Genomic DNA, 56,361 nt, shown 5'->3' on the forward strand with positions numbered 1-56,361 from the left:
TATGTGAAAGGAACATTTTTTGACGGATTCCGATGAAATCTCCTTCTGGAGTTTCGATAACTGCTGGTACTTTTCTGATAGCTCCAAGTGCTAGTATTCCAACTTGTGGCTGGTTGATGATCGGAGTTCCAAAAACACTGCCGAAAGTTCCAACGTTTGTTACAGTATATGTTCCGCCTTGTGTATCGTCTGGTTTTAGTTTTCCTGCTTTTGCACGGTTTCCTAAATCATTTACCGCTTTTGCCATGCCAACTAGGTTTAGTTGATCTGCATTTTTTATTACAGGGACGATTAAATTTCCGTTTGGTAAAGCTGCTGCCATTCCTAGGTTTATGTTTTTCTTTTTGATGATATAATCGCCATCAACCGAGATATTCATTCCTGGGAAATCTTTTAGCGCTTTTGCCACAGCTTCCATCATAATTGGTGTGAAAGTAAGTTTTTCTCCTTCGCGTTTTTCGAAAGCATCTTTAACTTTATTTCTCCATTTTACAATATTAGTTACATCAACTTCGATAAACGATTGTACGTGTGCCGATGTTTGTACTGACGCCACCATGTAACCAGAAATAAGCTTACGCATTCTGTCCATTTCTACAATTTCATCGCCTCCGTTTACAGATGGAGGAGCTGATTGTATTTTTGGTTGAGCTGCTTGTACTACTGGAGCAGCAACTTCTGTTTTTGCAGCAACAGGTTGATTCCCTCTATTCGCAATATATTTTAAAATATCTTCTTTATTTACACGACCATCTTTACCAGAACCTGCAATAGATTCTAATTCAGCTAAAGAAATCCCTTCTTCTTTTGCCATATTTTTTACTAATGGAGAAAAGAATTTATCTGAATCTGAAAAATTAGCTGGAGCTGAAACTGCTTCTTTTGCAGCTTCTACGGTTTTAGTAACTTCTGCAACGGCAACTGGAGTGGCTTCTTGTTTTACAACTGCAACATCTCCTCCTTCGGTTTCAATAATAGCAATAGTTTGTCCTACTTGAACTAAATCATCTTTGTTAAATAATTGCTCTACCAAAATTCCTGAAACTTCACTAGGAACTTCGCTATCTACTTTGTCGGTAGCAATTTCTAGAACAGCTTCGTCCATTTCGATTTTGTCACCAACTTGTTTTAACCAATTTGTGATAGTCGCTTCTGCAACGCTTTCTCCCATTTTTGGAAGTTTTAATTCAAATCTTGCCATATTGTTTGCCTAAAAGGTTGTTTTGGTTTTGATGATGCAAAAATACTAAAAGTTTTTAGTTTTTACCACGAATTGCACAAATTTACACGAATTCAGAAAAAGCTAAATTTAATATTTTAAATCCAATATTAAAATTACTTCTCCTCGATCATTACTACTATTGCTACCTATAAGAAAATCAGCGTTTTGCGGAAGTATCTTATAAGTTGTATTCTTATTTTTATTTATTTGAATTGTTTGAATTATTTCTTTAAAATTGACATAATTATTATCAAAAATGATTTCAATTCTGTTTTTTTGAACTAAAAATTGCGAATAATTTATTTTATTTGCGTTATTTTTTTGAAGGACAACCTCAGCTTTTAATTGAATTTCTAGTTTTTCTCTCAATCGCTTATTATCTGAAATTAAAACATAGTTTTCTGGTGCTACTCTTTCTTTTTGTTTGCCTTGAAACCTCTTGATAAATGAGAAAAATACAATTCCTATTTTCATAAATAAAGAGAAGGAAACCGATACTTTAAAGTGCTTTTTATAAAAGAAATTCATTGCTTCTTGAAAACGTTTCATATACGTTTCGTCTTTTATTGTACTTTCGCCTTTATAATGAATTACGGTTGTTTCGTGAAAATAATAATTCGATTTTCCTTTTTGCAGAACCATATAACTCAAATCGATATCATCCGAATACATAAAACAATTTTCGTCGAAACCGCCTACTTCGAGATACAATTCCCGTTTCATCACCATAAAAGCTCCCACGAGAATATCGACTTTTCCTGTTTCATTTTCATGTAAATGTTGCGCATAATATTTTCCGAAGTGTTTCGAAAATTTATACAACCCGAAAATTTTAGTAAATGCTACAAAAGGAGTTGGAACGCCTCGTTTGCTTTCTGGAAGAAAATTTCCTATTCCATCTATGAGCTTACAACCTACGATTCCTAAGTTTTTTTGCCTTTCGGCGAAAGCCAAAATTTTTGTAAAAGTATCTTCGGCAACAACTGTATCTGGATTAAGAATACAAATATATTCGCCCTTTGCCTGAGCAACTCCTATATTATTCCCTTTTGGAAAACCTAAATTCTCTTCATTCGAAATGAGTTTTACGTTTGGAAAACGTTGTTTCATCATTTTGCAACTATCGTCCGAAGAATTATTGTCAATGACAATAATTTCTGCATCAATTCCTTCAATAGCATTTTGGACGCTAAGAACACATTGTTCGAGAAAATAACGAACATTATAATTAAGAATGATAATGGATAGTTGCATTTGACAAATATAAATTACTTTTGCAAAAAATTACTCTTGTGAATTACTTATCTGTAGAAAATATTTCTAAGTCTTTTGGTGAACGAACTTTGTTTGATAAAATTTCTTTTGGAATAAACAAAGACCAAAAAATTGCTTTCATTGCCAAAAATGGTTCTGGAAAAACTACTATCATGAATATCCTTAATGGTATTGATGATCCTGACACAGGTCAAGTCGTAATTCGCAAAGATATTCGAATGGCTTTTTTGTCTCAAAATCATAATTTACAAGACGAATTAACCATAGAAGAAAGTATTTTTGCCTCAGATAATGAGACGCTTAAAATAATTGAAGCTTACGAAAATGCACTCGAAAATCCAGAAGACGAAGAAGTTTACCAAAAAGCTTTCGACGGAATGGACCAACATAATGCTTGGGATTTTGAAACACAATACAAGCAAATCTTATTCAAACTGAAGTTAGAAGACTTTAAATTGAAAGTGAAAAATCTTTCTGGTGGTCAGAAAAAACGTTTGTCACTAGCCATTATTTTGATTAACCGTCCTGATTTATTAATTCTAGACGAACCTACCAATCACTTGGATTTAGAGATGATTGAATGGTTAGAAAGTTATTTTGCCAAAGAAAATATTACTTTGTTTATGGTCACGCACGATCGTTTCTTCTTAGAACGTGTTTGCAACGAAATCATTGAATTAGACAATGGAAAATTATACCAATACAAAGGAAACTATTCTTATTATTTAGAAAAAAAAGAAGAACGTCTTATTTCCGAAAATGCTAGTGTAGACAAAGCTCAAAATCTATTTGTAAAAGAATTAGCTTGGATGCGTCGTCAACCAAAAGCAAGAACTACAAAGTCTAAATCACGTCAAGACGATTTTTATGTTATTAAAGAAAAAGCCGAAAGTCGCCGAAGAGAAAATGTGGTAGAATTAGAAATTAATATGGAGCGTATGGGAAGCAAAATCATCGAGCTTCACAAAGTTTCTAAAAAGTTTAATGACAAAGTTATTTTAGATGAATTTAGTTTCGATTTCCAACGTGGTGCGAGAATTGGTATCATTGGAAAAAACGGAACTGGAAAATCTACTTTTTTAAATTTATTAACCAGTACAATCCCCGCAGATAGCGGTAAAGTTGTAGTGGGAGATACTATAAAAATTGGTTACTACACACAAAGCGGTATCAATCCTAAACCAGGACAACGTGTTATAGATATTATAAAAGAATACGGAGAATTCATTCCGCTTACGAAAGGAAAAATAATTTCCGCTTCACAATTATTAGAGCGTTTTCTTTTTGACAGCAAAAAACAATATGATTACGTAGAAAAATTGAGTGGTGGCGAACTAAAACGTTTGTATTTATGTACTGTTTTGATTCAGAATCCCAACTTTTTGATTCTCGATGAGCCAACAAATGATTTGGATATTGTCACGCTAAATGTTTTAGAAAGTTTCTTATTAGATTATCCAGGTTGCTTGCTTGTAGTATCTCACGACCGTTATTTTATGGATAAAATCGTAGATCATTTATTTGTTTTCCGTGGTGAAGGAGAAATCGAAAATTTCCCAGGAAATTACTCTGATTTTAGAGCCTACGAAGACAGTGCTGATGTTGCTCAGAAAGAAGAAAACAAAGCAGAAAAGAAAGATTGGAAACAAAACAATCCAACAGGAAATTTGACTTTCAATGAGCAAAAAGAATATCAAAAAATAGAAAAAGAAATTAAAGATTTAGAGGTTCAAAAAATAGCAATCGAACAACTATTTTCTGACGGAAAAGTCGCTGATGCTGATATTTCTGCCAAAGCAAAAGAGTTAGAAAATATTATTAATAAAATGGAAGATAAAGAAGAACGTTGGTTTGAATTATCCGCAAAAATTGAAGGATAATAAGCATATTTTTATAATTTACAACCAGAATTCTTTTATTTATAAAGACTAAAATATCCGGGTTATTTCTTTATCAATTACTAAATAAAAATTTGCAAGATATATTCGTATATTAGCAGAAATAATTTTAAAAAAATGAAAAAATATCATTCACTTTTTAATTCATCATACAAATCATCACTAAGAAAGCCAATTAGCATAATGCCTATCTTAATACTTATGACCGTAATTGTTTTTTGTATATCCCATTTAGGAAAAGATTGTGCAAATTATGACAAAAGACATTCTGTAAATGTAAATAAAACTAGACAGGTAGATTTTTGTAATATATTAGAACAGGGCCAAACATAATACTTTTATATTTTTTTTATTACAAACTATATTGAAGTGAATTAATTCGACAGAAAATCTGAGTCTCAATTAGTAAAAATAATATCAAAAAGAAAAATAGATTTAAAAAATTTAGAAGTTCAAAAAGGGAATAAAGTAACTATTCTATAAAAGATAAGTAATAGATAATAATGTTTTTATAACAATAAAATATTATTAACAAACTCAAAATATTACAAAATCTAAGCTTTTCTCTATTTTGTTTTCTATTTTAATCTAGGTTATAAAACTATGAATTATCTATTTACATGGTAAATATAAAAATAAGCAATAAAAATGTCCTCCCATCACATCGTTCGAGATGATCAAGAACCTGCATTAATAATTGCCAACGGCGCAGCTTGTAGCGAAGAACTATTGGGACAATTATTAGAATGGTCTCCACTAGTAATCGTACTAGATTCGGCAATCGAACGAGTATTAGAGTTAGGTATAAAAGTAGATGTTTTATTAGGTGATTTTGATCGTGGTTTCGACCCAGAATTTTACAAAGAGAAACAATTCCCTCTCGAAATAGTATATGCTCCAGATCAAAACAAAACCGATCTCGAAAAAGCATTTGATTATCTTATAGAAAAAAAAATTCCAATGGTTAATGTGGTTTGGGCTACAGGAAAAAGAGCAGACCATACCATTACAAACCTAACAAACATTGTTAGATATAGAGGCTTATTAAAAATTGTTATTATAGACGATCATTCTAGAATATTCTTATTACCTAGTCGTTTCGAAAAATGGTACACAGCAAACACGCCAATTTCAATAATTCCAATTGGAACAGTATCAGGAATTCATTCTAAAAATCTATTTTATCCTTTAGATAATGATACTTTAACAATAGGATACAGAACAGGAAGTAGTAATCATGTCCTTCAAGACGGAATTGTAATAATAGAACATCAAGAAGGCGATTTGTTGCTTATGGAATGTTTTGATTAAATCCTCTAAAAAAGTAATTAAAAATAAGGTTACTGGTATTTAGGTAGAAGTAATATTTTTTTAAAAACCTGCAAGATCTTTTTTGACCTTGCAGGTTTAATATTAATCATTCTCTTTTACTGATTCCAAACCAAAAAGCTTACCTTTTTTATTTAAAAGTTTGTTTTCTTTTCTTAATCGGTTTGAATTACTTTTAGTTAACACTTTAGCATCTAAATCGTCAAGATTTGGTTTTCCACCATTAACCCAAGCCGTATACCAAAAATTTGAAACGTCTTTGATAGAATGGCGCATTTGACTTTCAACCATTCCGTTTAACGCTTTATGAAAAGCCTCAGCATATTCATTGGATTGAATTTTTTGCTTGTATTTATTTAAAATTAATTCCCCTTTTTCGTCTTTTTTGTATAATTTATCTTTGTCAAAATTTGCTTTTGTATTTTTGTCAACAAGTAAAAGTTGATCGACTAATTCATGACTATTTTTTATAATCGCCCAAGTTTCTGCTGAAACGTCTTTTAGATAAACTGCTTTTTCTACTTTAAAATTATAATTTTCACCAAACAATTCAGGTATTCTTGATTCCCAAAAACTATGAATTCCTTTTTGGTCAGTCAATTGCCCATCGTGGTTGCTTGATGTGTGTAACGGCATATTTGCATCAGCAATGTAATGTGCTAAATCGCCCGAAAGAAATAAAATTTGCGATTTGTCCTTATTTTGAAATGCTTTGGTTAATTTTTCCATCATTTCATTTATATGCCAGGGTAAAACTCCTTGTTCATCGAGTACTTTCTCGGTAAATTTATTTTTAGCATCAGCATAGGTTTTTGGGAAACTATCTATTTGAGTATTGTTAAAACCTTCAATGTCAATGTAATGCTTATGACCTTCAGTTTTATCACTCATAGTGGCTTTTCTCACATCTGGCACAACAGATTCTTCGGTAATAAAATCGATGTGGTTGTAATAAAACGATTTCATTTCATCGGGTAATGCAAAAACGGCTGCATGAGAAATATGTTTGTGTCCCCAAGAACCCCAACTTATTGATATAATTACTGCTAAAAAGATGAAAGTTGAGAAGGTTTTGTTAGAATTGAATTTCATTAGATTTTTTTTTAAAAATAGTATTTTAATTATTATTTTCTTTTTAAGTTTTATAAATTATTTATTTTGCAAAACTAATAAGTAAATCAATTTTAATTTTGGTAACTATATATAATTTATTGTTAATTTTTTAATTTAGAATGATTAAGTGAATATTTATTGTTCGGTTTGTATGCATTACAAACTAATATGAGTTATTCTTAACTATCTTTGTAATTGAAATTAAGAATATGAAAGCGAACATAGTTACCGAAAAAACAAATCTTCATCCTAGAAATAAACATAGATTTGGATACGATTTTAATGACCTGATAAAAACATCTACTGAATTAAAAAAATATGTTTTTATAAACGAATATGAAACTCAAACTATCGATTTTAGTAATCCTGATGCTGTAAAAGCACTAAACAATGCATTATTAATAAAAGATTATAGTATTCAGAATTGGAATATTCCTAAAAATTATCTTTGCCCACCTATTCCTGGAAGAGCGGATTACATACATTATATAGCAGATTTATTAGCACATTCAAATAATGGAATAATCCCAGAAAACGAAAGTGTAGTCGGTTTAGACATAGGAATTGGATCAAATTGTATTTATCCAATACTAGGTAATTCGATCTACAATTGGAGTTTTGTAGGAACCGATATTGATAATAATGCCATTCAAAATTGCAAAAAAATAATCGAACAAAACCCAAAACTTATTGATGCTATAAGCTTACAATTACAAGTAGAACCTAGATATATTTTCAAAAACATCATACTTCCTGAAGATAAATTTGCTTTTACGATTTGCAACCCTCCTTTTCATAATTCGGCATTCGAAGCAGCAAAATCATCGATAAGAAAAGTAAATAATTTACAGGAAATTAGAACAAAAAATCCTGTTTTAAACTTTGGCGGACAAAATGCCGAATTATGGTGTGATGGTGGGGAAATTGGATTCATTACTCAAATGATTTATGAATCTGCAAAATATCCTTTGCAAGTATTATGGTTTACAACGTTAGTTTCTAAAAAAGAAAACTTACCAAGTATTTACAAGATTTTAGATAAAGTTTCTGCTGTAGAAATAAAAACTATTGATATGGCTCAAGGTCAGAAAAATAGCCGTATTGTAGCTTGGACATTTATGAGTAAACCACAACAAAATGCCTACACTTTTTAGTTTTTATTAAAAAAAAATAATCCTAAATTAAACTATTTAGAAAATAGATTGTCTAATTTTAAAAACTAATAACTAAACTTATGAGATCATTATTATTTTTAGGGTTAAGCATAATTACATTAGTAAGCTGTAGTTCTGATGATTCTACGCCTGTTCCGACTCCAGTAACCCCAACTCCAACAGAAGCAATGTATTATCCAACTATTGGAAGTACTACTTGGGATACAAAAACAATTCAATCTTTAAATTGGAATCAAACAGCAGTGCAACCACTTTTAGATTATTTAGCTTTAAAAAATTCTAAATCTTTTATAATTTTAGTAAATGGTCGTATTGTAATGGAAAATTATTTTAACGGACACACGCAAAGCTCTTTGTGGTACTGGGCAAGCGCCGGAAAAACTTTGACATCAACAGTAACTGGAATTGCACAACAAGAAGGATTATTAAACATAAATAATAAGGTTTCTACATATCTAGGAAATGGATGGACGAGCGCTCCTTTAGCAAAAGAGAACTTAATTACCTGTAAAAATTTATTATCCATGAATTCTGGTTTAGATGACTCCCTAGGTGACGACGTATCTCCAGTAAACTTACAATATAATGCAGATGCAGGAACACGTTGGGCTTATCATAATGTCTATGTAAAACTACAAGATGTAGTAACACAAGCAACAGGACAAACTTGGAATAATTATTTTAACTCAAAATTGAGAGACAAAATAGGTATGAATACAAATGATCTTTGGTATAATGATTCAAGTGGATTAAGAGTATATTGGAGTAACACGCGCAGTATGGCACGTTTTGGTTTGCTAATGCTTAACAAGGGAAAATGGGAATCAGAACAAATTCTAAACGAAGCCTATTTTACAGAAGCAACAAATACTTCTCAAACAATAAATCAGTCATATGGTTATTTGTGGTGGCTTAATGGGAAATCTAGTTATCACTTGCCTCAAAGTCAGTTTCAATATCCTGGAAGTATTATTCCATCTGGACCAACAGATATGTTTATGGCATTAGGAAAAAATGATCAAAAGATATATATTGTTCCAAGTAAGAAAATGGTTGTCATTAGAATGGGAGATGCTGCAGATGCCATAAACCTTGCATTATCTGATTTTGACAATGTTCTATGGCAAAAAATAAATGCACTATACCAATAAGGGTTAGTGCATTTATTTTTTTTTAATCTTTTAGTCTTTTAAATATCCTCAAAATCTATATCTGTAAAACTTTCTGTAGATGGTATTTCATCATTTGATTTATCTGAAACATATTCTTTTTTAAAATCTTTTTGATGTCTTTCTGATATTACTTCTTCTCCTTTGTTATTTAACACATAAGAAGTCATTTCTTCAAGGATTTCTGAGAAAGCAGTAAAATCTTCTTTGTATAAATAAATTTTATGTTTTTTGAAGTGAAAAGAACCATCTTCTTCAGTAAATTTTTTACTTTCTGTTATGGTAATATAATAATCATCCGCTTTTGTAGAGCGTACATCAAAAAAATAAGTTCTTCTTCCAGCTCTTAATACTTTAGAAAAAATTTCTTCTTTTTCTAACATATCATTTTCATTCCTATTCATTATTTAGTTTTTTTTGGTTGTTTTGTTTCATCAAAAGTGAAAAAAAAAACAGAACAAAACAACAATTATAACATTTCTTTTTCAGCAATTTGTTTTAAATATAAAGCTTTATAATAACCATCTTGGTTTACTAATTGATTATGAGTTCCTTCTTGCACAATTTTTCCTCCATCAATAATAATAATTTTATCTGCATTTTTTGCCGATGAAACCCTGTGACTCACAATTATCGTTGTTTTTTCCTTGCAAATGACTTCAAGATTATTCAAAATTGTTTCTTCGGTTTCAGTATCTACGGCCGATAAGCAATCATCTAATAATAAAATTTTCGGATTGCTAATAATCGCTCGAGCAATAGAAACACGTTGCTTTTGTCCGCCAGAAAGCGTGATGCCACGTTCGCCAAGTATAGTTTCGTATTGGTTCTTAAAATCGAGAATATTATCATGAACTACTGCATCTTTTGCTGCAGTAATTACTTCTTCGTCGGTCGCATTTTCTTTACCAAACTTGATGTTGTTTTTTATCGTATCCGAAAATAAAAAAGCATCTTGCGGCACAACCCCAATACTACTGCGCAAATCTCTTAAGTTTGCTTCAGTAAGTTGAACACCATCTAAAGTTATATTACCAGAAGTAGGATCATATAATCTGCTTATTAATGATAAAACGGTCGATTTTCCTGAGCCAGTTCGCCCTATAATTGCTAAAATTTCTCCTTTATTAACCGAAAAACTAATATCATCTAAAGCTTTAATCTTTGTATCCTCATAAATAAGTGACACGTTATTAAATCTGATATTTCCATCAAATGTCATGGGAGTCAAATTATTATTTTTAATCTCGGGTTCTATTTTCAAAAACTCATTAATACGTTTCTGAGAAGCCTCTGCTTCTTGTATTAATGACGAAACCCAACCTAATGTAGCTACTGGCCAAACTAACATATTTACATCTAGTATAAACGTAGCAATATCCCCAATAGATTTTATACTTCCATTAATGTACATCATTCCACCTAAAAAAACAACTAGAAGATTACAAATACCTATTAGAAGCAGAATAAGTGGACTAAACAAAGCTTGTATTTTAGCCAGTTTCATACTCTTTTCATTACTTTGTATAGATAAAACATCAAATTCATCTTGTTTAACGTCTTCAATACTATAAGCTTTAATCACTCGAATTCCAGAAAACATTTCCTGAGAAAAATTAGATAGGGTTGATAAATTTTCTTGGAAAACGGTACTACGAGAATTAATTTCGGTACTTAACCTAAAAATTAAATAAGCAAGAATTGGTAAAGGTAAAAGTGTATATAATGTAAGTAAAGGCGAAATTTGACACATATATATAATGATTATTGTAAAGCTAATAACGGTATTTATAGTATACATAACTGCCGGGCCAACATACATTCTTACACGACTCACATCTTCACTAATGCGATTCATCAAATCTCCTGTTCTATTTTGCTTGTAAAAATTTTGTGTTAAATACTCGTATTGCTTAAAAATCTCGTTTTTTAAATCAAATTCAATATGCCTAGACATAACGATAAGCATCTGACGCATAAAAAAAGTTAATATTGCTGCTAATATGGTAGTTCCTAATATCAATAAAATATTTTTAAATAAAATTTCTCTAATAACAATAGGATTTGACTCAGTCAATTTTAAATATTCCTCAATTGCAGTTATGGAACTTCCTATTAACTTTGGCGTAAATAACGAAAATATTCTTGCCGCAATAGTAAATAATATTCCCAACGAAAAATGGTATTTATATTTTAAAAAATAGGGGTTTAAATAGCGTAGTTCTTTCATTTTATGAGGATAATTTGTAGTAAATTCTATTTTTTTTAATAAAAAGCGTTAATTGTCTAAATTTCTGATTATTATGTAATTATGAATTCAATAATTTTTTGTTAAAAATAAGGTTTAGTTTTATGAATTTTTGAATTTAATCCGTAATTTTGCACGAACCTTTTAAAAAGGCATACTCTAAAAAATATTCATTATGATTACAGAATCTGTAAAAGCTAGCGAACTTCATAAAATTGATCCAGTTTTTGGACAATTGTCTTTCGATAACCACGAACAAATTGTTTTTTGCAATGACAAAGATACTGGTTTGAAAGCAATAATTGGCATACACAACACAGTTTTAGGACCTGCACTTGGTGGTACTAGAATGTGGAAATACGCTAACGAATGGGAAGCACTAAACGATGTTTTGCGTTTGTCACGCGGGATGACTTTCAAATCTGCCATTACAGGATTAAACCTTGGTGGAGGTAAAGCAGTAATTATTGGGGATTCTAAAATAGATAAAACTCCAGAAATGATTGCTAAATTTGGTCAATATGTTAACTCATTAAGCGGAAAATATATTACTGCTGAAGATGTAGGAACAACTACTGGAGACATGGATTTAATTCGTTTACAAACACCTCATGTAACTGGTGTATCTATCGAAAAAGGAGGTTCTGGAAACCCATCGCCTGTAACTGCTTACGGAGTTTATATGGGAATGAAAGCAGCTGCTAAATATAAATTTGGTTCAGATGCTTTAGAAGGCAAAAAAGTTTTAGTCCAAGGAATTGGTCACGTAGGTGAAACTCTTGTAGATTACTTAACAAAAGAAGGTGCAAAAGTTATCATTTCAGATATAAACCAAGGAAGATTAGAAGAAATAGGTAATAAATACGGAGCAAAAATTTATACTGGAGACGATTTATACGGAGCTGATGTCGATATTTATGCGCCTTGTGCACTTGGAGCAACTATAAACGACGATACAATTCATAAAATAAAAGCAAAAGTTATTGCTGGAGCTGCTAACAATCAGTTAGCAAACGAAAATACTCACGGAGCAATATTACAAGAAAAAGGAATTGTTTATGCGCCTGATTTCTTGATTAATGCTGGTGGAATCATTAATGTTTATGCTGAAATTGTAGGTTATGATATGGCAGAATCTATGCGTAGAACCGAAAATATCTATAACACAACATTGGAGATTTTTGATTATGCTGATGCAAATAAAATCACAACGCATCAAGCTGCAATGAGAATTGCACAAAATCGTATCGATTTAAGAAAAAAAGAAATCAATAAATAGATTAGTTAGATTATTAGACTTCGTGATTCTAAAATATCATTTTGTCTAAAAATTTTTAAAAATAAATTGTACTTTTGTAGAGCGAAAGATTTTCTTTCGCTCTACTAATTTTTAAATGTTCTTGCAAAGTGTTAAACAGACGACATATCCGAGTTAAAGTAATGCAGACGCTATATTCTATGCGTCAAACACAATCAGATAATTTGGAAAAAGAAGAAAAATTCTTATTTCAAAGTATCGAAAACGTACAAGATTTGTACCTAATAATGGTGTCAACATTGGTCGAAATCCAATCTAAAGAAGACAATTTGATAGAAATTTCTCGCAACAAACACTTAGTTACTAAAGAGGAAAAAAATCCAAATTTAAAGTTTGTAAACAACAAAGTACTTACTATTCTAACCGAGAATAAATCATTAGTTAACGCACTAGAAGACAGAAAAATAAACAACTGGAAACTTAACGATGACTATATTTTAATTTTACTACAAGCCATCAAACAGAGTGCTTTGTATGAAGATTATATGAGTAATACAAAATCTAATTTCGAGGAAGATAGAAATTTTATTGCTTCAGTTTTTGCCGAAATTATCGCACCAAATATTAAATTATACGAATATTTAGAAGACCACAAACTAACTTGGATAGATGATATTCCGTTAGTAAATACTTTGATTCTAAAACAATTAAAAGCCATTCAAAATACTGAAAATGGTAATTTCTTTGTACCAAAATTATATAACGATACAGAAGATAAGGAATTTGTAGGAAACTTATTTAGAAAAGTAGTTCTTAATGATAAAGAGCTAGCAAAAGAATTTGCAGAAAAAACACCCAATTGGGAAGCAGATCGTATTGCCGAAATAGATACTATTGTCTTAAAAATGGCTATTTGTGAGTTTCTAAAATTTCCATCTATTCCTGTAAAAGTTACGATTAATGAGTATCTTGAGCTGGCGAAAGAATATTCTACTCCAAAAAGCAGTATTTTTATAAATGGAATTTTAGACAACTTAGTAAAAGAATTTGAAGCCAACGGTAAGTTGAAAAAAACTGGAAGAGGTTTAATGTAAAATAATAAATTTATGATTAGAAATATAATGACATTTATTGTAGTTGCATCATTATTAGCGACTGTATCTTGTAAAAAAAATGACCAAAATAGCTCAATTGTTGTTGATAGTAATAATATGGTTGTAGCACAAGATCAATCAGACCAAATGGATCTTGGACCAAAGAAAGTTATGAAACCTGGAGAATATCCGAAAATTGAAATTGAAAATTCAGATTTCGATTTTGGAGATATTACACAAGGAGATAAAGTTTCTCATGTTTTTAAGTTCAAAAATACAGGGAAAACCGATTTAGTAATTTTAGACGCTCATGCTAGTTGCGGATGTACTGTTCCTGAGTGGACAAAAACTCCTATAAAAAATGGAGAAAGTGGAGAAGTAAAAATTAGCTTTAACTCTGATGGAAAAATGGGCTTACAACAAAAAACAGTAACACTCAGAACAAATACCGAAATTGGAAGTGAAATAATCAATTTCAAAGCAAATATTAATCCAAAAACGGGAGGAATTCCTGCTAAAAACTAAATAATTTATCATGGCACAATTAACACAATTTTTACCCTTTCTTTTAATGTTTGTTGTAATCTATTTTTTTATGATTAGACCTCAACAAACTAAAGCAAAAAAAGAAAGAGAATTTGAAGCGTCACTAAAAGTAGGTGACAAAATAGTTACAAAAAGTGGTTTACACGGAAAAGTAGCGGAACTATCTGAAAAGACAGTTATTATTGAAACAATGTCGGGAAAATTAAAAATGGAGCGTTCAGCAATTTCTAACGAAATGAGTGAAGCATTAAACAAAAAATAGTTTCTCTATTTAGATAATTAAAAAGGTGTAATGAAGTATTTCATTACACCTTTTTTTATGAGAAAAACCTAATTTATTTACATTAAAAAAGCCTTGAAAAAATTAATTTTCAAGGCTTTTTAGATTTTGTCTTTATGACTTATTAGCTTCTTCTTGGTCTTTTAGGTCTGTCAGAACTTGATTCAGAAGGACGTGGTGTAAAACCTGAACGTCTTTCGTTTCTTGGTGCTCTGTCTGAAGATTCACTTCTGTCTGAGCTTCTTCCAAAACCACCTTCTCTTGGAGCTGACCCTCTGCTAAATCCGCCTTCTCCTCTTGGAGCAGAACTTCTTGATTCGCTTCTTGGTCCAAAAGCACCACCGCCACCACCAGATCTTGGTGCTGAACTTCTTTCTCCTCTAAAACCTCCGCCGCCAGAACTTCTTCCGCCACCAGAACTTCTTCCGTTGTGATCACGACGTCCAGAACTTGAACCACCGTCATTTTTAGAAATCTCAACATTTATTCTTCTTCCGTTAAGGTCGAATCCGTTAAGAACTTCCATTACTTTATCAGTATGTTCTGCATCTGTATTAAAGAAAGAAAAACCTTCTTTTACATCTACTTTAAATACATCATCACGACCTAAGTCTAACGTTTCTTTTAAGAAATCTTTTAGTTGCATCCAATCGAAATCGTCTCTAGAACCAATATTTACAAAATAACGCGTTGCGCCATTGTTATTATTTTCTCTTGGAGCACCGTCTCTATCATCACGTTCACGTCTATCTGATCCTGAAGATTGATTAGAGATATCTCTGTTTTTCTTATAGTAATTGATAAAACGGTTAAATTCTACCGATACCATTTTCTTGATTAGCTCTTCTTTCGATAAATCTTCTAAAACGCTATTGATAGCTGGTAAATAGTTGTCAATTTCGTGATCAACTTCAGTATCTTTAATTTTTGTAGCTAAGTGTAAAAGTTGAATCTCACAGATTTCTATTCCAGAAGGAATTGTTTTTTCTTCAAACTTTTGCTTGATAATTCTTTCGATAGAAGAAATTTTTCGAATTTCACTTTTAGTTACAATAACTATAGAAGTCCCTAGTTTTCCAGCACGTCCAGTACGACCAGAACGGTGATTATAGGTCTCTATTTCGTCTGGCAATTGGTAATTTACTACGTGAGTAATATTATCAACATCGATTCCACGAGCAGCAACATCAGTCGCTACAAGCATTTGGATTTGTCTACCACGGAAAGCTTTCATAACACCATCACGTTGCGCTTGAGATAAATCTCCGTGCAAAGCAGCAGCACTATAACCATCTTCGACTAATTTTTCAGCCACAGCTTGTGTATCACGTTTTGTTCTACAAAAAACTACCGAAAAAATGTCTGGATTAGCATCGGCTAAACGTTTCAAAGCTTCGTAACGATCACGTGCATTTACTAAGTAAAATTCGTGAGAAACAGTTGCAGAACCTGAGTTTTTAGCTCCTACAGTAATTTCTATTGGATCGGTCATGAATTGTTTTCCAATTCTAGCTACCTCAGCAGGCATTGTTGCAGAAAACAACCAAGTGTTTTTCTCGTCTGGTGTTGTAGATAAGATATTTACGATATCTTCATAGAAACCCATATTCAACATTTCATCAGCCTCGTCAAGAATACAGTAGTTTATTTGAGAAATATCAACTAATCTTCTGTTAATCATGTCTTGCATTCTCCCTGGAGTAGCCACAATGATTTGAGCACCTCTTTTGATGTCTCTTGCTTGTTCTGTGATACTTGCACCACCATAAACCGCTACTACGTTAATACCTTTTTCGTATTTTGAGTAGTTTTTAAGTTCGTTTGTAATCTGCAAACATAGTTCGCGAGTAGGTGATAAAATTAACGCCTGAGTATTTCTATTGTTGGCATCAATTTTTTGAATGACTGGAAAACCAAAAGCTGCCGTTTTCCCTGTCCCTGTCTGAGCCAACGCAACTAAATCTGTGTCTTGTTCCAATAATAGGGGAATCGCTTTCTCCTGTACTTCGGTCGGATTCTCAAATCCTAGATCGATAATCGCACGTTGTAGCGATTCGCTCAATCCTAATTGTTCAAATTTGTTCATTATTTATTTTTAAATTCGGTGCAAAAGTACGTCGAATAAACGAAATAAACTAATGTTAAATCGATAATTAAAAATTTATTAACAATTGAAAATCAATACGTTACTTTTTAAAGAAAGTAATAAGTTGCCTTGTAGCCATACCACGATGACTTATATTTGCTTTTTCTTTGAGTGAAATCTGCGCAAACGTATGTTGATAACCTTCAGGCTGAAAGATGGGATCATAGCCAAAACCTTGATTTCCAAGCTTCTCTTTGGTAATTTTTCCTTTGACAATCCCGGTAAATAGATGTTGTTCTCCATTAATATTCAAACAAATAACCGTTTTGAATTGGGCGTTTCTATTGGGTTTATTTTCTAATTCAAATAACAACTTATCCATATTATCGTTGTCATTACGCTGCTCGCCAGCATAACGAGCGGAGAAAACACCAGGTTCTCCATTTAGCATTTCTACTTCAAGTCCAGTATCGTCAGCAAAACAATCGTAACCATATTTTTTAGTTACGTAATTGGCTTTTAAAATAGCATTGCCTTCAATAGTATCTGCGGTTTCGGGAATATCTTCATGACAACCAATATCTGAAAGACTTAAGATTTTGATGCTTTCAGGAAGCATACTTTGTATTTCCTGTATTTTATTTTTGTTGTTTGAAGCAAAAACTAATTCCATGTAATAGTATCTTAATTTATGTAAAACTTATTTTTTCTAAACAAAACGCTCGTAATTCTTCAAAAAACAAAGTAAATTCTTCTTCAAATTCTAAATAAAATTCTTGTAATTCAATAACTGCTTCTTGCATGTTTACTCTATGCTTTGTTCGATAATCCATCTGAAATAAAATTATCTCAATTCCTGGAATTGTAGCATAACTAACTAACCAGTTTCTTTCTGTCATATATGGCAAAATTTCTTTAGCCTTTTCTGAAAGAATATTATAATTATTTTCTAATAACTTATAAAAATTAGCTGCATAATCCTCAAGCTTTTCATCAGAATACACGCTCCAGTTTTTTGCTAAAAAATGGTCGTATAAAATATCCATAATTACTCCCGCATAATGTCCGTACTTTTCGTGCAAACGGTGTTTGCTTTTTCTATAAATTGGATGTGCATCGGTAAAAGTATCTATATGACGATGCAAAATAATCCCATTTTTTACCTCTTCAGGAAAATGCAGATAATCATTTCCACGAATACCATCGGCCATAAAATTGCCGATTTTCAATAAATCGTTATTTCCTGAGAGAAAAATATGGGCTAGGTAGTTCATTTCTGTAGCGCTAAGGTTCTAAGAATCTAAGTTGCAAAGGTTTTTGTAAATATATAAAAAAAACTTTGTGACTTAGTAACTTTGTGACTTATAACCTTTTTATATTTGTGTGAATTTAAAATTTATAATTAAAAAAAATGACTTTAATAAAATCAATATCAGGTATTCGTGGAACTATTGGAGGGAAAGTTGGAGACAATTTGACCCCAGTTGATGCTGTAAAATTTGCTTCGGCTTACGGAACTTTTCTAAAACAAAATAGTAATAAAGACAAACTAAAAGTTGTTATAGGTCGCGATGCTAGAATTTCTGGACCAATGATTCATAATTTAGTTATGAACACATTATTAGGTTTGGGAATTGATGTAATCGATTTAGGCCTTTCTACCACTCCAACTGTTGAAATTGCCGTTCCCTTAGAAAATGCTGATGGCGGAATAATTCTTACTGCTTCTCATAATCCCAAACAGTGGAATGCATTAAAATTATTAAATGCCAAAGGTGAATTTTTGAGCGGTGACGATGGTGCAAAAATTCTAGAAATAGCAGACGCTGAAGCTTTCAATTTCTCGGATGTAGATACTCTAGGAGAAATTACCGTTAACGATTCTTATATGGATATTCATATTGATGAAGTATTAAATTTACCTTTAGTTGATGCCGAGGCAGTTGCTAAAAGAAAATACAAAGTAGTAGTTGATGCTGTAAATTCTTCGGGAGGAATTATTATCCCTAATTTGTTAGAGCAAATGGGGGTTGAAGTGGTGAAATTATATTGTACACCAAACGGAGATTTCCCACACAATCCAGAACCTTTAAAAGAACATCTAGGTGATATTTGCAAATTGGTTCTCGAAGAAAAAGCCGATTTTGGAATTGTTGTAGATCCAGATGTTGATAGATTAGCTTTTATTTCAAATGATGGAGAAATGTTTGGTGAAGAATATACGCTTGTAGCTTGTGCCGATTATGTTTTAAGTAAAACTCCAGGAAATACAGTATCTAATATGTCTTCTTCTCGTGCTTTGCGTGACATTACAAACAAACACAACGGAAATTACCAAGCTAGCGCTGTAGGAGAAGTTAATGTCGTGGAGTTAATGAAAAAAACGAACGCTATTATTGGAGGCGAAGGAAATGGAGGCATCATTTATCCAGAATTACATTACGGACGTGATAGTTTGGTTGGAGTCGCTTTGTTCTTAACTTATTTAGCCAATCAAGAAAAAACTGTTGCCGAATTGCGTGCGAGTTATCCCCAATATTACATGAGTAAAAATAAAATAGAATTGACACCTCAAATAGATGTTGATGCGATTCTAAAAGCCATGACTGAAAAATATAAAAATGAAAACATTACCACTATTGATGGTGTGAAAATAGATTTTGCAGAAAACTGGGTGCATTTACGAAAATCGAACACAGAGCCTATTATCCGTATTTATACCGAAGCAGCCACACAACAAGAAGCTGATAAATTAGCTATACAAATTATTGAAGAAATTAAAATCATAGCTAGTATTTAAAAACAAAAATCCTTTCAGAGTTAAAATTCTGAAAGGATTTGTTTTATGTAAAATGTATGATTGTAGGAAATTATTTTTTTTCAGTCTTTTTATAATCTCCCGAAGCAGTAATTTGAGCAATTTGAACAATGACATCAATTGCTTTTTGTATGCTTTCTACAGGAACATATTCATATTTTCCGTGAAAATTGTGTCCTCCAGCAAAAATATTAGGACATGGTAATCCTTTGTATGATAACTGGCAACCATCTGTTCCGCCACGAATAGGTTTTATAAGTGGTTTAATACCTAAATTTTTCATGGCTTTTTCGGCAATATCTATAATATGAAATACGGGAACAACTTTTTCTTTCATATTGTAATATTGATCTTTTACATCAGTAATCACAATATCTTCACCAAATTGTTTGGCATATTTCTTATTCATTTTTTTTGTGATAGTATGAATAAGTTCTTTTCTCTTTTTAAATTTTCTTGCATCGTGGTCACGAATAATGAGTTCTAAATGCGTTTCCTCAATACTACCTGAAAGTTGTGTTACATGGAAAAACCCTTCGTAACCTTTTGTTTCTTGAGGAATTTCATCTTTTGGTAACTCATTAATAAATTCGTTAGCCAATAGCATAGAATTTATCATTTTTCCTTTCGCATAACCAGGATGTACACTTTTTCCTTTGAAAGTTATTTTAGCACCAGCAGCATTAAAATTTTCATATTCTAATTCTCCAATCTGACTTCCGTCCATAGTATAAGCCCAGTCGCAAGCAAATTTTTCTACATCGAAATGATGTGCGCCACGACCTATTTCTTCATCGGGTGTAAAACCTACACGAATTTTTCCGTGTTTAATTTCTGGGTTTTTAATAAGAAACTCCATTGCCGAAACAATTTCTGTAATTCCCGCTTTATCATCGGCACCGAGTAATGTTGTACCATCGGTTGTGATTAATGTTTGCCCTTTGTAAAGCAATAAATCTTTAAAATATTTAGGAGAAAGTACTATATTTTTTTCTGCATTTAATACAATATCATTACCATCATAATTTTTTACAATTTGAGGTTTTACATCTTTTCCTGTAAAATCTGGAGTGGTGTCAAAATGAGAAACAAAGCCAATAGTAGGAACTTCGTGAGAAACGTTACTAGGCAAAGTTGCCATAATGTATGATTTATCATCTATAGTAACGTCTTGCATACCAATAGCTTTTAGTTCTTCAACTAATTTGTTAGCTAAATCCCATTGTTTTGCAGTACTTGGTGTAGTTTCTGAGTTAGGATCAGACTCCGTATCTATAGTTACATAGCTTATAAAGCGATCGATAATATGTTGCATATTGTATATTTATAATGAGCAACAAATGTACTATTTTTTATATTTATTTTGTAATTCTAGCCATTTAATAAGTTCTTTTAAAATCTAATTTTACGCAATGCATTTTTATCCACAATAAGGAAAGACTTAACAAGTTTATTAAGTCTTTCCTTATTGTAAATGACAAAAATATTAATTCATAGGAATTGCGGTCAATTGATTTTCAGACCAAAATGAACTTCCTACCCCAGACATACCAAAAGTTGCTGGAGTAGTTCCATATTTTGTGATATTTGCCCACAAGTAAAACCTTATTACTCCTCCAGAAGTATTGTTTATAATTGTTTGTCCATTTGCGATTCCAAATTCTGTTGGACCCGCTAAAATTCCTGATATCAACCCACCTGACAGGATATAAGGGTTTGATCCTACAACAGTATTACTCAAATAAAGAGAAGTTCTAATAAAAGCACTTTGTCCGCTTGTCAAAATAGTAGATCCTGCTAGTAAATAAGTACCAAAAACCATCCATTTCCCAACAGGCAAATCGATATAAGCATTACAGTATGTCATTGCCGATTGACCTCCTATTGGAGTCCCATTCCCAAAATTAGCTCCTCCTCCAGCAAAAACTCCAGTTACTGCAGATTTGATGGAATTAGTTGTCACCCAAGAAGCTACACCTGTTGCATCACTTACAAGTACTTTGCCAATTCCTTCAGTTCCATCGGTGATTTTTATTTTACCTGTTATATCCAATTTTTGTGATGGATTCGGATTCCCAATTCCAATATAACCATTGTCTTTTATCCTCATTCTTTCCGATAGACTTCCTAAACCATTTTGTGATGTTAGAAAAACTAAATCCATAGCTTCAAAACCAGCTGTGTTACTGTTTATGCTCCCTCCTATATAGCTAGAAATAATATCGTTTCCTGATGTATTTGTCGTAGAAAAACAAATATTAGGATAATTACTTCCCGGAGCATTCCCTTTTATAAGTAAACCGCCATAACCTCCGAAATTTTTTTGATCAATCGTAACCTGACCGTTTACATCTAGCATAGATGTTGGTGTTATAGTATTTATTCCTACTTGTGCAAAAGAATTATAGCTTAAAGCCAAAATAATGAGTGTATAAAATCTTTTCATAACGACTATTTTTTAATTTATTGATAATAGTAGCATGGGGCAATCTAAAATCATATTATTTATTATTTGATTCATTTTTAAAAAATCGTCTCGTTATCTATTTAACGAGACGATTAGAAAACAACTAAATCAAACAAACTTTAATTTGCAGCATATAAAATATTTGCACCGTGGATCCAAACAGAGTTTGTCCAGTTCCAATATCCGTACCAATCATTATTTGCAGGAGCTGTCGCAGATCCATCTCCATTAGTGTCTCCGCCATGAGCATCATCTTTAATAGAAGTTAAGAAAGCGGATGGGTTTAAGGATAGAGAACCTACATTTAGTCCATAAGTATTTCCTGTAGGGAATTTCATTACAACACCAGCACCAATAGTTATAGAACCAGTACTTTTTTGCAAATAACCATCCATAACATAAGGAACTTCTGTTTCATCTATTGTAACTGCTATATTATTTCCAGCATCAGGATACATCCAAATACAGTTTCTTGCATTTTTTTGTGATGGATTTGCAGGATTACTATAGGAATTATTAGGATTTATTGAATAAGTAGCACTCAAATAAATTGGATAATAATTATCATAAAACACATTGTTTGTAAAAATAGAAATGCTTGGATTGCTCATATATGATCCTGCATAAAAAGCAAAACCACTAGTAAAATTAGTTCCGTTTGCTGTATGAGCAAAACTACAATTATCAAAAGTAAACGATGATCCAGCAACAGATACTATTACCGCAGCACGATAACCACCATCATTTGTACCTGCATAAAGAAAATCACAATAATTAAAAATATGTCCCGTTCCTCCATTTAAGTAAAGATTAAGCCAATCTCCTTTTTGAGGAGTCGTTGCTGTTCCATCTCCATTTGTATCTCCGCAATAGGTATCATCTGCAATAGATGTAAATACAACTCTATTTGTTGAAGTACCATTAGCTAAAATTTTTCCGCCATTATTTACATCAATATTTCCAGCACTACTTAATTTTATAATTACTCCTGGTTCAATTGTTAGTACCGAAGTAACGGTTATGGTACCCGCAATTACATAAACGTTTCCAGTAGTCCAAGTTGTTGGCGATGTAATATTTCCTGTTACATTTATAATTGGACATCCAGCACTTGCTAAAGTAGTAAAGACTTTATCTTCCCCATAAACAGTCTCTGTACTATTTTTTGCATAAGCTCTAACGTGAATAGTTGTACTCGCAGGAAAGCCAGTAAAAGTATCAGAGAAAACCCCATTTCCTGTACCTATTTGTAACACATCATCATTTGTAGGATCGTCTACAGTTGGATTTACGGTAAGACTTATACAAACACCTCTATCTGTAACCACGCTTCCCCCATCGTTTGTTACATCTCCTCCTAATGTGACTTGAACATCTGTAATTCCTGTAGGTGTTGTAGTTGTTACTGTTAATACATTTGAAACCGGTAAGGGTTCTTCGTTTGGAGTACAAGAAAAAGCAAAGCCAATAAGACTAATAGCTAGTAATACATTTAATTTTTTCATAGTTCTGTTTTTTTATTGTTTTAACATTATGTAAAATTATTTTAAAACAAAAAACTAGAATTCCTATAAAGTAATGATTTTAAATATCCTACTTTTATAGGATAAAGAGATGTTAATCTTTGAGTTACTTTGCTAATTAGAATTCTATTTTTGAATAAAAATATTTTATAAAATTAAAAATCAATTGATTATTAGATGAGGAAATCATTACTTATAACTGGAATACTTTTTTTACAACTTATGGTTTTCGCGCAGCAAAAAAAATCAGATAGCTTGAAACAAATTATTACTCAAATTCATAAACTCCCAACAGATACATCTCAAATAAGACAATTGAGTTATTTAGGTTATGAAATAAGGGAAGTAGACAGTTTACTCTCAAAAAAATTGATCACAGAAGCATTAACAAAGAGTATATCTATTAAAAATAATGATGCCATAGCAAATAGCTACAGACTTTTAGGACTTTGGCACAGTAGTTTTGATTATAAAGACAAGGCTTTTGAATGTTATAAAGCTTCATTAAATGCAGCAAAAAAGAACAATCATCTGTATTATATTGCAGGGGCTTATTTTAATATGGGAAATGTAAAATACTGGAATGGAGAATATGAAAAATGCATTGACTATTTTTTAAAAACACAAGATATTTTTGATGATCCAAAAATTTTTGAAGATAAAACTCTTACTAATAAGATCTTAGACAAAAGAAAATCAGACCTATATTATAATATGAGTGCTGTTTTTAATACTATAAAAAATTTACCTAAAGCAGATGAGTATATTGATAAAGCTTTAGCTATTGCTAATAATTATAAAAATAAGACAATTATTGCTTTTTACACACAACAAAAAGCCGATAATTATTTTGAAAACGGAAATACTAAAAAAGCACTTAAGATAAGACTAAAATACTTACCCGAATTGGAAAAAAGTAAAATTCCAAAAACCTATATTCAAGGCTATTACTACAATATTGCTTTAGAATATTTTGAGTTAAATAAAATAGATTCTTCTAAAGTTTTTGCACAAAAAAGCCTAAATACGGCTACAGAAATAAAAATTAAAGATGGAATTGCAAACTCTTTATGGCAATTGGGTAGAATTGCTATGAAAGAAAAACAATATCTTCAAGCAGATAAATATTTTAATGATTGTAGCAATTATTATTTGCAAAGTAATGATCCTACAGAAAAAAGAAATTATTTTGATGTCATGCGTCAATTTTTTTATGAAACTAAAAAATATAAAATTGCTTACGAGTTTTTTGAGAAATATTCTAAATTAAATGACACCATATTAGTCAGTGAAAGTACAGATCAATTTTCTGAACGAGAAGCAAAATATCAATCGGAAAAAAAAGATACTCAAATAACATTGCAGAAAGCTACAATAAAACAAAAAAAAATATTCAACTATGCACTTATGGGAACTCTTTTAGGGTTTCTTGTTATAGCTTTTTTAGGCTATCGAAATTATAAAGCCAAACAAACCATACAGTTACAACATATTAGTAAATTAGAAGATGAAAAACAAATAGATGCAGCACAAAATGTGATTCAAGGGGAAGAAGCTGAACGAACCAGATTAGCTCGCGATTTGCATGATGGTTTGGGTGGAATGCTATCGGGAGTAAAATTTCAACTAAATACTATGAAAGGAAACGTAATATTATCTGAAGAAAATGCTTTAACATTTACTAAAAGTATAACACAATTGGACAATGCGATAAGCGAAATGCGTCGTGTGGCTCATAACATGATGCCTGAAGCATTATTGAAATTTGGACTAAATGAAACACTTCAAAATTATTGTGATTCGATTTCTGAAAATTCGGGATTAAATGTTGCTTTTCAAAGTTTTGGTTTAGAAAATCGATTAGATCAAACGGTTGAAATTGTCATCTATAGAATTGTCCAAGAATTACTCAACAATACCTTAAAACATGCTAATGCAAGTCAATCACATATTCAACTTTCCAGAAATAACAATACTATTTCATTAACTGTTGAAGACAATGGAAAAGGTTTTAATATAAATTTAGTGAAAAAAGAAGGAATTGGTTTAGCAAATATCCAACATCGAGTAGATTATTTAAAAGGAAAAATGGATGTTCAGTCAGATAAAAAGGGAACATCTACTCATATCGAATTTGAACTTGCATAAAATGAAACACAAAATTTTTATAGTAGATGATCATCCTATGGTAATTGAAGGATTTAAAGCTTTGTTATCTCAAAAAGAAGATATTATCGTTATTGGATCTGCTCAGAATGCTTTTGAAGCCATCGCTTTTATCAAAAAAAACGAGGTAGATATTGCTTTTCTGGATATTAATTTACCAGATATTAGCGGTATTGAGTTATGTAAAAAAATAAAAAGTGAATTTCCGAAAATTCAATGTTTGGCTTTAAGCACTTTTAATGACCGAAGTTATGTCTCTAAAATGATAGAAAATGGGGCAAGTGGCTATTTATTAAAAAACTCCTCTAAAGAAGAAATATTTCAAGCCATTGATACCGTTTCTAGCGGCAATATGTTTTTTAATGTTGATTATCAAAAGCAAAATACATCAAAATACGACCAAACCCCCATTATTACACGAAGAGAAAAAGAAGTTTTAATAGAAATAGCCGAAGGTCTTACCAATCAGCAAATTGCCGATAAACTTTTTATTAGTACTACAACTGTTAGCACGCACAGACAAAACCTTATGCTAAAACTAGATGCAAGCAACACTGCATTGTTAATAAAAATGGCCGCTAAATTTGATTTGATATAAGAAAATCTCTAATCTATGAATTCTACTTTATTTAAATTTTCTACAAATAAATTAAACACTTATTGGTAACAACACTTTTGATTTTACTTTTTTAACAATTTACATTCTACATAATTCTAAAATTAAAATTTCATTAAAACGTGTTAAATAAAGATTAGAATAAATACCAAACAAACATTTTTGAGTATTTTTGTATCACTTTATAAAAAACGACTCCAAAATTCATTATGGAAAAATTAAAATCAGTACTATTTTCAACAAGATTAATGGCTATATTGTTTCTAGGTTTTGCAATTGCAATGGCTACAGGAACATTTATAGAAAGTAAATACAATACAACAACTGCAAGAATTTTAATATATAATTCTTGGTGGTTTGAAGGAATAATGCTGGTTTTTATGATAAACTTTGTTGGAAATATAAAGCGTTATCAGTTATTAAAAAAAGAAAAATGGGCAACCTTGTTACTTCATTTGTCATTTGTTTTTATTATTATAGGAGCTGGAATTACCCGTTATATTAGCTACGAAGGAATGATGCCTATTCGAGAAGGCGCTTCAGAAAATCATTTTTATTCTGATAAAACATTCTTATCAATTAATGTAGATGGACAATACAAAGGCGAAATGAAACGTCGCACTTTTGAAGAACCCGTTTTATTTTCGCAAGCAACAAGCAATAATTTTTCTTTAAATGAAACTTTTGACAAAACACCTTTTACAATAGAGTTAAAAAACTTTATTATGGGTGCAAAACAAACTATAAAAGAAGACAAAAATGGTGTTTTATATTTTAAAATGGTCGAATCTGGAGGCGGAAAACGTAACGAACATTTCTTAAAATCAGGTGAAGTACAAAATATCAATAATATACTTTTTGCTTTAAACAAATACACAAAAGGAGCTATCAATATCAATACAACTTGGGAAGCATATACAATAAGCACTCCTTTTGAAGGTCAGTTTATGCGAATGGCAGACAAACTACAGGGAAGAGTAACTAAAGACGCTACCGAACCGCTAATGATGCGTTCTTTATATAATGTAGGTGGCGCACAATTTGTTTTTCCTGAGCCTGCAAAAACAGGAATAATAGGTTACGAATCTAGTAATAATTATAAAGCAAAAGAAGAAGATGATGCACTGGTTTTAACAATAAAATCGGAAGGACAAGAAAGAGAAGTTACTCTTGTAGGTTCTAAAGGAAAAATGGGAGAACCAAAAGCTGTAAAAATTGGAAATTTAGATTACACAATATCCTTTGGAAGCAAATCATACGAATTACCATTCAAAATAAAATTAAATGATTTTGCAGCTCAAAAATACCCAGGAACCGAAAAAAGTTTCTCTTCGTTTGAAAGTAAAGTTACAGTACAAGATGATTCAAAGGATTTTGATTATAAAATTTTTATGAATCATGTTTTAGATTACAAAGGTTATCGTTTTTTTCAATCTTCATTCGATCCAGATGAGAAAGGAACTGTTCTTTCTGTAAGTCATGATTTTTGGGGAACTTGGATTACATATATTGGTTATTTTATGTTGTTTTTTTCTATGATGGCTATTATGTTTACTAAACATTCTCGTTTTGCCGATATAAAGCGAAAATTAGAAATTGTGAAAAGTAAAAAAGCAAATCTTACCATTCTATTTTTATTATTTGGTTTAAGTGGTTTTGCACAAAATCATCAGGCTAAAATGCCAACCGAAAAACAAATAGATTCTTTACTAGTAAAATATAAAGTTAGTGAAGTTCATGCCGAAAAATTTGGGAGATTAATTATTCAAGACATAGGTGGAAGAATGAAACCTATAAATACCTTTTCGTCAGAATTACTAAGAAAAGTAAGCCATTCCGATACTTACAAAGAAATGAATTCCGACCAAGTATTCTTATCGATGACACAATTTGCTCAAGTTTGGTATGAAGTTCCCTTAATTTATATTACTAAAAAGAATGATAGCATTCGTAAAATTATTGGAATTAATAAAAGTCAAGAATTTGCAAAATTTATTAATTTTTTCGACGAAAAAGGGAATTATAAATTATCACCGTATTTAGATGATGCATACAAGGCAGCAAATCCTAATCAATTTGAAAAAGATTTTATAGAAACCGACAAAAAAGTAAATCTAATGAATTCTGCATTGTCTGGAAGTATTCTTAAAATATTTCCGATTCCTAATGACAAAAACAATAAATGGGCATCGTATGCGGAACTCAATCATGTAGGATTAAAAGGAATGGATTCGACCTTTACTAAACAAATCTTACCTATTTATTTAATGTCGTTAGAAAACGCTACTTTAAAAAACAACTACAAAGAATCAGACTTCTATCTTGATGGGATTAAGAAGTTTCAAAAAAAATACGGCAGCAAGGTCATACCAACAGATAAAAAAGTTTCATCAGAGATTTTATATAATAAATATGATCTTCTCCAAAAATTACCCTATTGGTATATTACAGCTGCAATATTAATGTTGTTTTTTACTATTTTGCAAATTTTTAAAGAATCTAAAACAATTACATTTTTAGTCAATTCGATGCATGCCATTATTGCCTTACTATTTGTTTTACATACTGCTACACTAATTGCTAGATGGTATATTTCTGGTCATGCACCATGGAGTAATGCCTATGAAGCGATCGTTTATGTAGCTTGGGCAACTATGTTTTTCGGTTTGGCTTTCGATATAAAATCTAAGCTAACCGTAGCTTCTGCTGCATTTGTATCCGCGATGATTTTAGCAGCGGCTTATGCTAATTGGATTGATCCAGAAATTGCAAACTTGCAACCAGTTCTTAATTCGTATTGGCTAATGATTCATGTTGCTGTTATTGTAGCTAGTTACGGACCATTTGCATTAGGTATGATTTTAGGTTTTGTTTCGTTAGTTCTTATCTTTTTTACCAATGAAAAAAATAAAGAAAAAATGAATTTAAATATTCAAGAAATAACCTATATAAACGAAATGGCATTAACAATTGGGTTAATAATGCTAACCATAGGAAATTTCCTTGGAGGACAATGGGCAAACGAAAGTTGGGGGCGTTATTGGGGCTGGGATCCTAAAGAAACATGGGCATTAATAAGTATCATGGTTTATGCATTTGTAATTCATGCTCGTTTTGTACCATCATTGAGAGGGAAATGGACTTTTAACTTGATGAGTATGTTTGCTTTCATCTCTATATTATTTACTTATTATGGAGTAAATTTCCATTTAGTAGGATTGCACTCTTATGCTAGCGGAGAAGCTCATTCATTGAGTTGGATTTGGTATTCATTAGGAACAATTTCATTTATTGGATTAATAACCTATCCAAAATATAAAAAATATTATAAAAAGTAAATTTTACAAATTACCATTATAAATCTTTTATATCTATAAGATTATAAAATTAAATCTTAACTATTTTTATCATTTTGTTTTGTTATCGTATTTAATAATTCATTATATTCGTTCTATAAAACCAAAACGAATAAACCTATGAAGCAAATATTATGTGCTATATCACTAATTTTATTAGTTAGTTGTAAGAATCAGGAAGAAAGTTTAAAAAATGTAACCTCTGACAGAGAAATAGTCCAAGCAAATATGAGTGGAGAATCTATATATCAATTTAAAGTTAAAGATATTCAGGGTAAGGATTTTGATTTTGCTTCATTAAAAGGCAAAAAAATAATGATTGTAAACACTGCTTCTGAGTGTGGATTAACACCTCAATACGAACAATTACAAGCATTATATGATGAATTTCAAAAAAGTAATTTTGTAATTATCGGATTTCCTTCGAATGCTTTCGAACAAGATCCAGGAACAAATTCAGAAATAGCAACATTTTGCAGCAAAAATTATGGTGTAAAATTCCCTATGATGGAAAAAATATCTGTAAAAGGTGATGATATACATCCATTATATAAATTTTTGACACAAAAATCAAAAAATGGATTAGAAGATAATACTGTACGATGGAATTTTCAAAAATATTTAATTAACGAAAACGGCCATCTCGACAAAGTAATTGCACCTCAAACTCTTCCTATTGATGAATCAATATTAGAATGGATTAAAGCATAAATAAAACTACAAAAAAAAGCCCAAAATCATAGATTTTGGGCTTTTTTTTTATCCTACTCTTAGACCGTTTTCAACACTTAAGTCCGAAGAAAGCAGAACAATATCATCCTCTTTTCCTATCGAACCAAGAATCAAACATTCACTCATAAACTTACCTATTTGTTTTGTAGGAAAATTTATTATTGCTACAACTTGCTTGTTTAGTAAATCATCTTTCGTATAACGTTGAGTTATTTGTGCTGATGTTTTTCTTATACCTATTTCATTTCCAAAATCGATAGTGAGTTGGTAAGCCGGTTTTTTAGCTTCTGGAAAATCATTCACTTTTATTATTGTACCAATTCGCATTTCTATTTTTTCGAAATCAGACCAGGCTATTATGTTCATATAATCTCGTTTATTATTTCTCGAATTTAATTCAGTTTAAAATAAATGTACAAAAAAAATCCTCCGTTTTGCAACGAAGGATTTTCTAATATTATATTCTAAGAATTATGCGTTTGCTTTGGCATGTCTTGCATCAATTTCTTCTATATCTTTTTTAGACATTGTATCAACCAATACTGGCGTTGCAATAAATAAAGATGAGTAAGTTCCTACTGCAATACCTATTAACATTGCAAAGATAAATCCTCTAATTGAATCACCACCAAAGATAAACATAATCAATAATACCAATAACATAGTTAATGAAGTATTTATGGTTCTAGATAATGTGGTATTAATAGAGTCATTTACAATTTGGTGCATATTTCCTTTTCTGTTTCCGTCAAGGAATTCCCTAATTCTGTCAAATACAATTACAGTATCATTCATCGAATAACCAATAACTGTAAGAATTGCTGCAATAAAGTGCTGATCCATTTCCATGTGGAAAGGCATAAATTTATAACACAAAGAGTAAATACCCAATACAAATATAACGTCATGTACAACTGCTGCAATTGCTCCGAGTGAATAACCTAATTTTCTAAAAGAAATCACTAAGTAAAGACCTACAACCAACATAGCTCCTAAAACTGCCCAAAATGAGTTAGTTTTGATATCGGCTGAAATAGCTGGACTTATTTTTGAAGCTTGTAATACTCCAAGTTCTTTACCATCGTAAGAGTTTATGAACTTGTCATAAGTCATACTTGGAGAAAAATGTGATTTAAGAGCATTATAAAGTTTTTGATTTACTTCTGTATCAACACTTACTCCTTCTTCTTTAATCTTGTATTTTGTAGTTATCTTAAGTTGATCATCAGTACCAAATATTTTTGCTTCAGCACTTTCAAAAACATCTTTCTTTGACAATTCAGCAGCAATAGCTGTTGGTTCTACAGTCTTTTCAAATTTCACTTGAAAAGTTCTACCTCCAACAAAATCAACGCCTTCATCTAATCCATTTACGAAAAATATAGATACTAAACTGATAATGATAACGCAAGATGAGAAAATATAAGTTCCTCTTTTAATTTTTAAGAAATCAAAATTGAATCCTGTAAACCAGTTTTTAGACCAACTGTTAGCAAATTCTAACTTAGTACCATTACTTACCGATCTTTCTAAGAAAATTCTTGTGATAAAAATAGATGTAAATAATGAAGTAATAATACCTATTAATAAAGTTAATGCAAATCCTTTGATAGGTCCAGTTCCAAAAATATAAAGAATAGATCCTGTTAAAATATGTGTAACGTTTGCATCAATAATAGAACGCATTGCTCCTGTCCAACTGAAAGATTTTTTAACGGCTTCATCAAGATTTAATCCTGCACGCAATTCTTCTTTTGCACGTTCGTATATTATAATGTTAGCATCTACAGCTGTACCCATTGTTAAAACGATACCTGCAATACCTGGCAATGTTAATACAAAACCAAAACTTGCCATTACTCCAAAAAGGAATAATAAGTTGACAACCAATGCAATATTTGCATACCAACCTGCTTTACCATAATAGATTAACATCCATAATGACACAAGTAATAAACCAACAATAGAAGAATTTAAACCACTATCAATAGCTTTTTGACCCAATGATGGCCCTACTACTTCCGATTGAACAATTTCTGCAGCTGCAGGTAATTTACCAGCACGCAAAACGTTAGCTAAATCTTTAGTTTCATCGATTGTAAATGAACCTGAAATTTCAGAACGTCCACCAGAAATTGGTCCTGAAGAAACTCCTGGAGCCGAGTAAACAATATTATCTAAAACAATGGCAATATTACTTTTTTGAGTATAAGCTCTTCCAGTTAATTCTTCCCATATTTTTGCTCCTTTACCATTCATTTGCATCGTTACCGATGGTTTTCCTGTTTGGTCATAAGAATTAGAAGCATCTACAAGTACGCCACCACTCATAGGAGGTGTGTTTGTTCTGTTTCCTTTTAATGCGTATAATTCAACCACATCACCTGATTTTTCAGATGGTTTTCCCCAAACGAATTTAGTATCTGCTAAATCACTTGATAATAAAGCTTTAATATCTGCACGTTTCAAATAACCGTTAATTACTGCTGTATCTTTCGATTTTACGTAAGCCAATACCGGACTTCCTTGTTGTCCTCCGCTAACGATTTTGCTGAAAAATGGACCAACATCTGCTTTAGTTGCAGTCGAATCTTTTGCAGTTTTATCTACTAATAAAGAATCAATTTTTGAAGTTGCTTTTGGTGCTTCAGCTACTGCTGATTTTTCAGTTTTCTTTAAAGCTTCATTTACTGAACCTAAATAATTACCAATTTCTTCAACTTTTAATGTTTCCCAAAACTCTAATTGAGCAGTACTTGACAATAATTTTTTAGCTCTATCTACATCTTTTGCTCCCGGAAGTTCAACAAGAATACGACCAGAAGTTCCCAATTTTACAATATTAGGTTGTGTAACACCAAATTTGTCTATACGCTCACGAAGTACTCTAAAAGCACTTTCTATAGATTCTTCAACTTTTTTGTTAATTACTTTTTTAGCATCAGAATCAGACATTTGCATTTTAATCTCTTCTGCTAAATTTCTGTTTCCAAAAATATCTGGCGAAGACAATAATGTAGTTCCGTTAGAATTGGCATCAAAAGCATCATAAAAAGCATCTAAGTAGGATTGATTTCCTTTTTGATTATTTTTTGCATCAGTTAATGACTTCACAAATACTGGATTTGTAGAGTTATTAGCCAATTGTTTCAAAACATCTTTAACAGAGATTTGTAGTATCACATTGATACCACCTTCTAAGTCAAGACCTTTGTTAATTTGTTTTGTTTTTACCTCATCATAAGTAAAACTTGTAAAACCTAAGTTAAACACTTTTTCTTTCCCTATCGAGTCAAGATATTTTACTTCTTTTTCTGATTTTCCTGCTGCAAATGCTTTTGCATCACTTTTCACTTTATTAGCAACAAATGTGAAAGAAAGTTGGTAAATACTTACCAGTGCAAATATTATTGCAATAAATTTAATAAGTCCTCTATTCTGCATTCTGTGTAAAAATTAATTAATTCTTAGTTTGGTTTCTTTATTTTTGAATTATAAAAACAGGGTAAAAAACACTACCATATTTTCACAAAACGTGCAAATATATAAATTTAACCACAAAGAACACAAAGAATTTCACAAAGTTCACTAGCTTTTTAGATTCTTTGTGAACACCGTGAAATTCTTAGTGTAATTTGTAGTTAAATAAATTAAGCTAAAACTGATTTTAAATCAGCATTCATATTACGAACAGCGTCAGCACTTTTCGCAAATAATGCTTTTTCGTTATCGTTTAAATTAATATTAACAATCTCTTCGATACCGTTTTTACCAATAATACAAGGCACTCCGATACAAATATCTGATTGACCATATTCTCCGTCTAACATTACTGAACAAGCAATCATTTTCTTTTGGTTATTCAAAATACTATCAACAAGATAAGCAACTGAAGCACCTGGCGCGTACCAAGCTGAAGTTCCTAACAATCCTGTTAATGTTGCACCTCCAACCATTGTATCAGCAGCTACTTTGTCTAATTGTTCTTGAGAAAGAAATTCAGAAACTGGAATTCCGTTATAAGAAGCCAATCTAGTTAGTGGAATCATTGTAGTATCACCGTGACCCCCTATAACCATTGCCGAAACGTCATTTGCAGGCTTATCTAATGCTTTCGATAAATAATATCTGAAACGTGAACTATCTAAAGCACCACCCATTCCGATAATTCTATTTTTTGGCAAACCTGTAGCTTTCAAAGCTAGGTAAGTCATTGTATCCATTGGGTTTGAAACCACTACTACAATAGTATTTGGAGAATGAACCAATACGTTTTCTACAACCGACTTAACGATTCCTGCATTGATGCCAATTAATTCTTCACGAGTCATTCCTGGTTTTCTTGGAATTCCAGATGTAATCACAACAACATCACTGTTTGCTGTTTTAGAATAATCGTTTGTAACACCTGACAATTGTGTATTAAAACCTGTATTAGTAGCACATTGCATGATATCCATAGCTTTACCTTCCGCAAAACCTTCTTTGATATCTAATAATACTACTTCACTTGCAATTCCTCTATAAGAAATAACATCTGCACAAGATGCTCCTACATTCCCTGCTCCTACTATTGTAACTTTCATTTTTAAGTTTATTTGGTTATTCTTTTAATACTTCTATTTACTAATTTGGTTATTTGTTAATCCGATTAACCGAATCAACAAATAACCAAATTATCTTTTTATGCATCAATATTTGCGTAAACTGCATTTTTCTCGATAAACTCTCTACGAGGTGGAACCTCATCTCCCATTAACATTGAGAAAACTCTATCCGCTTCTGCTAAACTATCAATATTTATTTGACGTAAAGTTCTGAATTCAGGATTTAAAGTAGTATCCCATAATTGCTCCGCATTCATCTCTCCAAGACCTTTATAACGTTGAATAGCTGCACTTCCTCCCATTCGTTCGTTAGCTTGATCACGTTGTATTTCGTTCCAAGCATATTCTTTTTTATTTCCTTTTTTAACAAGGTATAATGGTGGTGTTGCTATATACACGTGACCTTCTTCGATTAGTTCTTTCATAAAACGGAAGAAGAACGTTAATATTAAGGTAGAAATATGACTACCATCAATATCCGCATCACACATAATTACTACTTTATGATAACGTAATTTTTCTAAGTTTAATGCTTTACTATCTTCGGCAGTACCAATAGTTACCCCTAATGCTGTAAATATATTTCTAATCTCTTCGTTTTCAAAAACTTTGTGATGCATTGCTTTTTCTACGTTCAAAATCTTACCACGCAATGGCAAAATAGCTTGAAAAGCACGATCACGACCTTGTTTTGCAGTTCCTCCTGCCGAATCTCCCTCGACAAGAAATACTTCGCATTTTTCTGGATCTTGTTCCGAACAATCTGATAATTTTCCTGGCAATCCACCGCCACCCATTACGGTTTTACGTTGCACCATTTCACGCGCTTTCTTAGCTGCATGACGGGCTTGTGCAGCCAAAATTACTTTTTGAACAATGATTCTAGCATCATTTGGATTTTCTTCCAAATAATTTTCGATCATATCTCCAACCGCTTGAGAAACTGGAGAAACAACTTCTCTATTTCCTAATTTAGTTTTAGTTTGCCCTTCAAATTGAGGTTCAGCAACTTTTACCGAAATAATAGCTGTTAATCCCTCACGGAAGTCATCTCCTGAAATTTCAAATTTCAGTTTGTCTAACATTCCAGAAGCATCTGCATATTTCTTTAATGAACGGGTTAAACCTGTTCTGAAACCTTGCAAGTGTGTTCCTCCTTCGTGTGTATTGATATTATTTACGTAAGAAAAAATATTTTCTGTATAACTTGTATTGTAAATTAAAGCTACTTCAACAGGAATTTCGCCTTTGTCATTATCCATAGAAATTACGTGAGCAATGATTGGTTCACGGTTTCCATCTAAATAACGGATATATTCTTTTAGTCCTTCTGTTGAATGAAAAATTTCTGAAACAAAATTTCCGTCTTTATCCTTTTCTCTTTTATCTGTAAAAGTGATTGTAATTCCTTTATTCAGAAATGACAACTCGCGCATACGAGCCGATAAAGTATCATAAGAGTATTCTATTGTTTGAGTGAAAATAGAAGGATCCGGATAAAAAGTTACAATCGTACCTCTTTTACTAGTTTCACCAATTTGTTTTACCGGATATAAGGCCTTTCCTTTTTCGTATTCTTGTTCGTAAACCTTACCGTCACTACTATGAACTGTTGCTCTCAAATGGTTTGACAAAGCATTTACTACAGAAACCCCAACACCGTGAAGTCCTCCAGAAACTTTATACGAATCTTTATCAAATTTTCCTCCAGCACCAATTTTAGTCATTACAACTTCAAGTGCCGAAACACCTTCTTTTTTATGAATTCCAACTGGAATTCCACGACCATTATCTTCTACAGAAACGGAACCATCCTCATTAATATCTACAATAATCGTATCACAATGACCTCCCATTGCCTCGTCAATTGAGTTATCGACAACTTCGTAAACTAAATGGTGTAAACCACGAACTCCTACATCTCCGATATACATCGACGGACGCATACGAACATGCTCCATTCCTTCTAATGCCTGAATACTATCTGCTGAATAATTATCCTTCTTAATTTCGTCGCTCATATAAATTTATTCTAAAAAATGTAATTTTTGTCTAACACGCAAATATATACTATTGCGAATGATTTTGAAACCAAAAGCTACGATTTAGCAATGAAGTTATCAACAGTTTATTAATAATTACAAAAAAAACGTCTCGAAAAAATCAAGACGTTTCACAAAAAAATTCAAAACAGTTAAACTAACATATTAGATTTTGCAATCTCCACATCTGCTTGTACATGCGCAGCATTTGCACGACCGCTTGGATCTTGATTTTCTTGCCATTTTGGAATCCATTTTCTAACGGTTTCGGCTGCACTTTGTTGTGGATAATATTTATGAAAAATAGCTCTATAAAAATACGCTTCTTTAGTTGTTGGTGTGTTGTAAGAAAATAATTCTTTGGCTGAATCCAATTGTTCATCAGTCACTTTTGAGGCACAATAATCGATTAATTGATCAATCCAGTTGTAACCCACTCCATCAGAAAATTGTTCTTTTTGACGCCATAAAACTTCATCTGGAAGATATGGATTATCCGGTGTATCGAAAGCTTTACGAAGAATATATTTTTCTTTTCCGTCGTATGTTTTTGGTTGTTTTTCTTCTGGTTTTACTAGCATCGCAACATCTAAAAAAGCTTTGTCTAGAAACGGAACACGAGCTTCAAGTCCATGAGCCATTGTCGATTTATCGGCACGAAGCAAATCGGCAGTGAATAGTTTCTGAACTCTTTCGATGGTTTCTTTTTGAAAATCTTCTTTTGAAGGCGCATTTCTAAAATACAAATAACCACCAAAAATTTCGTCTGCTCCTTCGCCAGAAAGCACTACTTTAATTCCCATATCGGTAATCGCTTTCGACAGGAAATACATTGGTGTACTTGCTCTTACCGAAGTCACATCGTACGTTTCTAAATGCCAAATTAATTTATCTAATATTTCAATTCCTTGTTCGATAGTAAAATGAACTTCGTGGTGCTGGGTTCCTAAAAATTCGGCAACTTTACGAGCGGCTTTGGCATCGGGCGCATCGGCATCTAATCCAATAGAAAAAGAATGCAAAGTTTTGCCTTTTTCTTTTAATAATCTTGAAGCAATAGATGATGTTAATGACGAATCTAATCCTCCTGAAAGCAATACTCCAATCGGCACATCACTCATTAATCGTTTGCGAGTCGCTTCAGTTAATGTATCTCTAATTAGCTTTAAATCTAATTCTTTTGTTGCTTTTATATAATCATCATATTCTGGTTTGTAATACTTAACAAATCCTGTTTTTGGTGTATAATAATGCCCCGGAGGAAAAGTTGAAAAGGTTTTACATTGATCGGCAATAGGTTTCATTTCGGAAGCAAAATACATTCTACCTCTTTCGTCAAGACCATAATATAAAGGCTTCACTCCCATTGGATCGCGGCCAGCAATATAATCGTCGCCATCAATCACTACAAAGGCGAAATCACCATCTAATTTGTTTAGAAAATCATAACCAAATTCTTCATACAAATGCACAATTACTTCCGAATCTGATTTGGTTTTGAAAGTATGGTGTTTTAAAATTCCATCTCGTAATTCTTGGTGGTTGTATATTTCGCCATTGTGAATCATCCAAGCGGTTGAAGAACCCTGAATAGGTTGACGACCCGAATGCAAATCGATAATCGACAATCGTTCGTGGCTTAAAATATGTCCATTTTCAGTAATATGCAAATCACTTTCGTCTGGTCCGCGATGTGACATTCTTTTAGACAATTGTTTTACTAATTCTTGGTCTTTTCCTTTTCCGATAATGGCTACTATTCCGCACATAATGTTTATTTGTTGATTCGGTTATTTGTTAATTCGATTTATAACTGAAACAAAATTGCGTGTTATTAGCATATATTAAAACTAATATTTTATATTTAATTATAAATTATAACTAAATACTTATTTTAAATATAATTATAAAAGTAAAAATGATTAAAATTCGTTTTGAAGTTTTAAATTGTAATTTTTAAGAAATCTCTTGGATTATGTATTGGGTTGAATTTATCTCAAACGCATAACCAACTCCTTTTCCCATCAACTGAGTTCCCAAAGGAGATTGTGGAGAAACAGCAAATATATTTTGATTTTCGATGGTGATTTTAGGCAAAGCCACACTAATATAAACTGTCAAATTATTGGTTTTCACCAAACTGCCCATTGCTGCTTTATTGTGAATTTGAGATGCATCAATTTTATCTAAAATAGATTTTTGTTCTAAAGCTTCTTTGAGTTTATTAGTTAGTTTTTCCTGTTCGATATGCATCATAGATAACGCCGTTTCGTGCTTATCTCCTGCCGAACCTTTGGCATCATTTTTTGAATCTTCTGTTAATGCCGATATCATGTCTTGAAAAACATCAATTTTATCTTGAACGAGTTGAAGGTATTGTTGGTGGATTTTTTGTTTCATTTTAGATTGTTAGATTATTAGACTACTTAGATTATTAGACTAACTTGACATCTAAAAATCTAAGTAGTCTAATAATCTAAAATGTCTAAAAGTCAAATTTATAACTCGCGCCTAATATTACTTGTGCGCCTTGTACAGGATAATTTAACCATTTTTCATAATTTTGATTGGCTAGATTATTTCCTTTTAAAAAAGCGGTTAATCGTTCGTTATATTTATAGCCAACGTGTGCATTGATGTCGAAATAACCAGATATTGTTTGAATATAATCTCTTGAATGTCCGAGTGAAGCTGTAATTTGTAAATCTTTTCTCTGTTCGACATAAAAAAATTGAGTTCCTGCATACCATTTTTTACCAATATTAAAATCTGAATTGAAACTTGCTTTGATAGTAGGCAAATTCCAAGCTTCATAATTTTTTTCAACTTTATAAGAATTAAATTCTGCATTTAAACCCAGAGATATGTTTTTATTTACATCTGCTTTTAATTTTCCTTGAAATGACAAAGTATTAATATTATCATATACTACATCAAGTGAATTGCCATAAGTATAATTATCTTTATTTAAATTGGATGAAAAGTAACTATTACTAATAAACAAAGGGCTATCTTTAGACGCATTATAAGCTCCTTTTACCGAATAAGAAAGTATCGATGATAATTTTCCTCTTAATCCAGCAAACACTTCATATTGTTGATCTGTAGGTTTTATTAATAACGTTGGTGACAAAAATTTATTCTGATCTACAAAATTCGCATACGAATTTTGAATTAATTTCCCTTCAGCTCCACCAAAAGCTATCATCAAATCACCAACAACTTTATAGGAAATATTTACTTTTGGATAGATTAAAAATTTGCTTTCTGAATCTGATTCTATTCCATAAAAAACATCTTTCATTCTGGAGTAGTAAACCAAATTGACTCCCAAATCTAATGATAGATCATCTTTTAATATTTGAAAACTAGGATTGACATTAAAAATAAAAACTGATTTTTCGTTTTTACTATTGTTAACTTGTTCTGGAAAAATAATATAATAAGATTTATCAGAATTAGAATTCAAATAATCCAATCCAAAATTCGCTTTTATTGCTGTATCTCCAAAATTGAAGGTAAAAGATGGTTTAATCATAAATCTATTTTCTTTAGAATTATAATTATCAGAGAAGGCAATATAATTTAAATTTAATCGGTTAAAAAAACTGTTGGAAATGGTTAACTCAGTTCCAATTTTTGCAGTATTATATTGATGTTTAGGATTAATATTCATAACCAAATTTTCATCTGGAGCAACATTAATAGCCAAACCGTACCAATTATAAGCTTCGTTTTTTAAACCTAAATCTGCAGTCCATTTAATATCATTTCGTTGATAACCATAAAAAACACTTCCTAAAGTTTCAGAAAATTTATCATCTAACTTAACATTTTTGATACCGCCTTGTGAGGATTGGTGTCTTACCATTCCGCCTACATATTGGTAATTATCCAATTCGTGAGAAACAAACAATTCGGCATTTGCGGTTCCGTAATTACCCAAACCAAAAGTCGCATAATTAGAAAATAACTTTTCTTGTTTGGCTTTTTCAACGCCTGCAGCTTTCCCTTTAGACGGTGTAAATGTTGATGCTACTGGAAAAGAGAAAATCTGGTATTTAACTTCTTCCTTCGTACTAGTTTCGTTATCGTTTAATGATGGAACTTCCTTTACTTTGAAAGCATCTGAAATAGTTGGCGTATATGGTTTTACTACGTTTACCACTTCGGTACCAATGTTTTCATCTTTCTTTTGGGCGAAAGTCATTTGGAAAGTTATTAATAGAATGATGATGATTTTATTTTGCATTTTTTTTCTTTTTAGTCTTTTATCTCTTCGTCTATTATCGCTTAATCTTATTTAGAAATCGACGAATTGGTTTTGGCTTCTTCTATTTTAATTAAATCGAGTTCTTTTTTGGCTTCTTCCACAACATCAGCATAATCCGTAAAGTTTTTTATCACACTTTCTAGAATATAGGTTGCTTGAAAACTGTCTTTTAATCCGTAAAAATTCTTTGCCATAACTACTAATCCTTTGGCACCAAAATACTTGTAACCCGAATAATCTTTGGCTAATTTTTGAACCGCTTTATTAGACTCTTCAAATTGTGACGCTGCATTTTTGAAATAGGCATCATAAAACAAGGCTTCCGCAGCCAATTCTCCTTTGGCGATTTTCTGTAATTTAGCATAAGCTATTTTGGCTTTTGCCTCATCACCTACTTTTATAGCCGAACGGGCTACAATAATTTGTGCATCACTCTTTATTTTATCTTCCGTTTTTGGGTTTTCTAACACTTTTTCGGCATAAATTACTGAGTTAGCATAGTCTTTTTGGGTATAATAACTTTTCATCAAATTGGCTTGTGCATAGGTTTTGTTTTGAGGAAAATCGGCTTCGGATTCTAAACGAAGTAAAACTGGAATGGCTTTTGCATAGTTTGTGTTTCGCAAGAAAATTTGACATAATCTCGACAAAGATTGCTCTGTATATTCGTTTCTAGATTTTGAAATAACAAACTCATAAGAAGGAATTGAATTAGCAGATTCTTCTTTAAAATAGCTTTCTGCCAAATAAAAATTAGCTTTTAGAATACGTATTCCGTTAGGAAAAGTCTTAATATAACTGCTTAAGTTCGTAATTGCTTGTTTCGTATTTCCTTGCAAATATTGTTTTTCGGCAGCTTCCCAAGAATCATTATCTAAATCGGCATCAGAAATTTCGACAAAATCGAGCGATTTTACCCAAGTAGCATATTCGTCTACTTTTCCGTTATCTACATAAATTAATCGTGCCGTTTTTACTGCTTCTAGTGCTTCTTCCGATTTTGGAAAATCAGCTACTACTTTTTTAAATTTAGTTAATGCTTGTTCGTCTTTATCGGCATTATAATAAATTAAACCTTGACGAAGAATCGCTTTGGCAGCGTAACTTCCGTTGCTATTTTCTGCAATTAATTGATCATACGTTTTTATTGATGATGTTGTTTCGTTCTGCGCAGTATAGGTATTTGCTAATTCAAATAAAGCATCATCACGATATTGTGAATTTGGATACGTTTTTAGAAACTGATTAAAATCGGCAATTTTCTTGTCATTTTTACCCATAAATCCGTAACAAATCGCTTTTTGATAAGCCGCATAATCAGCATCGACAGTTTTTAAAACAATGGCTTTATCATACGCTTCTAATGCCGATGAATATTTTGTAGTTACGAATCTACTATCGCCCAAACGCAGGTAAGCATCAGTTAGACGGGTTTTATCATCTTTAGAAACTTCGATATATTTTTGAAAAAAATCACCCGCTTGTTCATATTCTTTCAACTTAAAATGACAGTACGCCATGTTGTAATTTACATTTGAAAATTCAGTCGTTTCTTTGGCTTCTGGATAGCCTAAAAATTGTTTGAAACTTAATAAAGCATTAGTAAAATCTTCTAAAACATATTCAGTTTCTGCTTTCCAGAAAGTCCCACGAGCGGAGAATTTTGGGTCTTTTTGTTCGGCAATAGATTTTTTAAAAATTGTTAATGCGTCTTTATAACTTCCATCTGTAAATAATTCTAAACCGCGATAAAAAGCTACTTTTTGGTAAGCCGTTTTGTTTCCAAAGGATTTATTTTTTTCTAATAACGTTAATGCTTCTTTATAATTTTTTGAAGTGATATAAGAATTGATTAATAAATTTTCAACTTCTGGTTTATTAGGATTTAATGGATATTTTGTCATAAAACCATTCAAAACATCGGGAACACTTTGGTACGAATTTCCAATATCATAACTCAATCGAGCATAATTTAAAGCAGCATCTTCTTGAATTTTGACATCAAAAGTCATTTCCGAAGCATTCTTAAAAGCGTTTAAGGCTTGTTGTTTTTTATCGGTTTTCAAGTAACTTTCTCCTAAATGATAGTAAGCATTTTGAGCTACGAAATCTTTGCCATCAATAATTTTATTGAACTGTGTAATGGCATTTTCGAAATCATTTTGTTTATAAAAAGCGTAGCCTAACTGATAATAATCAGTGTTATTCCATTTTCCTTTTTTTCCTTTGTATTCTTTTAGAAACGGAATTGCTTCGTTGTATTTTTTTAAATTAAAATAACTTTCGCCAATAATTTTATTCAATTCCGATTTTTCCATCGCGTTAGAACTCGCCATTGCTGCTTTACCTAATTCAATTGCTTTGTCGAATTTTCCGAGTTTGAAATTCATATCCGCTTGAAAATACGAGAGCTTTTCCTTGTATTTTTCTTCACCTGAAACTTGATCAAAATATTTGGTCGCTTCCTTATAATCGTCGCCTTCATAAGCCAGAAAACCTAAATAATATTTTGCTTGCGAGCCATATTCTTGCGAATTGACTACTTTATTAAAATATTGCGTTGCTTCTTTCTTTTTTCCAGAATTAAAAAAACTATAACCTTTGTAAAAATTATATTTATCTAATTCATCAGCTGTTAAACTACTTTCATCAACCTTGTCAAACCATTCCAAAGCTTGTGGATATTTTCCTTGCTCGAAATAATAAGTTGCAACTTCTGTAAAAGCTAAATTTTGTTTTGTACTTGTTGGATAATTTTTTACAAAACTTTCCATTTTTTCATCAGCATTATTCTGATTTAATCTTATCGCACAATTGGCACTATAATAAGTACAATCTGCTTCCAATTCAGGATTTGAATTTTCTTGTTTTACCTTATCAAAAAGGATTTGTGCCGATTGATATTGTTTATCATTAAATAAAGTCAAGGCTTTATTATAATCTGCTAAATCATTAGTATAAATGGCTGATTGTTGTGCAAACATCGAAGTGATTCCGAAAAATAGAAATACGAAAAGTGACAATAAATATTTTTGCATTGGTAACTTATTTTAGAATTTCAAATATAGTATTTTCTTACACTTCAAACGAGGAAAATTGGGCTTTAGTATTCAAAATCGAATATCAACTCAAATTTTATTTTGAATAAGAAACATAACTTACTACTTTTACGAAATAAAATTCTACAAAAGATGTCAAAAACCATTTTATCACTTCAAGACGTAAACATATACCAATCTGGAAATAAGATTATTTCCGATATAAATCTGAGTGTAAATCCAGGTGAATTTATATATATAATAGGTAAAACTGGTTCTGGAAAAAGTAGTTTTATGAAAACACTTTATGGTGATTTGCCACTTACTGATGGCGAAGGAACTATTGTAGATTATGATTTAAACGGATTGATAGACCAAGATATTCCGTATTTGCGTCGAAAAATTGGTATGGTTTTTCAAGATTTTAAATTATTGACAGATAGAACTGTTGCTAATAATTTACTTTTTGTACTAAAAGCCACAGGTTGGATAGATGTACAAGAAATGGATAACAAAGTAGAAGAAGTTCTTAAAAAAGTAGGAATGTTTAGTATGGCAAACAAAATGCCGCACCAACTTTCTGGCGGAGAACAACAATGTGTTGCTATTGCTCGTGCGTTGCTAAACGATCCTGAGCTTATTCTTGCTGATGAACCAACTGGAAATCTTGACCCACAAACTAGTGGCGAAATCCTAGAATTACTAAAAAAGATAAACGCTCAAGGTAAAACAATTATTATGGCCACTCATGATTATGCTTTATTAATGAAATATCCTTCGAAAACATTAAAATGTGAAGACGGAACTATTTTTGAAGTTGTTCAGAGAACGGTTTAAAAAAAAATTTGGGTTTATGATTGTTTTATAAATGATTATAAACCCAAAAACATCGATTACAAAGGCATTTCAACAGGACCATTCCATTCCATCATACCGCCTAACAGGTTATAAGTCGTTTCAAAACCCAATTGATTCATAATATTACAAGCTTGTGCGCTTCTTCCACCAGCTTTACAATACACATAATAGTTTTTAGATTTATCTAGTTCTTCTATTTTATAAATAAACCCTTGTCCTTTATATATGTCTATGGCTATTGCGTTGGGAATAATTCCTTCATTGCATTCGTCTTCAGTTCTAACATCTAAAATTACTGCATTTTCGTCTTCTTGTGCTTTTGCCCACCAAGCTTCTTGTGATAAATTCATTTCTTTTATTTTTTTATCAAAAATAATAAAATCTAATGCAAAAATTGTTAAAAAATAATTTAACAAAAATTTAATACACATTTGTATATACAAATAAAAAATAATCATACATTTGTATATACAAATTTAGTAATAGAAACTATGAAAATAGAAGACGAAATAAAAAGTACCATTCCTATGGATATTGCTAAAAAAGTATTGCTTAATATTTCTTTTACAAAAAACGTTTTACATGATAATTTTCAGGAAATAATTAAGCCTTATGATTTATCCGGAGAACAATATAATGTATTGCGAATATTAAGAGGACAAAAAGGCAAGCCTGTAAACATGTCTGACATTCAAGAAAGAATGATTGCAAAAAACAGTAATACGACAAGACTAATAGACAAATTACTATTAAAACAAATGGTAACTCGTAGCGAATGTCCAGCAAACAGAAGAAAAATAGAAATTCTAATTACCCAAAAAGGATTAGGTGTACTAGCAGAACTTGATCCAGTCATTATAGAACATGAAAATTATTTCGCAAACAAATTAACATTAGAAGAATTAGAACAATTAAATAATTTATTAGAAAAATACCGAAATTAATTATGAGTACATTTATTGAAAATCAGAACTGGCGTTATGCCACTAAAAAATTTGATGCTACTAAAAAAGTATCAGCAACAGATTTAGAAACACTTAAAGAAGCCATTCGATTGAGTTCTTCTTCTTACGGATTACAACTTTACAAAATTATACTTGTAGAAAATCCAGAACTAAGAGCAAAATTACAACCCGCATCTTGGGGACAAACCCAAATTATTGACGCTTCACACCTAATTGTATTTGCCAATCAAACCAATGTAGGGGAAACAGAAATAGATTCTTATATAGAAAATATCTCTCAAACAAGAAACTTACCTATCGATGCTTTGTCTGGTTATGGCGATTTTATGAAAGGTGCAATAACTCCTTTGTCTGAAGAAGCAAAAAATATTTGGACAGCTAAACAAACTTATTTAGCTCTAGGAAATTTGCTTAATGCAGCTGCCGAACTAAAAATTGATGTAACTCCAATGGAAGGTTTTGATCCAAAACAATATAACGAAATCTTAGGTTTAGATAAGCTAAATCTTAATGCTTCTGTTATTGCAGCCGTAGGATATCGTCACGAAGAAGACGCTACACAACATTACAAAAAAGTAAGAAAATCAAACGAAGATCTATTTATAACTATTTAATTATTAACAACTAAAATCAAAACAAATGAAAAATTTAAAATCAATTGCATTAGCATTATTAGTAGCCCTTTCGACAATTGCTGGAAATGCACAAACAGCTAAAAAAGTAGACGTTTCTAAAAGTAAAATTCTTTGGATTGCTAAAAAAGTAGGTGGTCAACACAATGGTGATATCAAAATAAAAGAAGGAACTTTATTCCTTAAAGGAAAAGATATAGCTGGTGGAAACTTTACTGTAGATATGACAACTATAAACACAACTGACTTAGAAGGAGAATGGAAAGGAAAATTAGACGGACATCTAAAAAGCGAAGATTTTTTTAGTGTAGATGCTAATCCAACAGCAACATTAATATTCAAATCTATTGGTGTAAAATCAAAAAACACTTATACTGTTACTGCCGATTTGACTATTAAAGGAAAAACTGCTCCAATCACTTTCGATTTAGTAGATAGCAAAGGTGTTGCAAATGCAAAACTAATGGTTGACAGAACTACATATGATATTAAATACGGTTCTAAAAACTTTGGAGCATTAGCTGACAAAGCAATTGATGACGTATTTGAATTAAATGTAAGCTTGAAATACTAATTCTCTCAGAAACACAATACAAACCTCGTAGAGTAATCTTCGAGGTTTTTTTATTTTGATAAAAAAATGAAATAATATTTGCATGTAATAATTTAATTACTACTTTTGACGTATTAAAATAAGAAAATGAACACATTTTTAAATAATACTTGGTGGTGGAATAATTTACGTCAAACGTCGTGAACTAATCCTCTATATTGTATTTTTTAAAACTCAAAATATATAAAAAGGCTTGTCAATCACGACAAGCCTTTTTTTTATGCAAAAAAACAAATAATATCACACATGAAAACATATACATTCAAAACCCAATTCAAACAAATCCTTGCTGATACTATTACGCCAGTAAGTATTTACCTAAAAATTCGTGACAAATTCCCCAATAGTTTATTACTAGAAAGTAGTGATTATCATGCTAATGATAATAGTTTCTCTTATATCTGTTGTAATCCTATTGCGACAATAAAAATAGAAAATGAAGCTATTTTCAAATCATTTCCTGATGGAACCTCAGAAAAAATAGAGATAAATAATCAAACCAACATTCCAAACGAGATTCAAAGATTTACGGCTCAATTTAAATCCGAAAGCAATAATTTCAAATTTATTAATAACGGATTATTTGGTTATATTTCTTATGATGCAGTGCGTTATTTTGAAAAAATAGAAATCACAAAAAAGGAAAATGATTTACAAATTCCAGATATTTATTACGCAGTGTATCAAAATATAATTGCGATTAATCATTTCAAAAATGAAGCGTTTATTTTCTGTCATTCGTTAACCGAAGAAAATAATATTAATGAAATTCAACAATTATTGCAAACAAGAAATTTACCTGCTTACTCTTTTTCTAAAAACGATGATAAAAAATCGAATTTGACTGATGAAGATTTCAAAAAAAATGTGGTTTTAGCCAAAAAACATTGTTACCGTGGCGATGTCTTTCAATTGGTTTTATCACGACGATTTACACAAGGTTTCAAAGGCGATGAGTTTAATGTATATCGTACTCTAAGAAGTATAAACCCATCTCCTTATTTGTTCTTTTTCGACTATGGCGATTTCAAAATAATGGGTTCTTCTCCCGAAGCACAATTAATTATCCAAAACAGAAAAGCCGAAATTCATCCAATAGCTGGAACTTTCAAACGAACTGGAAACGATGAACAAGACGCTATTCTTGCCAAACAATTATCGGAAGATCAAAAAGAAAATGCCGAACATGTGATGTTAGTTGACTTAGCCAGAAATGACTTAAGCAGACAAAGTCATCATGTTCAAGTAGAAAAATATCGTGAAGTACAGTTTTTCTCTCATGTTATTCATTTAGTATCTAAAGTGACTGGACAAATACACGAAAATTCTTCTACAATGAAAGTCGTAGCCGATACTTTTCCAGCTGGAACTTTATCTGGTGCTCCAAAATACAAAGCAATGGAACTTATCGAAAAATATGAAAACACAAATAGAAATTTTTATGGAGGCGCCATAGGTTTTATGGATTTTGAAGGCAACTTTAACCATGCCATTATGATTCGGACTTTTTTAAGCAAAAATCACGAATTACATTATCAAGCTGGCGCTGGAATTGTAGCAAATTCAGTTGAAGAAAATGAATTACAGGAAGTATATAATAAATTAGCTGCTCTAGACAAAGCATTAGAATTAGCAGAGAAAATTTAAATTTAAAAAAATGAAAAAAATACTAGTCATAGACAATTACGATAGTTTTACATACAATTTAGTACATTATCTCGAAGATTTAAACTGCGAAGTAACAGTATATCGCAACGATGAGTTTGATATTGATGAAATAAAAAACTTCGATAAAATATTACTTTCTCCAGGCCCAGGAATCCCCGACGAAGCAGGTTTACTCAAAGAAGTCATCAGAACTTATGCAGCTACAAAAAGTATTTTGGGTGTTTGTTTGGGACAACAAGCCATAGGAGAGGTTTTTGGCGGAAGCCTTATTAATCTTGAAAAAGTGTATCACGGTGTAGCCACAAATGTGAATGTCGTAGTCGATAATGAAAGCCTTTTTGATGGTCTAGAAAAACAAATAGAAGTGGGTCGTTATCATTCTTGGGTTGTAAATACTTTTGATTTTCCTGATGTATTAGAAATTACTTCAGTTGATGAGAACGGACAAATCATGTCTTTGCGTCACAAAACTTACGATGTTCGTGGCGTACAATTTCATCCAGAAAGTGTATTAACACCAAATGGTAAAAAAATATTAGAAAATTGGGTTAAAAATTAAATAATTTAAGTTCAAAAAATCCGTGTAAATCAGCTAAAATCCGTGTCATCCGCGTGCCATTAAAAATGAAAAATATACTCAACAGACTCATCAACCACGAAACGCTTTCTAAACAGGAAGCAAAAAATATATTGGTTAATATTTCTAACGGAGATTACAATCCGAGCCAAATAGCCAGTTTTTTAACCGTTTATATGATGCGAAATATTACTATCGATGAATTGGCAGGATTCCGAGAAGCGTTATTAGAATTGTGCATCTCAATCAATTTATCCGCTTATAATACCATCGATTTATGCGGAACTGGTGGCGATGGCAAAAATACTTTCAATATTTCAACATTAGCGTCATTTGTAACTGCTGGAGCTGGAGTAAAAGTAGCAAAACATGGAAATTATGGTGTTTCGTCTATTTCTGGTTCAAGTAACGTAATGGAAAATTTAGGTGTGAAATTTAGTAATGAGTCGTCATTTCTTGAAAAGTGTATCGACCAAGCTGGGATTTGTGTTTTGCATGCACCCTTATTTCACCCAGCAATGAAAAACGTAGCGCCTATAAGAAAAGATTTGGCTGTAAAAACCTTTTTTAACATGTTGGGACCCATGGTTAATCCAAGTTTTCCTAAAAACCAATTGGTTGGTGTTTTTAATCTCGAATTGGCTAGAATGTACAGTTATTTGTATCAAAATACCGAAACAAATTATACCATTTTACACAGTTTAGATGGTTATGATGAAATTTCTTTGACAGGAAATACCAAAACCATTACAAATAAAATGGAAGGAATGCTAAAACCAGAAGATTTTGGAGTTGCTATTTTATCCCAAACTGATATTCAAGGCGGAACAACGATAGAAGAATCAGCAAAAATGTTTCTTACTATTATTTCAGGAAAAGGAACTGAAGCACAAAATAATGTGGTTTGTGCCAATGCAGGAATGGCAATTGCAACAGTAGTAAATAATCTAACTCCTATAAAAGGATTTGAATTAGCAAAAGAAAGTTTACTATCTGGAAGAGGTTTTGAAGCACTGAAAAAATTACAACAATTAAGTCAATAGCAATTTCAATGGCAATGACAAAATTCAATATAAAACACAAATGAATATACTTGACAGAATTATTACAGACAAAAGGCAAGAAGTCGTTCTTAAAAAATCGATCATTCCTGTATCCCAATTAGAAAATTCAATACTTTTTGGAAGTAGAACCATTTCTTTGAGTAAAATTTTACGAAATAATAATGCTGGAATTATTGCCGAACACAAACGTCGATCTCCATCAAAAGCGGAAATAAATTATAGTTTTTCGGTAGAAGAAGTTGTAAAAGGCTATCAAAATGCTGGTGTTTGTGGAATTTCTGTTTTAACAGACGGAAAATATTTTGGTGGTTCATTAGACGATTTATTGCTGGCAAGAGCTTCTGTAAGTATTCCGCTTTTGCGAAAAGAATTTATCATTGATGAATATCAAATACTAGAAGCAAAAGCACATGGAGCCGATTTAATTTTGCTCATCTCAGCAGTTTTAACTCGTGAGGAAATTAAAAATTTATCGGAATTTGCGCAATCTTTAGGTTTAGAGGTTTTGCTAGAAGTTCATAATCTAGAAGAATTACAAAAATCAATTATGCCAAGTTTAGATATGATTGGTGTAAACAATCGCAATCTCAAAACATTCGAAGTCAGTTTAGAATTTAGCAAAGAACTAGCTTCCGAAATTCCAGATGAATTTGTAAAAGTTTCCGAAAGTGGTATTTCTTCTATCGAAGCCATCAACGAATTAAAACCCTATGGCTATAAAGGATTTCTTATTGGCGAAAACTTTATGAAAACAGATAATCCAGGAAAATCAGCTTCAAATTTTATAAAACAACTTTAAGCCAAGAAAATGAAATTAAAAATCTGCGGAATGAAATATCCCGAAAACATTCTCGAAGTAAGCGAATTTCTTCCAGATTTTCTCGGTTTTATTTTCTGGGAGAAATCTAGTCGATATTTTGATGGTGAAATTCCTGAAATTCCAAAATCAATAAAAAAAGTAGGGGTTTTTGTAAATGCAACTTTAGAAGAAATTGGTTTTAAAATAAAGAAATACGATTTACACGTTATTCAATTGCACGGAAATGAAAACCCAGAGTTTTGTAAAAAATTGAAAAAAGAGAATATCGAAATTATCAAAGTGTTTTCTATAAATGATGATTTTGATTTTTCATTATTAAAACCATTTGAAAATGCTTGTGATTATTTTTTATTCGATACAAAAGGCAAATTACCTGGCGGAAACGGAATAACTTTTAATTGGCAAATATTACAACAATACAAATCGACAAAGCCATTTTTCCTTAGCGGTGGAATTGGATCAGAAGAAATTGAAAATATCAAGAAATTAAATTTACCCATTTATACCATCGATGTAAACAGCAAATTTGAAATCGAACCTGGACTAAAAGACATTGAATTATTAAAAAAATTTAAAATTAACTTTTAAACTTTAAACACAATGAGTTTTCACGTAAACGAAAAAGGATTTTATGGCAATTTTGGAGGCGCTTACATTCCCGAAATGCTCTACCCAAATGTTGAGGAATTAAGACAAAATTATCTCAAAATCACAGCAGACGAATCTTTCCAAAAAGAATTTCATGAGCTGTTAAAAGATTATGTAGGTCGCCCTACTCCACTCTATTTCGCCGAACGATTATCTGCTGAATACAACACAAAAATCTATCTAAAAAGAGAAGATTTGTGTCATACTGGCGCGCACAAAGTCAACAATACTATTGGACAAATTCTATTAGCAAAGCGACTAGGAAAAACACGTATTATTGCTGAAACTGGCGCAGGACAACACGGTGTTGCAACCGCTACCGTTTGTGCCCTCATGGGTTTGCAATGTATTGTTTATATGGGAGAAGTAGACATTAAACGGCAAGCACCAAACGTAGCGAGAATGAAAATGTTAGGTGCCGAAGTTCGTCCCGCAACATCAGGCTCAAAAACCCTAAAAGATGCTACAAACGAAGCCATACGAGATTGGATAAACAACCCAATCGATACTTATTATATCATAGGATCTGTAGTAGGCCCACATCCTTATCCAGATATGGTGGCGCGTTTTCAGAGTGTTATTTCCGAAGAAATAAAAAGTCAATTACTAGAAAAAGAAGGGCGTAAAAACCCAGATTATGTGATCGCTTGTGTAGGTGGCGGAAGCAATGCTGCTGGTACTTTCTATCATTTTCTTGACGAAAAAGAAGTAAATATCATTGCTGTCGAAGCTGCCGGAAAAGGCATCGATTCCGGCGAAAGTGCAGCCACTTCAGCATTGGGAAAAATAGGAATTATTCATGGCAGTAAAACGCTATTAATGCAAAGTCCTGACGGTCAAATTACAGAACCCTACTCTATTTCGGCAGGATTAGATTATCCGGGCGTTGGTCCTATGCATGCCCATTTATTCGAAACAAAAAGAGCGGAATTTATTTCAATTACAGATGAAGAAGCTATGGATTGGGGTATAAAAATATCTCAAACCGAAGGGATTATCCCAGCTATAGAAACTGCACATGCCTTTGCTGTTTTAGATAAGAAAAAATTCAAACCGACTGATATTTTAGTAATAAATCTTTCTGGACGTGGCGATAAAGATTTGAATACTTATATAGATTATTTTAAATTATAGTTGGGCGTTACCGCAAAAAAGCGGTCAGGCTTTACGTTGCAATCTTTTGTTTTTTAAAGAAAAAAACAAAAGGATTTTCACTTCAATCCTTAACGCAAAAAAACAACTCACAAAGACCTAACAGGTTTTAAAAACCTGTTAGGTGTGAATAAAAAACAAAATATGAACAGAATAAATCAAAAATTACAAGAAGATAAAAAGCTACTTTCTATTTATTTTTCGGCGGGATATCCCAGCTTAAACGATACAGTGCAAATAATTCAAGATTTGGAAAAATCTGGAGTAGATATGATTGAAATTGGTTTACCTTTTAGCGATCCTCTAGCCGATGGACCAACTATTCAAGAAAGTTCGACTAAAGCTTTAGAAAACGGAATGACTACAAAATTACTTTTTGAACAATTGAAAAGCATTCGTCAAACCGTTAAAATTCCGCTAATAATCATGGGATATTTTAACCCTATTTTACAATATGGAATAGAAGATTTTTGCAAAAAATGCGAAGAAATAGGAATTGATGGGCTTATAATTCCAGATTTACCCGTCGATATTTATGCAGAAAACTACAAAGAAATTTTTGAAAAACAGGGTTTAATAAACGTGTTTCTAATCACACCACAAACTTCCGAAGAAAGAATTAAGCATATCGATTCAGTTTCCAACGGATTTATTTATATGGTTTCTTCAGCTTCTGTAACAGGAAGTGCTACTGGATTTGGAGATAATCAAACCAGCTATTTCAAAAAAATTTCTGACATGAATTTGAAAAACCATCAAATTGTAGGTTTTGGAATTAATAATAAAGAAACTTTCAATCAAGCAACCCAATTTGCAAAAGGAGCCATCATTGGAAGTGCTTTTATAAATTTTCTTACTAATAAAGGGACCTCAAATATTAACACTTTCATAAACAGATTTTTAGAATAAAAAACGTGTTAATTATTTGTTAAATAACATAGTAAATCATTGGTGTAAAAGCATATAAAAGATGTTCTTTATCGATAAAAACATTTATCATATCGATTATCACTATTAATTATAGTTTAAATAAATTCGTCTTAAATTATGAATGAATTATCAAATTGTTAAATTTAATGTAAAATGTATATTTTTACATTCGAAAATTAATCAAACCAACAATTTAAAACCAACCAAAAAATTATGAAAACAACCAAAAAAACCAATTTATTTTTAACAGCTTTAGCGTTAGGAATGTTATTTTCTTGTAACAACGAAGATAATCCAGTTGTAACGTCAGAAAATGCAGCAATTCAGCAACCATCACTTTTAAACAAAGAATGTAGTTTTGTTGATAATAATTGGTCTTCAACTGCTAATTTGTACACCAGCTTACCTAATTCAGGAAGTACAACAGGATCAAGTCTAATTGTATCTCAAAATTCGAGTGTAGCCTCTTTTTGGGGTAGAAGCGCTCCAACTTTCCGTTTTGTAAGAGATTTAAGTAATTCAAGTTCTACTTTTAATGCAATTTCTTATAGTAATGGCAAAATTTATTTTGGTGAGGCTATTTTTAAATGGGCCTATTTAAGAGATAGCTCTAACTTAATTAACGTAATGATCTTAGCTCATGAGTATGGCCACCAATTACAATACGCTTTTGGTTTACCTTCTGTTAGAGAGAATACTGCTAGACCAAATGAGCTTGAAGCTGATGGTTTTGCAGGATATTATTTAAGAAGAGGTTATGGTAAGTCAACATTTGCATCTATTGCAACTGGTTACGATGCTGCCTTTGCAATTGGAGATAATCAAACAACTAGTCCAGGTCATCATGGTACACCAGCGCAAAGAAGATCAGCAGTTCGTTTAGGTTTCTTGCTAGCTGATCCAACAAACTCTAAACTAAGTGCTTCTTCATTTGATTCTAATTTTTTCTACTATTATTCGGGTGTATTAAACGGAACTTACCGCCAAGCTTTACCAGAATCATATAACAGAGAAATTGATTCATTAATAAGACTTCATGCAGACGAGTTAAGAAGAATTGCCTCAGGAGAAATGAGTGACGAAGAATATTACAACCTTGATTAATATTTTATAAAAATCTAAAAGCTGTCCTACGAGACAGCTTTTTTTTATGTTTTAAAACAAACGTTAAAGTAATGTTAAATGCTATTTAAACAAACGTTTAATTTAAACAAACGTTTAATTTTGCATCGATTTTAAAAATCAATACTCATGACTGCTTTTAATGACAAACAAATTGAAATTCTTCAAGTCGCCGAAAAATTGTTTTCGGAACATGGTTTTGACGGAACTTCAGTAAGAGATATAGCTAAAGAAGGTAACATTAATATTGCGATGATTTCCTACTATTTTGGTTCTAAAGAAAAATTACTAGAAGCTTTGATCATCACACGAATTTCTGACTTGCGATTGGAAATGGAAAATCTCTTCAAAGAAAATTTATCTCCATTTGAAAAAATAGACCGATTGATCGAGTTATACATCACTCGAATTAATAAAAATTGTGGGATGTATCAAATTATACATTTTGAAATTACTTCCAAAAAAAGAGACATCAACTACGAGTCCTTTAATGAAGTAAAAAAATACAATCTAGAGATTCTAAGAAATATCATCGAAGAAGGACAATCTCAAGGATTGTTTGCTAAAAATGTTAATGTAGCATTGATTCCACCAACCATTATGGGAACATACTTCCATTTTCAGATGAACAGGCCTTTTTACAATGATATATTTAATTTAAAAACGCAGGAAGATTTCGATAACTATATCGTAAATGATTTAACAAAACACATTCAACAAACAATTAAAGCGCTATTGGTTTATGAAAATTAAAAAAACAATCCTAATTGCAATTTCTTTTTTTGGAATAACAATAGGTTACTCGCAGGAAAGAAAAACATTATCGCTAAAAGAAGCTATCTCATTAGCAACGACCAAAAGTAACGAAGCCAATCTTGCCAATATAAAAGTTACTACTTCGAAACTGGAAATGGAAACTATGAAAAACAATCAGTATCCAAGTTTGAAGATTTCAGGGCAATTTTTACAACTAACAAATGC

At 31.5% G+C, this 56,361-nt stretch carries 47 protein-coding genes and 1 pseudogene; 28 read left to right on the top strand and 20 right to left on the bottom strand.

Annotated features, from left to right (window positions below):
• Both ABI549_RS03560 and ABI549_RS03565 read right to left on the bottom strand, forming a co-directional pair.
• A partial coding sequence (locus ABI549_RS03560) for a dihydrolipoamide acetyltransferase family protein (protein ID WP_348075078.1) occupies positions 1-1,201 on the bottom strand: 1,201 nt, incomplete at its 3' end.
• Between the two features lie 108 nt (positions 1,202-1,309).
• On the bottom strand, positions 1,310-2,476 hold the full coding sequence (locus ABI549_RS03565) for a glycosyltransferase family 2 protein (RefSeq protein ID WP_348075079.1): 1,167 nt from the start codon (positions 2,474-2,476) through the stop codon (positions 1,310-1,312).
• Between the two features lie 38 nt (positions 2,477-2,514).
• Between ABI549_RS03565 and ABI549_RS03570 the strand changes: the two genes are divergently transcribed.
• From ABI549_RS03570 to ABI549_RS03580, 3 genes are all read left to right on the top strand, one after another.
• On the top strand, positions 2,515-4,377 hold the full coding sequence (locus tag ABI549_RS03570; protein ID WP_348075080.1) for an ABC-F family ATP-binding cassette domain-containing protein: 1,863 nt from the start codon (positions 2,515-2,517) through the stop codon (positions 4,375-4,377).
• 135 nt (positions 4,378-4,512) lie between these two features.
• The gene (locus ABI549_RS03575) at positions 4,513-4,728 is read left to right on the top strand and encodes a hypothetical protein (protein ID WP_348075081.1); all 216 of its coding nucleotides are present in this window, start codon (positions 4,513-4,515) and stop codon (positions 4,726-4,728) included.
• Positions 4,729-5,043: 315 nt separating this feature from the next.
• On the top strand, positions 5,044-5,706 hold the full coding sequence (locus tag ABI549_RS03580) for a thiamine diphosphokinase (protein ID WP_348075082.1): 663 nt from the start codon (positions 5,044-5,046) through the stop codon (positions 5,704-5,706).
• A gap of 102 nt (positions 5,707-5,808) precedes the next feature.
• On the opposite strand, the gene ABI549_RS03585 is transcribed toward ABI549_RS03580, so the two are convergent.
• On the bottom strand, positions 5,809-6,816 hold the full coding sequence (locus ABI549_RS03585) for a zinc dependent phospholipase C family protein (RefSeq protein WP_348075083.1): 1,008 nt from the start codon (positions 6,814-6,816) through the stop codon (positions 5,809-5,811).
• Positions 6,817-7,046: 230 nt separating this feature from the next.
• Between ABI549_RS03585 and rlmF the strand changes: the two genes are divergently transcribed.
• On the top strand, positions 7,047-7,991 hold the full coding sequence (rlmF, locus tag ABI549_RS03590) for a 23S rRNA (adenine(1618)-N(6))-methyltransferase RlmF (protein WP_348075084.1): 945 nt from the start codon (positions 7,047-7,049) through the stop codon (positions 7,989-7,991).
• 80 nt (positions 7,992-8,071) lie between these two features.
• Positions 8,072-9,163 (top strand): serine hydrolase, encoded by a 1,092-nt coding sequence (locus tag ABI549_RS03595; RefSeq protein ID WP_348075085.1) that lies wholly within the window; start codon positions 8,072-8,074, stop codon positions 9,161-9,163.
• Positions 9,164-9,201: 38 nt separating this feature from the next.
• Here the strand turns inward: ABI549_RS03595 and ABI549_RS03600 are convergent, their stop codons facing one another.
• Together ABI549_RS03600 and ABI549_RS03605 are read right to left on the bottom strand one after the other, a co-directional pair.
• On the bottom strand, positions 9,202-9,585 hold the full coding sequence (locus ABI549_RS03600) for a PUR family DNA/RNA-binding protein (RefSeq protein WP_348075086.1): 384 nt from the start codon (positions 9,583-9,585) through the stop codon (positions 9,202-9,204).
• A 65-nt stretch (positions 9,586-9,650) separates the two neighbouring features.
• Positions 9,651-11,411, bottom strand: a complete 1,761-nt coding sequence (locus tag ABI549_RS03605; RefSeq protein WP_348075087.1) for an ABC transporter ATP-binding protein — start codon at positions 11,409-11,411, stop codon at positions 9,651-9,653.
• A 193-nt stretch (positions 11,412-11,604) separates the two neighbouring features.
• On the opposite strand from ABI549_RS03605, the gene ABI549_RS03610 reads away from it, so the two are divergent.
• The 4 genes from ABI549_RS03610 (at position 11,605) to yajC (ending at position 14,589) form a co-directional block, all read left to right on the top strand.
• Complete coding sequence (locus ABI549_RS03610; protein WP_348075088.1) at positions 11,605-12,708, top strand: Glu/Leu/Phe/Val dehydrogenase; 1,104 nt, start codon at positions 11,605-11,607, stop codon at positions 12,706-12,708.
• A 161-nt stretch (positions 12,709-12,869) separates the two neighbouring features.
• Positions 12,870-13,781, top strand: coding sequence for a transcription antitermination factor NusB (gene nusB, locus ABI549_RS03615; protein WP_348075089.1), 912 nt, complete (start codon positions 12,870-12,872; stop codon positions 13,779-13,781).
• 12 nt (positions 13,782-13,793) lie between these two features.
• Positions 13,794-14,306: a DUF1573 domain-containing protein gene (locus ABI549_RS03620; RefSeq protein WP_348075090.1), complete on the top strand. Its 513-nt coding sequence runs from the start codon at positions 13,794-13,796 to the stop codon at positions 14,304-14,306.
• 10 nt (positions 14,307-14,316) lie between these two features.
• Entirely contained in the window at positions 14,317-14,589 is a 273-nt protein-coding gene (yajC, locus tag ABI549_RS03625) for a preprotein translocase subunit YajC (protein ID WP_348075091.1), read from the top strand.
• A gap of 142 nt (positions 14,590-14,731) precedes the next feature.
• Here yajC and ABI549_RS03630 read toward each other — a convergent pair whose 3' ends face one another.
• The 3 genes from ABI549_RS03630 to ABI549_RS03640 all read right to left on the bottom strand — a co-directional run bounded on the left by ABI549_RS03630 (position 14,732) and on the right by ABI549_RS03640 (position 17,967).
• Positions 14,732-16,693: a DEAD/DEAH box helicase gene (locus ABI549_RS03630; protein WP_348075092.1), complete on the bottom strand. Its 1,962-nt coding sequence runs from the start codon at positions 16,691-16,693 to the stop codon at positions 14,732-14,734.
• Between the two features lie 100 nt (positions 16,694-16,793).
• Positions 16,794-17,366 (bottom strand): non-canonical purine NTP diphosphatase, encoded by a 573-nt coding sequence (locus ABI549_RS03635; protein ID WP_348075093.1) that lies wholly within the window; start codon positions 17,364-17,366, stop codon positions 16,794-16,796.
• Between the two features lie 16 nt (positions 17,367-17,382).
• On the bottom strand, positions 17,383-17,967 hold the full coding sequence (locus ABI549_RS03640; protein WP_348075094.1) for an ACP phosphodiesterase: 585 nt from the start codon (positions 17,965-17,967) through the stop codon (positions 17,383-17,385).
• 137 nt (positions 17,968-18,104) lie between these two features.
• On the opposite strand from ABI549_RS03640, the gene glmM reads away from it, so the two are divergent.
• Entirely contained in the window at positions 18,105-19,493 is a 1,389-nt protein-coding gene (glmM, locus tag ABI549_RS03645) for a phosphoglucosamine mutase (protein WP_348075095.1), read from the top strand.
• A gap of 70 nt (positions 19,494-19,563) precedes the next feature.
• On the opposite strand, the gene pepT is transcribed toward glmM, so the two are convergent.
• The 3 genes from pepT to ABI549_RS03660 all read right to left on the bottom strand — a co-directional run bounded on the left by pepT (position 19,564) and on the right by ABI549_RS03660 (position 23,483).
• A complete protein-coding gene (gene pepT, locus ABI549_RS03650; protein WP_348075096.1) occupies positions 19,564-20,826 on the bottom strand; it encodes a peptidase T in 1,263 nt (420 codons plus the stop codon).
• 171 nt (positions 20,827-20,997) lie between these two features.
• On the bottom strand, positions 20,998-21,957 hold the full coding sequence (locus tag ABI549_RS03655) for a hypothetical protein (protein ID WP_348075097.1): 960 nt from the start codon (positions 21,955-21,957) through the stop codon (positions 20,998-21,000).
• A gap of 140 nt (positions 21,958-22,097) precedes the next feature.
• On the bottom strand, positions 22,098-23,483 hold the full coding sequence (locus ABI549_RS03660) for a hypothetical protein (RefSeq protein ID WP_348075098.1): 1,386 nt from the start codon (positions 23,481-23,483) through the stop codon (positions 22,098-22,100).
• A gap of 273 nt (positions 23,484-23,756) precedes the next feature.
• Between ABI549_RS03660 and ABI549_RS03665 the strand changes: the two genes are divergently transcribed.
• The 4 genes from ABI549_RS03665 to ABI549_RS03680 all read left to right on the top strand — a co-directional run bounded on the left by ABI549_RS03665 (position 23,757) and on the right by ABI549_RS03680 (position 30,350).
• Positions 23,757-25,649 carry a sensor histidine kinase gene (locus ABI549_RS03665; RefSeq protein WP_348075099.1) on the top strand — a complete coding sequence of 631 codons (1,893 nt, stop codon included), beginning with the start codon at positions 23,757-23,759 and terminating at the stop codon, positions 25,647-25,649.
• Between the two features lies 1 nt (position 25,650).
• Complete coding sequence (locus ABI549_RS03670; protein WP_348075100.1) at positions 25,651-26,265, top strand: response regulator transcription factor; 615 nt, start codon at positions 25,651-25,653, stop codon at positions 26,263-26,265.
• Between the two features lie 227 nt (positions 26,266-26,492).
• Entirely contained in the window at positions 26,493-29,621 is a 3,129-nt protein-coding gene (gene ccsA / locus ABI549_RS03675; protein ID WP_348075101.1) for a cytochrome c biogenesis protein CcsA, read from the top strand.
• A 138-nt stretch (positions 29,622-29,759) separates the two neighbouring features.
• On the top strand, positions 29,760-30,350 hold the full coding sequence (locus ABI549_RS03680; protein ID WP_348075102.1) for a glutathione peroxidase: 591 nt from the start codon (positions 29,760-29,762) through the stop codon (positions 30,348-30,350).
• 48 nt (positions 30,351-30,398) lie between these two features.
• Here the strand turns inward: ABI549_RS03680 and ABI549_RS03685 are convergent, their stop codons facing one another.
• The 8 genes from ABI549_RS03685 to ABI549_RS03720 all read right to left on the bottom strand — a co-directional run bounded on the left by ABI549_RS03685 (position 30,399) and on the right by ABI549_RS03720 (position 44,331).
• Complete coding sequence (locus ABI549_RS03685; protein ID WP_348075103.1) at positions 30,399-30,737, bottom strand: tRNA-binding protein; 339 nt, start codon at positions 30,735-30,737, stop codon at positions 30,399-30,401.
• A 105-nt stretch (positions 30,738-30,842) separates the two neighbouring features.
• The gene (gene secDF / locus ABI549_RS03690) at positions 30,843-33,815 is read right to left on the bottom strand and encodes a protein translocase subunit SecDF (RefSeq protein ID WP_348075104.1); all 2,973 of its coding nucleotides are present in this window, start codon (positions 33,813-33,815) and stop codon (positions 30,843-30,845) included.
• A gap of 206 nt (positions 33,816-34,021) precedes the next feature.
• Complete coding sequence (locus ABI549_RS03695) at positions 34,022-34,957, bottom strand: malate dehydrogenase (protein WP_348075105.1); 936 nt, start codon at positions 34,955-34,957, stop codon at positions 34,022-34,024.
• A 98-nt stretch (positions 34,958-35,055) separates the two neighbouring features.
• Positions 35,056-36,999, bottom strand: a complete 1,944-nt coding sequence (gene gyrB / locus ABI549_RS03700) for a DNA topoisomerase (ATP-hydrolyzing) subunit B (RefSeq protein WP_348075106.1) — start codon at positions 36,997-36,999, stop codon at positions 35,056-35,058.
• A gap of 173 nt (positions 37,000-37,172) precedes the next feature.
• Positions 37,173-38,789, bottom strand: a complete 1,617-nt coding sequence (gene asnB / locus ABI549_RS03705; RefSeq protein WP_348075107.1) for an asparagine synthase B — start codon at positions 38,787-38,789, stop codon at positions 37,173-37,175.
• A gap of 187 nt (positions 38,790-38,976) precedes the next feature.
• The gene (locus tag ABI549_RS03710; protein ID WP_348075108.1) at positions 38,977-39,420 is read right to left on the bottom strand and encodes a hypothetical protein; all 444 of its coding nucleotides are present in this window, start codon (positions 39,418-39,420) and stop codon (positions 38,977-38,979) included.
• An 85-nt stretch (positions 39,421-39,505) separates the two neighbouring features.
• Complete coding sequence (locus ABI549_RS03715; RefSeq protein WP_348075109.1) at positions 39,506-41,272, bottom strand: TonB-dependent receptor; 1,767 nt, start codon at positions 41,270-41,272, stop codon at positions 39,506-39,508.
• A gap of 47 nt (positions 41,273-41,319) precedes the next feature.
• Positions 41,320-44,331, bottom strand: coding sequence for a tetratricopeptide repeat protein (locus ABI549_RS03720; RefSeq protein WP_348075110.1), 3,012 nt, complete (start codon positions 44,329-44,331; stop codon positions 41,320-41,322).
• Between the two features lie 153 nt (positions 44,332-44,484).
• Between ABI549_RS03720 and ABI549_RS03725 the strand changes: the two genes are divergently transcribed.
• Positions 44,485-45,168, top strand: a complete 684-nt coding sequence (locus tag ABI549_RS03725; RefSeq protein WP_348075111.1) for an ATP-binding cassette domain-containing protein — start codon at positions 44,485-44,487, stop codon at positions 45,166-45,168.
• A gap of 56 nt (positions 45,169-45,224) precedes the next feature.
• Here ABI549_RS03725 and ABI549_RS03730 read toward each other — a convergent pair whose 3' ends face one another.
• Entirely contained in the window at positions 45,225-45,539 is a 315-nt protein-coding gene (locus ABI549_RS03730; RefSeq protein WP_348075112.1) for a rhodanese-like domain-containing protein, read from the bottom strand.
• Between the two features lie 141 nt (positions 45,540-45,680).
• Between ABI549_RS03730 and ABI549_RS03735 the strand changes: the two genes are divergently transcribed.
• From ABI549_RS03735 to ABI549_RS03795, 13 genes and pseudogenes are all read left to right on the top strand, one after another.
• The gene (locus ABI549_RS03735; RefSeq protein WP_348075113.1) at positions 45,681-46,133 is read left to right on the top strand and encodes a MarR family transcriptional regulator; all 453 of its coding nucleotides are present in this window, start codon (positions 45,681-45,683) and stop codon (positions 46,131-46,133) included.
• Between the two features lie 2 nt (positions 46,134-46,135).
• Positions 46,136-46,768 (top strand): NAD(P)H-dependent oxidoreductase, encoded by a 633-nt coding sequence (locus ABI549_RS03740; RefSeq protein WP_348075114.1) that lies wholly within the window; start codon positions 46,136-46,138, stop codon positions 46,766-46,768.
• Between the two features lie 25 nt (positions 46,769-46,793).
• Complete coding sequence (locus ABI549_RS03745) at positions 46,794-47,360, top strand: YceI family protein (RefSeq protein ID WP_348075115.1); 567 nt, start codon at positions 46,794-46,796, stop codon at positions 47,358-47,360.
• Positions 47,361-47,645: 285 nt separating this feature from the next.
• Positions 47,646-49,046, top strand: coding sequence for an anthranilate synthase component I family protein (locus ABI549_RS03750; RefSeq protein WP_348075116.1), 1,401 nt, complete (start codon positions 47,646-47,648; stop codon positions 49,044-49,046).
• Positions 49,047-49,056: 10 nt separating this feature from the next.
• Positions 49,057-49,626: an aminodeoxychorismate/anthranilate synthase component II gene (locus tag ABI549_RS03755; RefSeq protein ID WP_348075117.1), complete on the top strand. Its 570-nt coding sequence runs from the start codon at positions 49,057-49,059 to the stop codon at positions 49,624-49,626.
• A gap of 65 nt (positions 49,627-49,691) precedes the next feature.
• Entirely contained in the window at positions 49,692-50,687 is a 996-nt protein-coding gene (trpD, locus tag ABI549_RS03760; RefSeq protein WP_348075118.1) for an anthranilate phosphoribosyltransferase, read from the top strand.
• A 40-nt stretch (positions 50,688-50,727) separates the two neighbouring features.
• Complete coding sequence (trpC, locus tag ABI549_RS03765; protein ID WP_348075119.1) at positions 50,728-51,507, top strand: indole-3-glycerol phosphate synthase TrpC; 780 nt, start codon at positions 50,728-50,730, stop codon at positions 51,505-51,507.
• Between the two features lie 9 nt (positions 51,508-51,516).
• Entirely contained in the window at positions 51,517-52,116 is a 600-nt protein-coding gene (locus ABI549_RS03770) for a phosphoribosylanthranilate isomerase (RefSeq protein ID WP_348075120.1), read from the top strand.
• Between the two features lie 12 nt (positions 52,117-52,128).
• Complete coding sequence (trpB, locus tag ABI549_RS03775) at positions 52,129-53,310, top strand: tryptophan synthase subunit beta (protein WP_348075121.1); 1,182 nt, start codon at positions 52,129-52,131, stop codon at positions 53,308-53,310.
• 162 nt (positions 53,311-53,472) lie between these two features.
• Positions 53,473-54,237 carry a tryptophan synthase subunit alpha gene (gene trpA, locus ABI549_RS03780; RefSeq protein ID WP_348075122.1) on the top strand — a complete coding sequence of 255 codons (765 nt, stop codon included), beginning with the start codon at positions 53,473-53,475 and terminating at the stop codon, positions 54,235-54,237.
• A gap of 234 nt (positions 54,238-54,471) precedes the next feature.
• Positions 54,472-55,362: a metalloprotease gene (locus tag ABI549_RS03785; protein WP_348075123.1), complete on the top strand. Its 891-nt coding sequence runs from the start codon at positions 54,472-54,474 to the stop codon at positions 55,360-55,362.
• 147 nt (positions 55,363-55,509) lie between these two features.
• Positions 55,510-56,133: a TetR family transcriptional regulator gene (locus ABI549_RS03790; RefSeq protein ID WP_348075124.1), complete on the top strand. Its 624-nt coding sequence runs from the start codon at positions 55,510-55,512 to the stop codon at positions 56,131-56,133.
• Positions 56,123-56,361: pseudogene (locus tag ABI549_RS03795) on the top strand (TolC family protein); the annotation flags it as partial. The gene ABI549_RS03790 and the pseudogene ABI549_RS03795, both read left to right, overlap by 11 nt.

It is taken from the genome of Flavobacterium sp. (genome assembly GCF_039932285.1).
Taxonomy (GTDB): Bacteria; Bacteroidota; Bacteroidia; order Flavobacteriales; family Flavobacteriaceae; genus Flavobacterium.

Excerpts from the sequence above, each read along its gene's own strand:
- ABI549_RS03790 (WP_348075124.1), top strand. The coding sequence starts at position 55,510 with ATGACTGCTTTTAATGACAAACAAATTGAAATTCTTCAAGTCGCCGAA.
- ABI549_RS03755 (WP_348075117.1), top strand. The coding sequence starts at position 49,057 with ATGAAAAAAATACTAGTCATAGACAATTACGATAGTTTTACATACAAT.
- nusB (WP_348075089.1), top strand. The coding sequence starts at position 12,870 with ATGCAGACGCTATATTCTATGCGTCAAACACAATCAGATAATTTGGAA.
- rlmF (WP_348075084.1), top strand. The coding sequence starts at position 7,047 with ATGAAAGCGAACATAGTTACCGAAAAAACAAATCTTCATCCTAGAAAT.
- ABI549_RS03635 (WP_348075093.1), bottom strand. The coding sequence starts at position 17,366 with ATGGAATTAGTTTTTGCTTCAAACAACAAAAATAAAATACAGGAAATA.
- ABI549_RS03680 (WP_348075102.1), top strand. The coding sequence starts at position 29,760 with ATGAAGCAAATATTATGTGCTATATCACTAATTTTATTAGTTAGTTGT.
- ABI549_RS03710 (WP_348075108.1), bottom strand. The coding sequence starts at position 39,420 with ATGAAACAAAAAATCCACCAACAATACCTTCAACTCGTTCAAGATAAA.
- ABI549_RS03595 (WP_348075085.1), top strand. The coding sequence starts at position 8,072 with ATGAGATCATTATTATTTTTAGGGTTAAGCATAATTACATTAGTAAGC.
- ABI549_RS03610 (WP_348075088.1), top strand. The coding sequence starts at position 11,605 with ATGATTACAGAATCTGTAAAAGCTAGCGAACTTCATAAAATTGATCCA.
- glmM (WP_348075095.1), top strand. The coding sequence starts at position 18,105 with ATGACTTTAATAAAATCAATATCAGGTATTCGTGGAACTATTGGAGGG.
- yajC (WP_348075091.1), top strand. The coding sequence starts at position 14,317 with ATGGCACAATTAACACAATTTTTACCCTTTCTTTTAATGTTTGTTGTA.
- ABI549_RS03750 (WP_348075116.1), top strand. The coding sequence starts at position 47,646 with ATGAAAACATATACATTCAAAACCCAATTCAAACAAATCCTTGCTGAT.
- ABI549_RS03600 (WP_348075086.1), bottom strand. The coding sequence starts at position 9,585 with ATGAATAGGAATGAAAATGATATGTTAGAAAAAGAAGAAATTTTTTCT.
- trpD (WP_348075118.1), top strand. The coding sequence starts at position 49,692 with ATGAAAAATATACTCAACAGACTCATCAACCACGAAACGCTTTCTAAA.
- ABI549_RS03785 (WP_348075123.1), top strand. The coding sequence starts at position 54,472 with ATGAAAACAACCAAAAAAACCAATTTATTTTTAACAGCTTTAGCGTTA.
- ABI549_RS03585 (WP_348075083.1), bottom strand. The coding sequence starts at position 6,816 with ATGAAATTCAATTCTAACAAAACCTTCTCAACTTTCATCTTTTTAGCA.
- ABI549_RS03735 (WP_348075113.1), top strand. The coding sequence starts at position 45,681 with ATGAAAATAGAAGACGAAATAAAAAGTACCATTCCTATGGATATTGCT.
- ABI549_RS03660 (WP_348075098.1), bottom strand. The coding sequence starts at position 23,483 with ATGAAAAAATTAAATGTATTACTAGCTATTAGTCTTATTGGCTTTGCT.
- ABI549_RS03640 (WP_348075094.1), bottom strand. The coding sequence starts at position 17,967 with ATGAACTACCTAGCCCATATTTTTCTCTCAGGAAATAACGATTTATTG.
- secDF (WP_348075104.1), bottom strand. The coding sequence starts at position 33,815 with ATGCAGAATAGAGGACTTATTAAATTTATTGCAATAATATTTGCACTG.
- ABI549_RS03715 (WP_348075109.1), bottom strand. The coding sequence starts at position 41,272 with ATGCAAAATAAAATCATCATCATTCTATTAATAACTTTCCAAATGACT.
- gyrB (WP_348075106.1), bottom strand. The coding sequence starts at position 36,999 with ATGAGCGACGAAATTAAGAAGGATAATTATTCAGCAGATAGTATTCAG.
- trpA (WP_348075122.1), top strand. The coding sequence starts at position 53,473 with ATGAACAGAATAAATCAAAAATTACAAGAAGATAAAAAGCTACTTTCT.
- ccsA (WP_348075101.1), top strand. The coding sequence starts at position 26,493 with ATGGAAAAATTAAAATCAGTACTATTTTCAACAAGATTAATGGCTATA.
- ABI549_RS03720 (WP_348075110.1), bottom strand. The coding sequence starts at position 44,331 with ATGCAAAAATATTTATTGTCACTTTTCGTATTTCTATTTTTCGGAATC.
- ABI549_RS03565 (WP_348075079.1), bottom strand. The coding sequence starts at position 2,476 with ATGCAACTATCCATTATCATTCTTAATTATAATGTTCGTTATTTTCTC.
- ABI549_RS03770 (WP_348075120.1), top strand. The coding sequence starts at position 51,517 with ATGAAATTAAAAATCTGCGGAATGAAATATCCCGAAAACATTCTCGAA.
- ABI549_RS03620 (WP_348075090.1), top strand. The coding sequence starts at position 13,794 with ATGATTAGAAATATAATGACATTTATTGTAGTTGCATCATTATTAGCG.
- ABI549_RS03575 (WP_348075081.1), top strand. The coding sequence starts at position 4,513 with ATGAAAAAATATCATTCACTTTTTAATTCATCATACAAATCATCACTA.
- ABI549_RS03745 (WP_348075115.1), top strand. The coding sequence starts at position 46,794 with ATGAAAAATTTAAAATCAATTGCATTAGCATTATTAGTAGCCCTTTCG.
- ABI549_RS03605 (WP_348075087.1), bottom strand. The coding sequence starts at position 11,411 with ATGAAAGAACTACGCTATTTAAACCCCTATTTTTTAAAATATAAATAC.
- ABI549_RS03685 (WP_348075103.1), bottom strand. The coding sequence starts at position 30,737 with ATGAACATAATAGCCTGGTCTGATTTCGAAAAAATAGAAATGCGAATT.
- ABI549_RS03725 (WP_348075111.1), top strand. The coding sequence starts at position 44,485 with ATGTCAAAAACCATTTTATCACTTCAAGACGTAAACATATACCAATCT.
- ABI549_RS03655 (WP_348075097.1), bottom strand. The coding sequence starts at position 21,957 with ATGAAAAGATTTTATACACTCATTATTTTGGCTTTAAGCTATAATTCT.
- ABI549_RS03740 (WP_348075114.1), top strand. The coding sequence starts at position 46,136 with ATGAGTACATTTATTGAAAATCAGAACTGGCGTTATGCCACTAAAAAA.
- ABI549_RS03630 (WP_348075092.1), bottom strand. The coding sequence starts at position 16,693 with ATGAACAAATTTGAACAATTAGGATTGAGCGAATCGCTACAACGTGCG.
- ABI549_RS03670 (WP_348075100.1), top strand. The coding sequence starts at position 25,651 with ATGAAACACAAAATTTTTATAGTAGATGATCATCCTATGGTAATTGAA.
- ABI549_RS03695 (WP_348075105.1), bottom strand. The coding sequence starts at position 34,957 with ATGAAAGTTACAATAGTAGGAGCAGGGAATGTAGGAGCATCTTGTGCA.
- trpB (WP_348075121.1), top strand. The coding sequence starts at position 52,129 with ATGAGTTTTCACGTAAACGAAAAAGGATTTTATGGCAATTTTGGAGGC.
- trpC (WP_348075119.1), top strand. The coding sequence starts at position 50,728 with ATGAATATACTTGACAGAATTATTACAGACAAAAGGCAAGAAGTCGTT.
- asnB (WP_348075107.1), bottom strand. The coding sequence starts at position 38,789 with ATGTGCGGAATAGTAGCCATTATCGGAAAAGGAAAAGACCAAGAATTA.
- pepT (WP_348075096.1), bottom strand. The coding sequence starts at position 20,826 with ATGCAACATATTATCGATCGCTTTATAAGCTATGTAACTATAGATACG.
- ABI549_RS03730 (WP_348075112.1), bottom strand. The coding sequence starts at position 45,539 with ATGAATTTATCACAAGAAGCTTGGTGGGCAAAAGCACAAGAAGACGAA.
- ABI549_RS03580 (WP_348075082.1), top strand. The coding sequence starts at position 5,044 with ATGTCCTCCCATCACATCGTTCGAGATGATCAAGAACCTGCATTAATA.